This is a genomic window from Chitinophaga oryzae, assembly GCF_012516375.2.
GTDB classification, from domain to species: domain Bacteria; phylum Bacteroidota; class Bacteroidia; order Chitinophagales; family Chitinophagaceae; genus Chitinophaga; species Chitinophaga oryzae.
In genome coordinates this window covers 1,383,891-1,441,561 of the sequence record NZ_CP051204.2, presented here as the reverse complement: position 1 = coordinate 1,441,561, position 57,671 = coordinate 1,383,891, and the positions used below count along the sequence as shown (strand labels likewise).

Annotated in this window: 45 protein-coding genes (2 of these 45 cut by a window edge); 19 read left to right on the top strand and 26 right to left on the bottom strand. The window is 51.1% G+C overall.

Annotated features, from left to right (window positions below; all coding sequences use genetic code 11):
- From HF324_RS06025 to HF324_RS06005, 5 genes are all read right to left on the bottom strand, one after another.
- On the bottom strand, window positions 1-1,740 hold the 5' portion of the coding sequence (locus HF324_RS06025) for an ATP-binding protein (protein ID WP_168862108.1). The gene continues 228 nt to the left of window position 1, outside the view; the window shows 1,740 of its 1,968 coding nt (coding positions 1-1,740); it begins with the start codon at window positions 1,738-1,740; the stop codon falls past the left edge of the window.
- 3 nt (window positions 1,741-1,743) lie between these two features.
- On the bottom strand, window positions 1,744-2,919 hold the full coding sequence (locus tag HF324_RS06020) for an ATP-binding protein (protein WP_168862107.1): 1,176 nt from the start codon (window positions 2,917-2,919) through the stop codon (window positions 1,744-1,746).
- 90 nt (window positions 2,920-3,009) lie between these two features.
- On the bottom strand, window positions 3,010-4,167 hold the full coding sequence (locus HF324_RS06015; protein WP_168862106.1) for an RsmB/NOP family class I SAM-dependent RNA methyltransferase: 1,158 nt from the start codon (window positions 4,165-4,167) through the stop codon (window positions 3,010-3,012).
- A 70-nt stretch (window positions 4,168-4,237) separates the two neighbouring features.
- On the bottom strand, window positions 4,238-5,806 hold the full coding sequence (odhB, locus tag HF324_RS06010; protein WP_168810446.1) for a 2-oxoglutarate dehydrogenase complex dihydrolipoyllysine-residue succinyltransferase: 1,569 nt from the start codon (window positions 5,804-5,806) through the stop codon (window positions 4,238-4,240).
- Between the two features lie 102 nt (window positions 5,807-5,908).
- Window positions 5,909-8,665, bottom strand: a complete 2,757-nt coding sequence (locus HF324_RS06005) for a 2-oxoglutarate dehydrogenase E1 component (RefSeq protein ID WP_168810444.1) — start codon at window positions 8,663-8,665, stop codon at window positions 5,909-5,911.
- 253 nt (window positions 8,666-8,918) lie between these two features.
- Between HF324_RS06005 and rpsT the strand changes: the two genes are divergently transcribed.
- The 3 genes from rpsT (at window position 8,919) to HF324_RS33350 (ending at window position 11,304) form a co-directional block, all read left to right on the top strand.
- The gene (rpsT, locus tag HF324_RS06000; RefSeq protein ID WP_168810442.1) at window positions 8,919-9,173 is read left to right on the top strand and encodes a 30S ribosomal protein S20; all 255 of its coding nucleotides are present in this window, start codon (window positions 8,919-8,921) and stop codon (window positions 9,171-9,173) included.
- An 88-nt stretch (window positions 9,174-9,261) separates the two neighbouring features.
- Entirely contained in the window at window positions 9,262-10,992 is a 1,731-nt protein-coding gene (locus tag HF324_RS05995) for a M14 family metallopeptidase (protein WP_168862105.1), read from the top strand.
- Window positions 10,993-11,052: 60 nt separating this feature from the next.
- Window positions 11,053-11,304 (top strand): hypothetical protein, encoded by a 252-nt coding sequence (locus tag HF324_RS33350; protein WP_168862104.1) that lies wholly within the window; start codon window positions 11,053-11,055, stop codon window positions 11,302-11,304.
- A 304-nt stretch (window positions 11,305-11,608) separates the two neighbouring features.
- Here HF324_RS33350 and HF324_RS05985 read toward each other — a convergent pair whose 3' ends face one another.
- The 10 genes from HF324_RS05985 to HF324_RS05940 form a co-directional block, all read right to left on the bottom strand.
- Complete coding sequence (locus tag HF324_RS05985; RefSeq protein ID WP_168862103.1) at window positions 11,609-12,652, bottom strand: beta-ketoacyl synthase chain length factor; 1,044 nt, start codon at window positions 12,650-12,652, stop codon at window positions 11,609-11,611.
- A complete protein-coding gene (locus HF324_RS05980) occupies window positions 12,642-13,856 on the bottom strand; it encodes a beta-ketoacyl-[acyl-carrier-protein] synthase family protein (protein ID WP_168810434.1) in 1,215 nt (404 codons plus the stop codon). The genes HF324_RS05985 and HF324_RS05980 overlap by 11 nt, the downstream gene beginning before the upstream one ends.
- A 13-nt stretch (window positions 13,857-13,869) precedes the next feature.
- The gene (locus tag HF324_RS05975) at window positions 13,870-14,127 is read right to left on the bottom strand and encodes a phosphopantetheine-binding protein (protein ID WP_168810432.1); all 258 of its coding nucleotides are present in this window, start codon (window positions 14,125-14,127) and stop codon (window positions 13,870-13,872) included.
- Between the two features lie 92 nt (window positions 14,128-14,219).
- Complete coding sequence (locus tag HF324_RS05970) at window positions 14,220-15,512, bottom strand: ABC transporter permease (protein WP_168810430.1); 1,293 nt, start codon at window positions 15,510-15,512, stop codon at window positions 14,220-14,222.
- A 17-nt stretch (window positions 15,513-15,529) separates the two neighbouring features.
- Window positions 15,530-16,276, bottom strand: a complete 747-nt coding sequence (locus HF324_RS05965) for an ABC transporter ATP-binding protein (protein ID WP_168810428.1) — start codon at window positions 16,274-16,276, stop codon at window positions 15,530-15,532.
- Window positions 16,277-16,369: 93 nt separating this feature from the next.
- Entirely contained in the window at window positions 16,370-17,368 is a 999-nt protein-coding gene (gene darH / locus HF324_RS05960) for a BtrH-related acyltransferase DarH (RefSeq protein ID WP_168810426.1), read from the bottom strand.
- 107 nt (window positions 17,369-17,475) lie between these two features.
- Window positions 17,476-17,874, bottom strand: coding sequence for a flexirubin biosynthesis protein DarG (DarG, locus tag HF324_RS05955; RefSeq protein WP_078668751.1), 399 nt, complete (start codon window positions 17,872-17,874; stop codon window positions 17,476-17,478).
- A gap of 24 nt (window positions 17,875-17,898) precedes the next feature.
- Complete coding sequence (darB, locus tag HF324_RS05950; RefSeq protein WP_168810423.1) at window positions 17,899-19,035, bottom strand: dialkylresorcinol biosynthesis protein DarB; 1,137 nt, start codon at window positions 19,033-19,035, stop codon at window positions 17,899-17,901.
- Window positions 19,036-19,216: 181 nt separating this feature from the next.
- Window positions 19,217-20,137 carry a dialkylrecorsinol condensing enzyme gene (locus HF324_RS05945; protein WP_168862102.1) on the bottom strand — a complete coding sequence of 307 codons (921 nt, stop codon included), beginning with the start codon at window positions 20,135-20,137 and terminating at the stop codon, window positions 19,217-19,219.
- A gap of 284 nt (window positions 20,138-20,421) precedes the next feature.
- Window positions 20,422-21,150: a head GIN domain-containing protein gene (locus tag HF324_RS05940; RefSeq protein ID WP_168810419.1), complete on the bottom strand. Its 729-nt coding sequence runs from the start codon at window positions 21,148-21,150 to the stop codon at window positions 20,422-20,424.
- A 94-nt stretch (window positions 21,151-21,244) separates the two neighbouring features.
- Between HF324_RS05940 and guaA the strand changes: the two genes are divergently transcribed.
- The 4 genes from guaA (at window position 21,245) to HF324_RS05920 (ending at window position 26,923) form a co-directional block, all read left to right on the top strand.
- Window positions 21,245-22,783, top strand: coding sequence for a glutamine-hydrolyzing GMP synthase (gene guaA / locus HF324_RS05935; RefSeq protein WP_168810417.1), 1,539 nt, complete (start codon window positions 21,245-21,247; stop codon window positions 22,781-22,783).
- A 129-nt stretch (window positions 22,784-22,912) separates the two neighbouring features.
- Window positions 22,913-24,223 carry an ABC transporter substrate-binding protein gene (locus HF324_RS05930; protein ID WP_168810415.1) on the top strand — a complete coding sequence of 437 codons (1,311 nt, stop codon included), beginning with the start codon at window positions 22,913-22,915 and terminating at the stop codon, window positions 24,221-24,223.
- Between the two features lie 86 nt (window positions 24,224-24,309).
- Entirely contained in the window at window positions 24,310-25,317 is a 1,008-nt protein-coding gene (locus tag HF324_RS05925) for a ligase-associated DNA damage response exonuclease (RefSeq protein ID WP_168862101.1), read from the top strand.
- A gap of 4 nt (window positions 25,318-25,321) precedes the next feature.
- Window positions 25,322-26,923 (top strand): ATP-dependent DNA ligase, encoded by a 1,602-nt coding sequence (locus HF324_RS05920; protein WP_168862100.1) that lies wholly within the window; start codon window positions 25,322-25,324, stop codon window positions 26,921-26,923.
- Window positions 26,924-26,925: 2 nt separating this feature from the next.
- On the opposite strand, the gene HF324_RS05915 is transcribed toward HF324_RS05920, so the two are convergent.
- A complete protein-coding gene (locus tag HF324_RS05915) occupies window positions 26,926-28,317 on the bottom strand; it encodes an MFS transporter (RefSeq protein WP_168862099.1) in 1,392 nt (463 codons plus the stop codon).
- 120 nt (window positions 28,318-28,437) lie between these two features.
- Between HF324_RS05915 and HF324_RS05910 the strand changes: the two genes are divergently transcribed.
- Both HF324_RS05910 and HF324_RS05905 read left to right on the top strand, forming a co-directional pair.
- Window positions 28,438-28,929 (top strand): Lrp/AsnC family transcriptional regulator, encoded by a 492-nt coding sequence (locus HF324_RS05910; RefSeq protein ID WP_168810407.1) that lies wholly within the window; start codon window positions 28,438-28,440, stop codon window positions 28,927-28,929.
- A gap of 43 nt (window positions 28,930-28,972) precedes the next feature.
- Entirely contained in the window at window positions 28,973-29,578 is a 606-nt protein-coding gene (locus HF324_RS05905; RefSeq protein WP_168810405.1) for a hypothetical protein, read from the top strand.
- Here the strand turns inward: HF324_RS05905 and HF324_RS05900 are convergent.
- Window positions 29,575-30,156: a hypothetical protein gene (locus HF324_RS05900; RefSeq protein ID WP_168810403.1), complete on the bottom strand. Its 582-nt coding sequence runs from the start codon at window positions 30,154-30,156 to the stop codon at window positions 29,575-29,577. The genes HF324_RS05905 and HF324_RS05900 overlap by 4 nt on opposite strands.
- 196 nt (window positions 30,157-30,352) lie before the next feature.
- On the opposite strand from HF324_RS05900, the gene HF324_RS05895 reads away from it, so the two are divergent.
- Complete coding sequence (locus HF324_RS05895; protein WP_168862098.1) at window positions 30,353-30,910, top strand: porin family protein; 558 nt, start codon at window positions 30,353-30,355, stop codon at window positions 30,908-30,910.
- A 207-nt stretch (window positions 30,911-31,117) separates the two neighbouring features.
- Entirely contained in the window at window positions 31,118-32,149 is a 1,032-nt protein-coding gene (locus HF324_RS05890; RefSeq protein WP_168862097.1) for a S66 peptidase family protein, read from the top strand.
- Here HF324_RS05890 and HF324_RS05885 read toward each other — a convergent pair whose 3' ends face one another.
- Entirely contained in the window at window positions 32,150-33,472 is a 1,323-nt protein-coding gene (locus HF324_RS05885) for an NCS2 family permease (RefSeq protein WP_168810396.1), read from the bottom strand.
- 51 nt (window positions 33,473-33,523) lie between these two features.
- Here HF324_RS05885 and HF324_RS05880 point away from each other — a divergent pair, with 51 nt between their 5' ends.
- From HF324_RS05880 to HF324_RS05870, 3 genes are all read left to right on the top strand, one after another.
- Complete coding sequence (locus tag HF324_RS05880) at window positions 33,524-35,974, top strand: ligase-associated DNA damage response DEXH box helicase (protein WP_168810394.1); 2,451 nt, start codon at window positions 33,524-33,526, stop codon at window positions 35,972-35,974.
- A gap of 19 nt (window positions 35,975-35,993) precedes the next feature.
- Window positions 35,994-36,659, top strand: coding sequence for a ligase-associated DNA damage response endonuclease PdeM (gene pdeM / locus HF324_RS05875; RefSeq protein ID WP_168810392.1), 666 nt, complete (start codon window positions 35,994-35,996; stop codon window positions 36,657-36,659).
- A 93-nt stretch (window positions 36,660-36,752) separates the two neighbouring features.
- Window positions 36,753-37,655, top strand: a complete 903-nt coding sequence (locus HF324_RS05870) for a histone deacetylase family protein (protein ID WP_168862096.1) — start codon at window positions 36,753-36,755, stop codon at window positions 37,653-37,655.
- A 263-nt stretch (window positions 37,656-37,918) separates the two neighbouring features.
- On the opposite strand, the gene HF324_RS05865 is transcribed toward HF324_RS05870, so the two are convergent.
- Window positions 37,919-38,569: an ABC transporter ATP-binding protein gene (locus HF324_RS05865; protein WP_168810388.1), complete on the bottom strand. Its 651-nt coding sequence runs from the start codon at window positions 38,567-38,569 to the stop codon at window positions 37,919-37,921.
- Between the two features lie 100 nt (window positions 38,570-38,669).
- On the opposite strand from HF324_RS05865, the gene HF324_RS05860 reads away from it, so the two are divergent.
- The gene (locus HF324_RS05860) at window positions 38,670-38,891 is read left to right on the top strand and encodes a DUF2795 domain-containing protein (protein WP_012794455.1); all 222 of its coding nucleotides are present in this window, start codon (window positions 38,670-38,672) and stop codon (window positions 38,889-38,891) included.
- A 161-nt stretch (window positions 38,892-39,052) separates the two neighbouring features.
- On the opposite strand, the gene HF324_RS05855 is transcribed toward HF324_RS05860, so the two are convergent.
- From HF324_RS05855 to HF324_RS05835, 5 genes are all read right to left on the bottom strand, one after another.
- The gene (locus tag HF324_RS05855) at window positions 39,053-39,868 is read right to left on the bottom strand and encodes an enoyl-ACP reductase FabI (protein WP_168810386.1); all 816 of its coding nucleotides are present in this window, start codon (window positions 39,866-39,868) and stop codon (window positions 39,053-39,055) included.
- A gap of 116 nt (window positions 39,869-39,984) precedes the next feature.
- Window positions 39,985-41,631: a DNA repair protein RecN gene (recN, locus tag HF324_RS05850; RefSeq protein WP_168810384.1), complete on the bottom strand. Its 1,647-nt coding sequence runs from the start codon at window positions 41,629-41,631 to the stop codon at window positions 39,985-39,987.
- 39 nt (window positions 41,632-41,670) lie between these two features.
- Complete coding sequence (locus HF324_RS05845; protein WP_168810382.1) at window positions 41,671-43,047, bottom strand: tetratricopeptide repeat protein; 1,377 nt, start codon at window positions 43,045-43,047, stop codon at window positions 41,671-41,673.
- Between the two features lie 393 nt (window positions 43,048-43,440).
- A complete protein-coding gene (locus HF324_RS05840) occupies window positions 43,441-44,193 on the bottom strand; it encodes a zinc ribbon domain-containing protein (protein ID WP_168810381.1) in 753 nt (250 codons plus the stop codon).
- Window positions 44,194-44,196: 3 nt separating this feature from the next.
- The gene (locus HF324_RS05835; RefSeq protein ID WP_168862095.1) at window positions 44,197-45,291 is read right to left on the bottom strand and encodes a Nif3-like dinuclear metal center hexameric protein; all 1,095 of its coding nucleotides are present in this window, start codon (window positions 45,289-45,291) and stop codon (window positions 44,197-44,199) included.
- A gap of 44 nt (window positions 45,292-45,335) precedes the next feature.
- Between HF324_RS05835 and HF324_RS05830 the strand changes: the two genes are divergently transcribed.
- Together HF324_RS05830 and HF324_RS05825 are read left to right on the top strand one after the other, a co-directional pair.
- Window positions 45,336-46,847 carry a carboxypeptidase M32 gene (locus HF324_RS05830; RefSeq protein WP_168862094.1) on the top strand — a complete coding sequence of 504 codons (1,512 nt, stop codon included), beginning with the start codon at window positions 45,336-45,338 and terminating at the stop codon, window positions 46,845-46,847.
- Between the two features lie 322 nt (window positions 46,848-47,169).
- Window positions 47,170-47,964 (top strand): DUF4382 domain-containing protein, encoded by a 795-nt coding sequence (locus HF324_RS05825; RefSeq protein ID WP_168810366.1) that lies wholly within the window; start codon window positions 47,170-47,172, stop codon window positions 47,962-47,964.
- A 62-nt stretch (window positions 47,965-48,026) separates the two neighbouring features.
- Here the strand turns inward: HF324_RS05825 and HF324_RS05820 are convergent, their stop codons facing one another.
- Both HF324_RS05820 and HF324_RS05815 read right to left on the bottom strand, forming a co-directional pair.
- Window positions 48,027-48,713 (bottom strand): rhodanese-like domain-containing protein, encoded by a 687-nt coding sequence (locus HF324_RS05820; protein ID WP_168810364.1) that lies wholly within the window; start codon window positions 48,711-48,713, stop codon window positions 48,027-48,029.
- A gap of 6 nt (window positions 48,714-48,719) precedes the next feature.
- Entirely contained in the window at window positions 48,720-49,337 is a 618-nt protein-coding gene (locus tag HF324_RS05815) for a methyltransferase domain-containing protein (RefSeq protein WP_258539444.1), read from the bottom strand.
- A 46-nt stretch (window positions 49,338-49,383) separates the two neighbouring features.
- Between HF324_RS05815 and HF324_RS05810 the strand changes: the two genes are divergently transcribed.
- Together HF324_RS05810 and HF324_RS05805 are read left to right on the top strand one after the other, a co-directional pair.
- A complete protein-coding gene (locus HF324_RS05810) occupies window positions 49,384-54,219 on the top strand; it encodes a PKD domain-containing protein (protein ID WP_168862093.1) in 4,836 nt (1,611 codons plus the stop codon).
- A gap of 120 nt (window positions 54,220-54,339) precedes the next feature.
- On the top strand, window positions 54,340-57,671 hold the 5' portion of the coding sequence (locus HF324_RS05805) for a PKD domain-containing protein (protein ID WP_168862092.1). Its footprint extends 1,495 nt past the window's final position; 3,332 of the gene's 4,827 nt are visible here — the first part of the coding sequence; the start codon lies at window positions 54,340-54,342; its stop codon lies beyond the right edge, outside the window.

Below are 57,671 nucleotides of genomic sequence, written 5' to 3'. Positions count from 1 at the left end.
CAACAACAACTGAATTAAAACAATTATCATTCTTTGCCCCGTCTGCGTAATCCTATGGAAGCTAGTTTCAAGAAAATCTGCAAAATGCTTCATTATAATACTCAGGTGCTGTTTCTCATCCGTAATTACCAATACAGAAATACCCCGAAGAGCTAATATAAGTGCAACGACGCTATTCAAATATAGTAAATTTTCATCATACTCTTTTTCTTCCACATTAATTAAAACCGAAGCCCAAGCTTGCAAAAGCGCTAAATCCAATTGAATAAAACAATGGAGAATCCTGTCGCGATTTTGTTCCTTTGCAAAATTAATATTCTTCAGTAAAGCAAAGGCCCTCTTCCCATTACCTTTTTTTATCGCTTTATCTAAAACATCAAATAAATCATCGTCTTTAATAACAATGTTTTTTGAAAGGTGTGAGGGGACACTATCTTTTAACTGTAACTTTGTTTCAGTTTTTATACTTTCAAAAAAAGAATAAGTCAATGCATAGATTTCTAGTGCATTTTCATTCATTTCTCCTTTTTTTGCTTTCTTGATGTAATCTTTTATCCTCTTCTCGATCTCTCCCTTCTCGCACCACGCCTCCAGGAACTTCACCAGCCATATCACCTTGTTACGATCCATTTTCCGACCATAACGCATCAAATACCAAATATTAAAGAACCGCTCCTTTAGCTGGTACTGATGATTTTTAGTTTTGGTTCGATATTTTTCTACTACCTGATTTTTTTCCAGTTGCCGCAATTGCGCGGATATCACCTTACTTTCCAGGCGAACAGCTTTCGTCAGGTCCTTCACCTCTATTGGCTCCCAGTGTAACGCTACCGCGTCTATGATTTTCTGCTGCTGCGGGGGAAGATCATCCATCCTGTGCTTATATAAAGGTGTCACGGCATCCAGAATCCTTTCGAGATCACTTAATGCATTACCATGCTCATTGTCCACAAACACTTTGAACAACAAAACAATGGTACGGGGTATTCCCCCTGATAAAGTATTCAGTGTAGACACCCTTTCCGGCATCTTAGCAAGAATCCGCTCTATCTTTTCCTCTTCGTGATAAACAACAGCCAGCTTGCGTATCAATGTTACGGCCTCCTCATCTGTTAGACTATTCAGCCTTATGATCTTAAAGAATTCATGCAACGGCTGATCATAGTCAACGATATAATGCAATATTACAGGAGATCCGGCCACTAACCGAATGTGCGGCCATGTTTGCAGGATCTCCCGTAAACGCCTTATCTCATTTATTTCAAATTTATCGAACAACTGGCCAATATTATCTATCAGCAACATGATTCTATTCTGTTTCCGTTGGTCCAGATATTTGATCAATATTCTGAAAGATGCCTCTTCATAGTCATCCCGGTAAATGTATTTTTCTATTTCGCCTGTTATCCCGTCAAAGCCGTAATAATCTTCAAGGTATTCGGCAATACGTTCCCAAAGATTTCCCAATTCCCCAATATTATACTGCTCTTCGCCAAACATCACCGGGATGACCCGTTTGGATAATACCGGATCATCTTCCACTGCATACCTCAATCGCAATAACAAACTGGTTTTACCGGCACCACGGGGGCCTACGATCATGTAATGCTGTTCCGGCACGATCATTTTGTCTGTCTGGATCTCCCAAAACATATGATCGAATATCCGGTTACGGATCACAAACTCGTCCAGGAATGCAGCTTTGTCCTTTTTGTCAGGATTATATAGAAGAATGCTCATATTCTAACAAATGTGATGCTCCCACCATCGCATAAGAATGGGAGAGTTGAAAAGATAATTTTGTGAATCATCATCAAATTCAATATAACCATCGTATATCAGGTTCTCGATAACCAACCGGTAATCAGTCACCCCGCAGGTAGTAGCTAGTGTTGCGGCAGCCGCTTTATCCAATCGTTTTCTTTTAGCCAGTTGCTTTAAAAACTCGTCTGCGTATAGAAAAGCGCCATTTTTGAAATGTACTTTCAACCGGGTATAATAGTGTGCGAAGTGATTTTTATGTTTCGGTTTCAACACCTCTTTGATCGCATGAGTAATCTTTTGTCGGTTGATCACTTCTCCGTGAGGGCTAATGGCCACCACCTCCTGTACCACCAATTGAATGTGAAACGGAATAAACCAACGGACCTGTTCCTTAAATGCTACATCTCCACTGATGTCCACTATTCTTTCTTCCTGTCGTAATAGTAAATGAAACAAGTCTAATGCTTCTTCCTCCATAAGCGGTTTCACCTCCAGCGAAGCCAGATCGTTAATGGTAGCTGTAGCATTCAATGCTGCTACTGTCTGGTTTAGCCCAATAGAACCGGTATAAACGAAACGAACTCTCTGTGAAACTACCGGATCCAGCCTGATTTCCCTGTTTTGTTGCAGAAAAACAACAGCCGCAGCAGGATCTTTGTTACCAATATTCTGAATGGTTTGAGGAAATTCATCAATCAACAACACCAATGGCGTCTCTTCTGTTTCCGCATAGGCCAGCAAAAAATGGTAAAATTCCGCGTGATAATCCCTTGGGGCCATATCGTTATTGAATTCCACGGAATTGTTAAGGATGGAAATGCTTTTGATTTTATTGAAGAAACGGCCACTTTTGTTCTTTAAACCGGCAGCGAGTTTTACGGTTTTAGGTATAACCGGCGATCTCACTATCGCCTCCAACATCTTTTTATAAAATTGGTCAGCTTCTGTTACACTTTCTGTATCGATGTACACATAATGCCTGCCGGCAACACTGTTGTCCAGCAGATAACAGAGAATCGAAGTCTTGCCCACCCTGCGGGGTGCGGCGATCTGAATATTATTCCCGTTCGATAATGTACGGTCAACGAGATCTACTTCACGCTGACGCTGGTAAAAATTATCGAGTCGGGCGGGGATACCAACTAGGTTTTTCATGACAATGGATTTTTTGTTAAGTTACTTAACAAAAAATCTATTGTCAAAATATTTAACAAAAAATCTATTGTCAAAAATACAACTGACTGATTACGAAAACCTTACTGCAAACATCGTGTCCGCCCCTTTGCCATACCCTTCAATAATCCCCCCCTCCTGCTGCCGCAGCCCGCTGTTTTCCTCAATATATTTCACCACCTCTTCATTCTCCTGCCGGAATACGGAACAGGTAATGTAAATCAGGGAACCGCCCTTTTTCAGGAACGGTATAACGTTATGGGCTATACGCTTTTGTAATTGCTGGTATTGGGTGATCTCTTCCCGTTTGAAGAAACTCACGCTTTCTGGCGTACGGCCCCAGGTACCTGAACCGCTGCACGGCGCATCGAGGATAATACCGTCAAACCGTTGCTGCCCCATCGTTTCCGGGAAACGGTCGGACGTAAGGTCTGCCACGCGGGCTTCGTAATTTCTGATACCGGCAGCGGCAAAACGCGTCTGCAGGTTTTCAAGAATAGAACGCCGTACGTCGCTGACCAACAGCTGCACGCCCGGCTGCTGGTCTTTAAGCAGGATGGATTTACCACCGCTGGCGGCGCAGCAGTCCCACCAGCGCTGGTTGGGCGCGGGGTGGAACAAGGTGCCGGTCTGCTGGCTGGAAGCATCCTGTATTTCGTACCAGCTTTTTTCGGTCAACAAGGTTTCTACTTTAGTACCATTGGGTAACGCAATGGTGGCACCGTTTTCAAAGACATCGTACGGCACGGCAGCTGTATCCAGCAACCGCCGCACCTTGTCCAGCCGGTTGTTCCGCACGCGGATAAACAGCCGCGGCTGCTGCAGGAACGACAAACCGAAAGCTTCCGCATCGACGGCCGGAGACAATTCATCCAGCAACGGAAAAATGCGTGTAGCCGTTACCGGTAGTTTCAACAATGCCGCTTTCTCTGCCAGCGGCAGGGTGATCTGTTCATCCCATTCGGGTTTCAGGGCCCTGAGCAGGTCGGTGGAAGTATGTTCACACAGGAAAGTACCGGCCACCAGGCGTTCCGCTACGGGCAGCTCCCGGCCCCAGTCGCCAAGGCGGTAATAGTGATACACCAGCTGCGAAATCCAGCGCCGGTCACGGCTTCCCATGTAGGGATGTTCCTTGAAAAAAGCTTTCAGGAAATGATGCAAAGGCAGGCTGCCGGTATAGGCGCCGATAATTTTGGTAGCGGTAGCTACATAATTCTCCCAACGGGTCATACGCAAAGGTATCCTAAAAAAACGGGGCGAAGATTGCTCTTCGCCCCGTTATATTTTTAAAGCTGTTAATTTAGAGTTTCAGCAGCGCTTTCAGCGGATCTTTACCGAACAGCAGTTGTTCAGGATTTTCCAGCATCTCTTTCACTCGTACGAGGAAGCTTACAGACTCGCGGCCATCGATGATACGGTGGTCGTAGCTCAGCGCGATGTACATCATCGGACGGATCACTACCTGACCGTTAACGGCCATCGGGCGGTCCTGTATCTTGTGCATACCAAGGATAGCAGACTGCGGAATGTTGATGATCGGTGTGCTCATCAGGGAGCCGAATACGCCACCGTTGGTGATGGTGAACGTACCGCCGGTCATTTCCGGGATGGTCAGCTTGTTCTCACGGGCTTTGGTAGCCAGTTCCAGCACGGCTTTTTCGATGCCGGCCATGTCCAGGCTTTCTGCATTGCGGATCACCGGCACTACCAGCCCTTTAGGAGCAGATACCGCGATGGAAACGTCGCAGTAATCGTGGTACACCAGTTCTTCACCGTCGATATAGGCGTTCACGGAAGGGAACTCCTGTAAGGCGAAGCAGCAGGCTTTGGTGAAGAAGCTCATAAAGCCGAGGTTCACCTCATGCTGCTTTTTAAAGATGTCTTTGTATTTGGCACGCAGCGCCATGATGTTGGTCATGTCTACCTCGTTGAAGGTAGTCAGCATAGCGGTGGTGTTTTTAGCTTCCACCAGGCGACGGGAAACGGTTTTACGCAGGTTGCTCATTTTCTCGCGACGTTCGTTGCGGGAGAACATTTCCTGGCCGATAGCTACGCCGGGGTTCTGCAGAGCGGCATACACATCATCCTTCATGATTTTGCCGTGGGCGCCGGAACCTTTGATGGTGGCCGGGTCTACCTGTTTGTCGGCAATCACTGCAGCCGCTACGGGCGTAGTGCGGATATCATTCGGGATGCTGGTCACCGGGGCCTGTTGAGCCTGTGGTGCTGCTGCTTTCGCCGGTTGCGCCGCAGGGGCTGCTGCCGGAGCCGCTTTACCTGCCGGGCGCGGAGCGCCGGTATCTATTTTGCAGGCTACGTCGCCTATTTTTAAAGTATCGCCTTCTTTGGCTACCAGCGTCAGTACACCGGCTTCTTCAGCATTCAGTTCGAAAGTGGCTTTCTCTGACTCCAGTTCGCACAGCACTTCATCCCGCTCTACATAATCGCCTTCTTTTTTGGTCCACTTCACCAGGGTTACTTCGCTGATAGACTCACCTACTGTAGGTACTTTCATTTCAATGACCCCTTTGTTGACAGCCGGTGCTGCGGGCGCTTCAGCTGCCGCTGCCGGAGCAGCTGCTTCTGCCGGCGCTGCCGGTGCCGCGGGCGCCGCCGCCTGTGCAGGTGCTGCTGCAGCTGTATCAATAGTACAGGCCACATCACCAATCTTCAGCGTGGCTCCTTCCTGTGCTGCAATTTTCAGAATACCTGCTTTTTCTGCATTCAGTTCAAAGGTGGCCTTCTCTGATTCCATTTCACACAACACCTCGTCCTGCTGCACATAATCTCCGTCTTTTTTCAACCACTTTGCAATTGTTACCTCGCTAATAGATTCTCCTACCGTAGGGACTTTGATTTCGATAACCATATTTTATCAGTTGATGGTGAACCAGTGTTTAGCTGTTGACAATCTTCGTCGCTAATGGCTAACAGCTGAACACTCGTTTCTGTTTATTGTTTGCTGTTTTAGTTAGATGTTAAAAGCTGTATCGATGATCTGCTGCTGCTCACGGGCATGCACTTTCGCATAGCCGGTAGCGGTAGACGCACTTGGATTACGGCTGATAACACCATAGTTGATCTGCTTCAGGTTCATCTGCAGATACCCTGCAGCGCCCATGTTCAGCGGCTCTTCCTGTACCCAGAAGAAAGTAGCGCCTTTGTATTTCTGCGCAATGGCTTCCAGCTGTTTTACAGGCAGCGGATACAGCTGTTCCAGCCTTACAATAGCCACATCTTTACGGTCTTCCTTGATTTGTTTGTCGCTCAGGTCAAAATACATCTTACCGGTACAGAGCAACACTTTTTTCACCAGGGAAGCGTCGGTAACGAACGGATCGTCCAGCACTTCCTTAAACCCGCCCTGGGTGAATTCTTCCATGGTGGAATAAGCTCCGGTATGCCGCAGGTTCGCCTTGGGAGAGAAGTTGATCAGCGGTTTGCGGAACTGCCAGGTCAACTGACGGCGCAGCGCATGGAAGAAGTTAGCTGCAGTAGTGATGTTGGTGATCACCATGTTTTCTTCCGCACAGGTCTGCAGGAAACGCTCCGGACGGGCATTGGAGTGGTCCGGTCCGCCGCCTTCATAACCATGAGGCAGCAGCATTACCAGGCCGTTCTGGGTAGTCCATTTCTGCTCGGCACTGCTGATATACTGGTCAATCACAGTCTGCGCTCCGTTCACGAAGTCGCCATACTGCGCTTCCCAGATGACCAGCGCGTTGGGGTTGGCCATGGCATAACCATATTCAAAGCCCAGTACGCCGTATTCGCTCAGCAGGGAGTTGTATATTCTGAACTTGCCTTGTTTTTCGGCAAGTTCGCTTAAACGGTTATAAGTCTCGTTGGTGTTCTCATCAAACAGCACAGCATGACGGTGGGAGAAAGTACCGCGTTTCACGTCTTCTCCGCTCATACGCACGTCCTTACCTTCGATGAGCAGGCTGGCGTAAGCCAGCAGTTCGCCGGTAGCCCAGTCTACTTTACCTTCTTCCTGGTACAGTTTGATTTTGTCCTGCAGCAGTTTGCTCACTTTACGCAGCGGCACAAACTTTTCCGGCCACTTCATCAGGGCGTCGAACAGGTGTTTGAAGTCTTCTTCCTTGATGGCGGTTACCGGGGAGCTTTCGAAATCCTGCGGCGTCGCTTTACGCAGCGCCTGCCACCATTCTTCCGGTTTCTGGTTGGAGTAAGGCAGCGGATGTTGTTTTACTTCATCCAGACGGGCCTGCAGGTCACCCCAGAAAGCAGTCTCCATTTCTTTGGCCAGCGCCTGTGCATCGGACTCACCGTTGTTGAGCAGGTACTGGGTATATACTTCACGCGGATTCGGATGTTTATCGATCAGCGCATACAGGCTGGGTTGGGTAAATTTAGGCTCATCACCTTCGTTGTGGCCATGTTTGCGGTAACAAACCATGTCGATGTAGATGTCCTCGTTAAATTCCTGACGGTAGCGGGCTGCCAGCTGGGATACTTTCACCACGGCTTCGGTATCGTCGCCATTGACGTGGAATACCGGCGCCTGCACGATGGAAGCAACGCTGGTACAGTAGTCAGAAGAGCGGGCGTCGTCAAAATCGGTGGTAAAGCCGATCTGGTTGTTGATCACAAAGTGAATGGTACCACCCGTGTAGTAACCTTTCAGTTTGCTCATCTGCTCCACTTCATAAACGATACCCTGGCCAGCCACGGCGGCGTCGCCATGGATCAGGATAGGCAATATTTTATCATAGTCGCTGTCATAGATCACATCTGCCTTGCTGCGGGAGAAACCGATCACGATCGGGTCTACCACTTCCAGGTGAGATGGGTTCGGCATCAGCTGCAGGTTGACCGTATTGCCGGAAGGCGTGGTCACCTGGGAACGGAAACCGAGATGGTACTTCACGTCGCCGCTGCCCATGGTCATATCCGGAACAGCCAGTCCCTCAAATTCATTGAAGATCTGTTCGTAGGTTTTACCGAGAATGTTGGCCAGTACGCTCAGACGGCCGCGGTGCGCCATCCCGATCACAGATTCTTTTACGCCATATTCAGCGGCCACATTGATCATCGCGTCCAGCGCCGGAATGGTGGATTCGCCCCCTTCCAGGCCAAAACGTTTCTGACCGATATATTTGGTATGCAGGAATTTTTCGAAAATAACGCCCTGGTTCAGTTTCTGCAACACCCGGCGGCGTTGTTCCAGCGACAGCGGCTGGGTCATAATCGCCTCAAACTCTTTCTCCAGCCATTTGGATTTATCGCGGTCATTGATATAGGTATACTGAATACCAACAGAACCGGCGTAAATCTTCTTCATATGGGCCACAATTTCTTCCAGTGTGGCATCTTTCAGTCCAACTACAATACCTGCATAGAACCGGGTTTTGAGATCAGCATCTCCCAGTCCGTAGCTGGCCAGGTCGAGATTGGCCCTTCTGTCCTTTCTTTCACGGATAGGATTGGTTTTAGCAATGAGATGGCCCTTTTTGCGGTATGCCTGGATCAGGCGGTACACGCCCAGTTCCTTGGCCTGTTGATCACCACTCACCGGCACTGCGTTGCCGCCTGCTGCCGGAGCCGCTCCTGCCGCTTTACCATTTACGTTGGAAACCGCAAAATCAAATCCTTCAAAAAATTTCACCCAATCAGGGTCTACAGAATTGGGATCTTTGAGGAAATCCTGGTATAACGATTCAATGTAAGCAGGATGTGAGTTAGTGACAAATGAGAAGTCCTTCATTTACAACGAGTTTTGCTGATCTTCAGTTCAAATACTTTTCTGTTGGTGCCCGATATATTAATATATGGGATTGCAAATATCGCACGTTTTTCAATACAGAGGATGGAAAAAATGAGAAAATATCATATGATTTAGGTTGATTGTAAATATGGTGGAATGCTTTACTTTTACCTCCGGACGGAAAACTTGTTTTTTGTTTGTTTGGTATTTGGAATATCCTTACCTTTGCCGTCCGAAACTTGAAATTTGAAAAATGGCAAATCATAAAGCAACGAAAAAAGACGTACGTCAAAGCAGAAAGCGTAATGAGCGTAACCGTTACTACGGTAAAACTACCCGTAATGCCATCCGTGACCTGAAGGCGATAACTGACAAAGCGCAAGCGGAGAAAGAATTATCTGATGTGGCATCTATGATTGACAAGCTGGCTAAACGTAACGTTATTCACAAGAACAAAGCTGCAAACCTGAAAAGCAAGCTGGCTAAGAAAATAGCTACCCTGGCTTAGTCCTTTCCGGTAACAAATATTTACAGCTCTTCCTTAACAGGGGAAGGGCTTTTTGTTTTTCCAGTCGCTTTTATACTTTATGCTACTTATGAGAAAACTATGCACTATCATAGCCCTCGTGCTGGTATGGGCCTCCTCGTCTGCCCAAAACTTCATGACCCGCTATGAAAAAACAGCAGGCCGCGAAACAGCCACCTATCCGGAGGTCATCCAATACTATCAGCAGCTGGCCGCCCGTTATCCACAACTGCTGAAAATGATCACCGTAGGCGCTACCGACGCCGGTTTCCCCCTCCACCTGGTCATCTGCTCGCCCACAAAAGATTTCGATTTCAGCAGCCTCCATCGTAAAAACAAGCGCATCTTACTGATTAACAATGGTATACATCCCGGTGAACCGGATGGTATAGACGCTTCCATGATGCTGCTCCGCGATATCGCCCAGGGCAAAACCAAACTGCCGGACAATATCGTCCTCGCGGTCATCCCTGTTTATAATATTGGTGGCGCACTCAACCGTTCGCCGTACTACCGGGTGGACCAGGACGGTCCGGACGCCTTCGGCTCCCGTGGAAATGGCCAAAATCTCGACTTAAACCGCGATTTCATTAAAACTGACTCCAAAAATGCCCGTGCCTTCCAGGAAATATACCACCTTACCGACCCCGACGTATTTATTGACAACCATGTCAGCAACGGCGCCGATTATCAGCATATCATCACCCTCCTCTCCACCCAGTACAATAAACTGGGTGGTCCCATGGGCGAATTCATGCACAACACGTTCGAACCCGGCCTGTACCGACTAATGAAAGCTAAAGGCTACGACCTTGTCCCTTATGTCAATCACTTCGACGAAACACCCGACAGCGGCTGGGTAGAATTCTCCGACCTCCCCCGCTACTCCTCCGGATACACTACCCTCTTCCATACTTTCGGGTTTGTACCGGAAACACATATGCTCAAACCTTATCCCCAGCGCGTAAAAGCAACCTACGCCCTGATGGAAGCCTTTATACAGTTCACCAGCGAACACAGCGCTACTATCAAACAACTCCGCGATCAAACCAAACAAAGCGTCATTACGCAAAAAAGTTTTCCGCTCGCGTGGAAGTTTGATATGAACAAATACAGCCTCATCACCTTCAAAGGCTTTGCCTCCGGCCATAAGCCCAGCGCCATCTCCGGACTGCCGCGCCTCTACTATGACCGCAGCAGGCCCTATGAAAAAAAGGTAAAGTTCTACAACTACGCCAACGCGGAAAACTATGTGGACAAACCACAAGCCTACATCATCCCGCAAGGCTGGTGGGCAGTCATCGACCAGCTGAAAAACAACCGCGTACAGCTGAAACGCCTGCCCAAAGACACTACCATCTATGCAGAGGTGTATCATATCGGCGATTTCAAAACCTATCCAAGGCCCTACGAGAAACACTATCTGCATACAGACATCAAAGTCAACAGCAGCAAAGACTCTATCCGCTTCCGCGCCGGCGACTACTACATTCCCATGAACCAGACGGCCAACCGCTTCCTCATGGAAACGCTGGAGCCCACCGGCGGTGACTCGTTCTTCGCCTGGAATTTCTTCGACGCCATCCTCGGCCAGAAGGAAGGATACTCTCCATATGTTTTTGAAGACACCGCCGCTGAATATCTGAAAAGTCATCCGGAGCTAAAGACATTACTGGACAAGAAAAAAGCTACGGACACCGCGTTCGCCAACAGCGCCAATGCACAACTAAACTTTATTTATAAAAACTCACCCTATGCAGAACCGGAATACCTGCGGTATCCCGTGTACAGGGTGTTGTAGTTCATCATAACTGCTTCAAAAGAAAAGGAGATACAGCCGAAAACTGTATCTCCTTTTCTTTTGAAGCAGAACTTCCTCCTCAATGCTCTCAATGAAGCAGCCGCTCGTTTGAAAGCATTACTCCGCTCTTTTAACGATCAGTTGCAGCATGAAAATACCCGTGCTGATAATCAAAATGCAGTAGGCAACAATGCCGATCCTCAGGTACAGATTAACATCCTCCCAATGATTGATGATGGCCACATAACTCAGCATAACCGCCAGAAAGGCAATCACATTAAGGCCCTGAAACATTCTGCTAATCATATTTAACAATTTAATATTTAAAATAAACAATCAAAATTTCACTGAAAATGTGCACTAAGCGCTAAAAAGAAGAGATTTTGTCAAATTATATTTTTCATTCATTCAATACCTTCTCTCTAAAGACAGCCCAATACTCCATTCGGGTGCAGTCATTTTAAATATATTTTTTATTTAAATACAAAAGTGTCAAAACATGAAATAGTAGCGTTGACGAACCAGGCCGGCCAACTAACCGGCGCCCATACAGGATCACCTTCCTGATGCAGGAAAGCGCGGAATATTTTATGCAGATGAATGGAGAAAGAGGAAGCTATACCCGCTCCAGCACCATCATGGTGTGCTGTTCCCCGTAAAAGTGATTGTACAGCAATATCCTGCCGGCAGTAGCCGGAATATCCTTTAACATCGGGAACCACCCGGCCGGGATTTGTTGGCGGTGCAATATCTGCGCCCCCAGCCACATACCAAAAGCGCCGGCAGTGTCATGTTCACCACAGAGATGTTTGAAGGGCAACTGTGGCACGCCGGGAAACAGGACATCTGCCTGCTGGTAAAAATGCTCGTAACGACTGTCGCCGTTGCGGCCGGTCAGCACCAGGTCGATCCCTTCTTTAAACGCCGACAAACCCGCGGCTACCTTTTCCGCCGTTGGTTTGTAAAGCATTTTGAAGCCGGTCAACGCCGCTTTGCTTTGGGAGGTAGGCGTTCCTGTCAGCACAAAAAAAGTAGCGCCTTCACCGGCAATACTACCGGGCGACAGCTGCTCATAAAGCTGCCGGCTGTCTGTGGCCGCTGCCTTCCAGAAACCGATGCGGCTCTTGATGTAGAAATGTTCTGCGGTCATCTCCTCGAAAGCGCCTGTCAGCGTATTGGAAGCGCCTTCTGCCAGCAGCATCATGCTGTCGAGCAAAGCGTTTTCAAAAGAGAAGCCCCGGTGCACGAAGGTATTATTGTAGGCGGTCCCTTTTACCTGTAAGGCAATGAGACCGTTGACAGAGTTGTACGTAGATTGAATAAAAGGCGTGGGGTTCAGGGCTGTTTCCTTGTATTGTTCTATTTCCCGGATGAACTTTTCGGTGTCCTGCAGGCTGCCTTTGCCGGTGCCGGTCACGATGGGACCGATAGCTTCCACGCCGCTGTCACGGATGCTTTGCAGCGCGGTGGTCAGCCCTATCTTCAGCACCCGCGTCATGCGGCGCAGGCTGTTGGCAGGAATGAACGGCTTGTAATCAGGTTCCATACAGGTAAGCAGGTTACTGTCCGTATGCACCAGCGGCGCAGAAAAAACATCCCCCTCAAAAGTAGATTGCGGGGAGATAGCCGCCATTCCTTGTATGTAACACTTAACCTTCATATTTGCTGATCACCAGGGAGGCGTTGTTACCTCCGAAGCCGAATGAGTTTGAAATAACATTGTTCACGGAAACGCCCTCCATCAGCGCCGTTACCGGCGTGATATTCAGCTCTTCCATCTTTTCTGTAAAATTGAGATTAGGGAATATCAGTCCCTGCTGTATGGCCAGCACAGCGTAGATGGCCTCAATAGCGCCCGCCGCCGCCAGCGTATGCCCGGTGAAAGGTTTGGTGGAACTGAACAACGGCACATCGTTGCCGAACAGCCGTTCCAGTGCCTTCCCTTCCGACACGTCGTTGTTGAGCGTGGCAGTACCATGCACATTAATATAGTCCACATCTTTCAGTGTTCTGCCACTCATGGCCAGCGCGGCTTTCATCGCCTCATAGGCGCCATCGCCTTCCGGTGACGGTGACGTAGGGTGAAACGCTTCGTTGGCATTGCAATAACCGGTGAATTCCGCCAGTATACGGCTGTTGTTGGCCTTTGCGAAGGATTCGCTTTCCAGTACAAGATAAGCGGCGCCTTCGCCGAGGTTAAGACCGGTACGCTGCTGGTCAAACGGCCGGCAGAACTGTTTGTCCACGTTTTTCAGGGAATTGAAACCGTTCAGGGTGAAACGGGTCAGCGCTTCTGTACCGCCACAAACCATACGGGGCAGAAAACCCTGTTTGATCATACGGGCGCCGAACATCAGCGCATTGGCGGAAGATGAACAGGCGGTACTGATCGTAGCGATATGCTCGCTGAAACCAACGGTATCAGCTATACGTTGTGTACAGTCCGCACAGTCAAGCGTGTCGATATATTGCAGGAAAGTGCCTTCTTTGGCGGGATCAACAATATCAAAATAAACCTTTTCGGTATCGCACATGCCGCCTACGGTGCTGGCGTTGATAAAACCGGTAGGGGCTGTTTGTACATCGGTAATGCCTGCCTGCTGCAACGCTTCCCGCATAGCGGTGAGCCCCAGCAATGTTGTGCGGGTATATCCTTCCCGGAGAGCGATGCCGGCAAGGGCCGCCAAAGCGTCGTTGGGATGCTTTACTTCCGCTACCGGCAATACCTGTTTGTAAATGGTATCGATATAACTGGTATAACCAAGGCCACTGCGTTGTTGCCGCAATTGTTCCAGGTTTTCAGCCACATTATCACCTATGGCGGTGATCATTCCCATCCCTGTTATAAACACTCTTTCCGCCATATCAGCTTCTTACTTATGCCGGCTGTTTGGATTGGATAAAATCGGCCATGGATTGCACGGACTGCAGGATCTTGCGTCCTTCGCGCGGATCTTCCACTTTAATATGATATTGCCTTTCCAGTAACACCATCAGCTCCAGGGAATCGATGCTGTCCAGACCAAGCCCCTCACCAAATAAAGGAGCATTGTCGTCAATATCTTCCGGTTTGGTATCCTGCAGATTTAATGCTTCAATGATCTGCGCTTTGAGTTTGCTTTTTAAATCTTCCATAATCAAGTTGTAGGTTTATCCCCGTCTGTACACAGGGATTCCCTTTGTGGGGAGTAAAAATACAGTTTTACTGTTGTTTAGAAAATAGTTTATCAGTTCATTCTTCGTTTTTCCACGTATCCGGCAACGGCCAGCATCACCCCGCCCGTCAGCACAAGACGCAACACGTTCTTCCACACATAGCCTATATCGCCGTTACGCAGGTAAATATCGTTGATAGCGTCCAATCCCCAGCTGAGCGGCGACAGGCGGCCGATTACCTGCATGTTGGCCGGCATCACTTCCAGCGGTATCCAGATACCGCCGATGGCCGACAGGATCACAATAGAGATAGCGCCGAAGTTCAGGGCCTGGTTAGGTGTCTTGAAAAGCGTCCCGATCAGTATTCCGTAGGCCGTGGCCGCCAGTCCTATGGCGCCGGCTACCAGCAACGTAGCGCCCTGGTCGTGCCCCATTGCCAGCCTGGGCAGGTCCAGCAGCGGCATCGCATAAATGCCGACGAGCATCATCAGGTAAAACTGTAACAGGCAGATACCCACGAAAAACAACATCTTTCCCGCCAGGATCAACAGATAAGAACCGGGTATCAGCTTCATTCTCAACAAACTACCGTCTTCCCGCTCGCGGATCATATTACCGGCAATTGGGATCACGATAAAAAACATCGCAAAAATGCTCCAGGCAGGCACGTTATGCTGCACCGAGTTAGACACCACGTCCAGCTGTTTGCTGTTGCCGGTGGCATGTTCCTTCAGTCCCACGGCCTGCAAACGGATGGGCAGGGTATCTTCCGGCGTAGCCTGTACGTCCTTGTTGCGCAGCTGCTGCTTTATCCGGTCCAGCAACATGTCCGTTTCCACCTGCGTCAGGAAATTATCCAGCGCCTGGTGAATGGCGCCTTTAAAAGCTTTTTTAGCCGCCGGGTCGAAGTAAATGACCACATTCATGGAGTCGGCTCCCTTTTTTACCGGCAGCGACACGCTCATGCCCATCCGTTGCGTGATATCGTTCACAATCCGGTTGGCATTGCTCACAATAGCCGCTGTAGCGCCGGCCGGCACGATAATGCTGATTTTATACCGGCCGTTGTTGACCAGCTCCCGGGCCTGCTGCTCGGTAACAGGCCGACCGTCCAGCGTATCGATAATATTGAACTGTCCGCCTGATGCCAGCCCCTCCCGGACATATTTGCCCAGGCGGCCGTGATCGTTGTCTACCGTCAGGATATCGAACTTCACGTCCTGGTAATCCTTAAAAGGCGCATCCTGTATCAGGGCCATCACGGTGATCAGGACCACCGGCATGACAAACAGCAGTGTCAGCCCCGTTTTATCGCGCAACAGCAGCTGCCATTCTTTTCTTATGGTAGCCAGTAATCTAAGCATAGCTTTCTTTCATTTTGTTAATCCCGCAATGCATGCCCGGTATAATGTAAAAAAACATCTTCCAGGTTGCGGCATTCTGGCAGCGCACTGATCAACAGTTCGGGCTTGCCCTGGAGTATCATTTTACCCTCGTCCATGATCACCACCTCGTCACAAAGCGACTGCGCTTCTTCCAGCAGATGGGAGGTGTACAGGATACTGGCCCCCTGCTCGTTGTAGCGGCGCAGGAATTGCAGGATCATGCTGCGCGACTGTACGTCCACCCCTGCGGTAGGCTCGTCCAGTATCAGCAAATCGGGTTCATGCAGGATAGCGGCGATAATGTTCGCACGGCGTTTCATGCCCCCCGAATATTTGTGAATTTCTTTGTGTGCACTCTTTTCCAGCCCAAACACTTCGAGATAATGCATGATCCGGTCGTACAGCACTTTACCCTTAAACCCGTACAGGTTGCCGAAATAAGTGAGGTTTTCGACTGCCGACAACTGGGGATACAGGGCTATCTGTTGCGGCACAATGCCGATAATTTTTTTTATCTGCTCCCGGTGAGCGGCGTCCTGCGGCAGCCCGTGTATCATCACGTTCCCGCTGTCAGCCCTTACCAGGCCGCACAAAATAGAAATGGTCGTCGTTTTGCCGGCCCCGTTAGGTCCCAGCAACCCGCCGATTTTCCCTTCCGGAAAGGCAAACGTCAATCCTTTGAGCGTGGCTTCCGCCGCGCCTTTATAGGTTTTACACAATTCCTTTACCGCTATACTTGCCATCCTTATTGGGTTATTTTTTTATTTGGTTATTGGATTTACGGATTCTCCGCAACTCCAATAACCAAATGTCAAAATATCAAAATATTTAAATTCCTAAATTTTCGCCAGCTTTTTGAAAAAGGCCTCTTCCGCTGCGGCACACTGTATTAACATTTCGCTCAGCTCTTTGTAAGACACGTTGTCGGCCGACCGGCTTTTGCATACCCTGCCAGCCGAAAAGGCGAAATTACGCCAAAGATCTCCGGCCTGTGTAAGTTCTGTAGCCAGGCGGCTCAGCTCGGGCTTGTTCAGTAACTCCGCTGATTCCTGCAGGAAAGCAGCATATACGAAACGGAAGCCGGCGCCGCCGGTACCTATCTCCTCCTGCATCCGGATCACGTTGCCCAGGTAAAGCGCGGATTTGCGCTCTCCCACTTTCTGCGGATAATCTTTTACCCGGTTGGCCAGGAAACGGATACCCTTTACCCCGAACATCGGGAAAGGGATTTTCAGCATATAGTGACAGGTCTGTGCAATCCCTTCTTTAATTGGTTTTTCGAAAGACGCTTTTCCGGGGACGTATACCGGGTAGTACATTTTCCCTTTGGGGGCCGGAAAGCCTTTGGCAAAGCGGGCCTGCGCCAGGCTGTCGGGATCTATCTCGGTCACGGTGTCCATCACCGGATCACTTACCAGGTACTGGTCGTCTCTTTTGCCGTATACCACCAGGTTGTGGGCATTGAAATGGAAACGATAGGAAGGCGGGAAATAAGGCAGGTAATAAACGCTGGAAAGCAGCCCTACCGGCGTGCCGTCGGCCACTACACGGTCCAGCGCGGCCATCCCTTTTTCCGGGGAAGAGAATTTTGCGGTCTCCATTTTCACCCCCAGCCGCTTACACACCCGTTGAAAAATAGCGCCTGGCCAGATACGATAGGTCGTGCCCGGCACACCGTTCACTTTTACAAAGGGAAGGTGCGCGAAAAAGATGCCGGCGCCAATGCCAAATGCCATCGGCTCGCTGATCTTCAGGCCATGATGTCCCAGCAGGTTGGAGATAACACCGCTTTCACAGTGGGCCGTCTGCGTATGACGAAATTGATGGTTGTTCATAATTATTGCGTGTGCACGCAAAGCAGCAAAGCAACAAAGCAGCAAAGATCATTCAACATAAATTCCTTTGCAGCTTTGTTGCTTTGCGACTTTGCGTAATAGTACATTTATTTGATATGCAGTAAATCGTCCTTACTGATTTTAAAGGCATCTGCATAGCGCTGCAGCATCTTATCGCTCAGGCGCCGGAACACGGCCGGTTTCATATGCCGTTTCACCTGCCACTGGAACTTCCCAACGTAGTTGGCCAGCAGGGCCAGGTCCATCAGGTTTTTTTCCATGTAATAAGCGATAGGGCTGATTTCTCCGGACTGTACCAGCACTTTGGCGGCTGCTACTTTTTCATTGACTTCTTCCCAGGCCTGCGTAAGCGCAATGTTTTCCGGCTCCCACCCTGAACTCTGCACCTGTACGTAGTTACCGGAGTTGTCCACCGCATACATAATCTGTTTGAATGAGCCTTCATGCAGGTTATCGCTATCCTGCGGCACTTCGTCTTTTTTCATGACTGCAGTTTTAGAAGTGAACGCCTATACAACAGTGATGTGTGCATAAGCATAGGAAAAACGCGCACTTTCAGGCACCATCATCACTATCTTCTGTCCTTTCCGGAAGCGGCCGGTGTTCATCAGCTCTTCCAGCATCAGATAAGGGGAAGCGGTACCAACGTTGCCTACCCATGCCAGGTTGGTGAACCATTTTTCCAGCGGAATAGGTACGCCCAGGCGGGTGATTTCTTCATCGATCTTTAAACGGAAAAATTCGGAAGATAAATGTGGCAGGAAGAAATCAATTTCATCGAGGTTGATGTTATGTCTTTCTACCAGTTCTTTCCACATCTGTGCGCCGGAAGGCACTATGTTTTTACCCAACAGGCGGGTATCTTGTTTGAAAGAGAATACGCTGTGCTGCGCCCATTCATCGGGCGTCATGTCGATCCAGCCTTTGGTGCTGCCGTCCGGATTTTTGATGGAACCGGCGTACATGCATGTTTCCAGCTCATTGGCGTAGGACAGGATCTCTACCCAGTCTACGCGCAGTGACAGGCCTTCTTCATTCGGCTTGTCCTGGAAAAGGGCGGCGCTGGCGCCGTCAGACAACATCCAGCGGAGGAAGTCTTTTTCAAAAGCGATGATCGGATTTTCATCCAGCGCTTTCAGGTTCTCTGCTTCCGGCTGGAACTTCTGCGCCAGCATCCAGGCGGAGAATTTTTCAGAACCGGTGCTCACGGCATTGGCCGTGTTACCGCAACGGATAGACATCCAGGCGTATTTAAAAGCCTGCATGCCTGCCGCGCATGCCCCGGTAGCAGCAATCAGCTCCACAGGCTGGCATTTCAGCAGGCCGTGTACCATGGCGGCGTGGTTGGGCAACAGCTGGTCAGGCGATGTAGTACCGCAGGCCAGTAATTGTAATTTGCTGATGGGGAATTTTTCATCAAACAATGCGCTGACTGCGTTGGCGGTCATCTCAGCGTTGGAATGAGTGGAGTTGCCGTCCTTGTCCAGCGAATAGTACCGGTTTTTGATTTTGTTGTTGCCCAAAATCTTCAACCGCGCACGGGAAGGTCTTCCGTCTACCATTCCGAGAATGCTCTCCATTTCATCATTTTCAACAGGCTTGTTAGGTAAAAATTTAGATAGCCTGGTAATATAAACTTCCTTCATTTGAAAATAATTCGTCTTTTAAGGCCGCATGCAATCCCCTAGTGACAACCGTTATTAGCCAGCCTTCCTGCGGTGATAAACATGTTTGTTTTTGTATACTTTTAAGCGGACGTAAATTAATAACTCTAAACGGAATTACAATTTTCACGCCACCCGCGCAGATTTCCGGTACGGATGCAGGTTAGCGTAAACCAATTCCTTTATAATATTCCACCTCCCGTTTCAACTCGTTCCGTTTCAGGTTGAGCTTGATGAACGAAGATATCAGTGTGATGGGTGTCAGAACAAAGATGCCTATTAGCAGGAGCGTCCGGTACATCGTCACCCTGCCCTGACGGGCCGGCGCCCCGGGACCGCCTTTGGCGCTGATGAATTTGGCCCAGAAACGGAAGGCGCTGATACCGTTGTTTTCCAGCAGTACGAGGTTAGGCAATAATTCCACTGCGTCCAGCGACATCAGTTGCGGATGCAGCGATTCCCATTTTCCCGTCTCCAGCGCCGTAGCAATGGGACCGGCAAAACGGCTGGAGGTGATGATTTCATTTTCCTGGACCCCTGCCTGCGGTAAAAAGCGGGTAGCTTCTTTCTTTCCTTTGAAAGCCCAACGCAAAATGGTGATCAGGGAAACCAGGTTAGGTGATTTATCTACCAGTACGATATTTCCTGCCAGGTGGGCTCCCATGCGGTGCAGGTAACCTTTTACCCGCTCCTGCGCGTTGAGCCACATGTTGCGGCTGCCCAGCAGCGTAATCACCGGCTTGCCTTTCAACAGGCGGGCGGCTGCCTCACTTTGCAGGAAGGCGGCTGTCGGCTGGGAAGGAGACAGAAACCAGGGCTGATAGGCCAGCAATACCAGGTCGAAGTGTGCATTCACATCCACCTTCAACGGCTGGATGCCGCGAGGCGTATCCTGCACCGTTTCCGGCATCGTATCGTAAAACTGCTGCTTTCCCCATGGAAACGGGAAAGGCTGTACAGGAACCAGTTCTTCGTATGTAATGTCCACACTGTTTGCCAGTGGCGCCAACACATGATCAATAATCCTTTTTAATTGGCCTGTCTGGGTATAATATACCACCAGGACCTTCGGTCTTTCGTTCATAAAAGGAATAGGAGTTCAACAATCCAAACTGTAAACATACAAAAAAGGACTATTATTTATGTCATTTAATAATAATTTGACAGTTGCAGGGCTGAGCTTTGGGGTGCGGAGAGGCATTTTCAGTTGGCTTGTGCCCCAGCCAGATACTGCCTCAGCCGGCTTGTTATTGCTGCGGCAGTATCTGGACAAAAGGACTTAGATTTTTTTGAAAATCAATGTAAATAACAGCAAAACTGCTTTCGATATGATTTTTGAAATGTTAAAAATTTGTAAATATTGTAAAACTAAATTTTCTTAACAGAGCCAGAACCCGCTACTGAACTGGATACGGACGGGTTTCCCTTATACTTCACGTCACCGGAACCGGCAATTTTCGCTTCCAGTTTTACGCTGGCGTGTACGCTCGCATCACCGCTGCCCGCTATTTTTACTTCCGCTTCTTCAGACAACAGGCCGTCGCCCACATAATCGCCGCTGCCGGCAATGGAAACATTGACATTCCTGGTTTCTCCCTGCAGGTACATATTACCGGAACCGGCGATGGAAGCTTTTACTTCCGGCGCATTGACGGTACCGTTCATATTACCGGAGCCGGACAGGCTGATCTTCATTTCTTCCTTGCTGTTAAATTTGTCTACCAGCTTGATATCCCCGGAACCCGCCAGCGACACCTCGTCCACGTCCGGCGTCGTCAGGTAGATGTTCACGCTCTTGTGCGTGGAGATATTGGTATTATGCCGGAAACGCACTTTCAGCCGGCCGCCTTCCTCCACCAGTTCCACCAGCGGCGCAATATTGTCTTCCGCCTCTATCACGGCTTTTTTGGCCGCGCCCTGGGACAGGAACACGTTCATGCTGCCTTCTACCTTTATTTTGTGAAATGACGGGGCGCTTCTCTCTTCTTTAATAACGTTGCCACTGCCCTTTACACGGTTTTGACCGATACAGGCGCTGAAAAGGCCCGCTATTGCCAGGGTTACTGCTACGCAGCACAGGGTGATTTTGGTTTGCATAAGTTTAGATTATAAAGAGAAAGATACAACTAGATTTCCTATTTTCTATTTTCAGAATCCGAAATTGAAGGAAGGACTTTATCTTTGCACCACCATGACAGAAAAGATACTTATCCTCGATTTCGGTTCCCAATACACACAGCTGATCGCGCGCAGCATCCGGGAACTGAATGTTTATTGCGAAATTAAACCTTGTCTCCAGCCAATTGCCTGGGACGATTCCATCAAAGGCGTTATTTTGTCCGGCAGCCCTTTCTCCGTCAACGACGAGAAAGCGCCCACCCTCGACATCGCTGCCATCGCCGAAAAAGTACCGGTACTCGGTATCTGCTACGGCGCCCAGCTGATGGCCAAAAACTTCGGCGGTGAGGTGGCTAAAAGCAACATCCGCGAATACGGCCGCGCTTTTATGGAACACAATGACAAAGAGGAAAAATTATTATACGACATCTCCGGTAAAAGCCAGGTTTGGATGAGCCACTCCGATACCATCAAACGTATCCCCGAAAGCTTCCAGATCATCGCTACTACCGAAAATATCCCGGTAGCCGCCTTCAAAAGCACTACCCTCGCGGCCAACCCGATCTTCGGCCTGCAGTTCCACCCGGAAGTGACCCACTCCCTCGAAGGCAAACAGATCATCCGCAACTTCCTGGTACATATCTGTAACTGCCAGCAGGACTGGACCCCGGCGGCTTTTGTACAGGAAACCATCGAAAAAATCAAAGCCCAGGTAGGCGATAAAAGAGTGGTAATGGCCCTCAGCGGCGGTGTAGACTCTACCGTAGCGGCTGAACTGATCCATAAAGCCATCGGCAAAAACCTCTTCTGCATCTTCGTAGACAACGGCCTGTTACGTAAAAATGAATACGAAACCGTACTCGAGTCTTATAAACACATGGGCCTCAACGTAAAAGGCGTTAATGCAAGAGACCTCTTCTATGGCCAGCTCGACGGTGTTTCCGATCCGGAGAAAAAACGCAAAATCATCGGACGCCTCTTCATCGAAGTGTTCCAGCATGAATCTGCACAACTGACAGACATCTCCTTCCTCGGACAAGGCACCATCTACCCGGATGTGATCGAATCTGTATCCGTAAACGGTCCTTCCGTTACCATCAAATCCCACCACAACGTGGGCGGCCTGCCTGAAAAAATGAATATGCAGCTGGTAGAACCCCTGCGCTTCCTCTTTAAAGATGAAGTACGCCGCGTAGGCCGCGAAATCGGTATCAGCGACGTATTCCTCGGACGCCACCCGTTCCCCGGCCCCGGTCTCGCTATCCGTATCCTCGGCGCTATCACGCCGGATAAAGTAGCCATGCTCCAGGAAGCAGACGCTATCTATATCGAAGGACTGCGCGAAGCCGGTCTCTATGACAAAGTATGGCAGGCAGGCACCATCCTCCTCCCCGTACAAAGCGTAGGCGTAATGGGCGACGAACGTACCTACGAATTCACCGTAGCCCTCAGGGCGGTAACTTCCACCGACGGTATGACCGCCGACTGGGCACACCTCCCCTACGAATTCCTGGCTAAAATGTCCAACGACATCATCAACCGGGTAAAAGGCATCAACCGCGTGGTATACGACATCAGCTCCAAACCACCTGCTACGATCGAGTGGGAATAATATTGAATTACGAATTACGAATTGAGGGCTTCCTGGTAGAGCGGTTACTAAATAACCTTTCCATAAGGAAGCCCTCAATTCGTAATTCGTAATTTAACCCGGAATGATTTTTGTAAATTAGCGCCCATTATGAACCAATTGATATCTGTTAAAAACCTGCTGGCCGGATTGGCGCTGTTGGTACTGTTCACAGCCTGTTCTTCCTCCAGGAAGAGCGCCAGCCGTGTAGACGGTCCCCCGCCTTCCCTGAGCAAGCCCACACCGGAAAAGAAACCGGAAAACAAAAAAGAAACTGCCAAGGCAGCCCCCTTCAACGTACCGGCTTTCGCCCGGGAAGTGAAGAAGCCAACTTACAACATCGCGCTCTTTGCACCGCTGTTCCTCGACTCCGCATTTGCCAACTCCAACGATATTCCCGGCCGTACCATGCCCCGCTACGTACTGCCCGGCCTCGAATTTTACGAAGGCGCCCAGCTGGCGCTGGACAGCCTCCAACAACTGGGTTACAACCTCAAAGTCAATGTGTATGACACCAAAGGCCGTCAAAATGTTTCGTCGCTGATCAGCAACAAAGCACTCGACGCCACCGACCTCATCATCGGCTCCTTCAGCAACCCGGAACTGAAAGAGGTGAGCGATTTCGTTAAAAAGAAAGAAATCAACCTCGTGTCCGCCACGCTGCCCAATGATGCAGGCATCAACGACAATCCGTTCCTGTTCATCCCGAACAGCACCCTGAAAACACACTGTGAAGCCATCCACAACTATGTACAGGAGGCTTTCTCCAATAAAAATATTGTACTGCTCCGCCGTAATACGCCCTTCGAAAGCCGCCTCGCAGCCGATTTCAAAGCGTCATACGACAAAATGAACAATCCGAAAAAATCCCGGATCCGCGAAGCCATCTGGAGCGAAAGCACCACCCCGGAAGAACTGTCCAAATACCTGCTCACCGACAGGCCAAACGTCATCATCGTGACCGCCTTCGAAGAGGGCGGCATTAAAAGCATCCTGCGTAAACTCAGCGTAGCCAACGCTACCTACCCGATGCAGATATTCGGTATGCCTACCTGGGATGTGCTGAAGCTGAAAGACCCGGAATTCAAAAACCTGCAGGTATTCTACTCTTCCCCTTATTTCAACGATAAATCTGATACCTACAGCCGCTATCTGAGCGACTATTTCCGCAGGACCTACAAAGCGCGCCCTTCCGATATGGCGTATAAAGGCTTTGACCTTACTTATTACTTCGTACGGCTGCTGCACACCAACGGCGTATATTTCAACGGCGCTGTGGAAGCATCGTCCCCGGTCATCACCCGCTTTAATTTCCAGCCGGTGTACGCCCGCGAGAACGAACAAACACCTTCTTACTTCGAAAACAAAAACATCTTCATCATCCAGAAAGGCGACAGCGTGGATGTGAAAATGAATCAATAAAGATTTTACAGCTGTCCACGGATAGCTTGTTGAGTCGAACACGGCCATGGCAGCAGCCATGGCCTTTTTTTTGTATATTCATGGTAATGGAGCTGCTTCAATTTACCGACAAAGGCATCTGGTGCGCTGCAGGCGATTTTTACATCGATCCCTGGAAACCCGTACAGCGCGCCGTGATTACACATGCGCATTCCGACCACGCCCGCTGGGGCAACCAGTATTATCTCTGCGAACAAACCAGCATTCCGCTGCTAAAACTGCGGCTGGGCGCCGATATCAATGTACAGGGCATTCCCTACGGCGAAACCATCTACTTCAATGGCGTCAGGCTCTCCCTGCATCCTGCCGGCCATATGATCGGCTCCGCGCAGGTAAGGGTGGAGCTGAACGGAGAAGTATGGGTAGCCAGCGGGGACTACAAGCTCGAAGCCGATGGCGTTTCCCTGCCCTTTGAACCGGTACGCTGCCATACGTTCATCACGGAGTCTACCTTCGGACTGCCTGTCTACCGTTGGGAGCCGCAACAGCAGCTATTTTCCCGCATCACCAACTGGATATACGAAAATCAGCAGGCCGGCAAAGCATCGGTCATCACCGCTTACAGCCTCGGCAAAGCGCAACGCCTGCTCTTTCATCTGCAGGATAAGATCACCCGTCTCATGGGCCATGGCGCCATCACCAACGTCAACGACCTGCTGACAGCGCAGGGCTATCCGTTGCCCACCGTGGAAAGAATAACACCCGATACACCTAAAACCGCTTTTAAAAATGCAGTCATCATAGCGCCGCCTTCGGCGGATGACTCAGCCTGGATGCGCCGCTTCAACCCTTACTCGCTGGGCGTATGCAGCGGCTGGATGCAGGTAAGGGGACATATGCGCAGACGCAATGCCGATGCAGGCTTTGCACTCTCCGACCATGCAGACTGGAACGGACTGCTGGAAGCGGTGGCCGCCACAGGCGCCACACGCATATACGCCACCCACGGCTTCAGCAGCGTATTTGCCCGCTACCTCAGCGAAAAAGGCCTCGACGCCAGGGAGGTGAGCACCGCCTATGGCGACGAAGAAACCATTACTAACCCGGAAACATAATACCGTGCAACAGTTCGCCCAACTCGTCAGACTGCTGAGCAACAGCACCAAAACCAACGAAAAGCTGGAGGCGCTGAGCCAGTATTTCGCCACCGCCCCGGATAAAGATAAAACCTGGGTGCTGGCGCTGTTTTCCGGCCGCAGGCCCAAACGCACGGTCAACAGCACACAGCTGAAAACATGGTGCATGCAGGCTACCGGCCTGCCCGAATGGCTGTTCAACGAATGTTACCTCACCGTAGGCGATCTCGGCGAAACCATCGCCCTCCTGCTGCCGCCACGCAGCCACCCGGCCAGTCATCCCCTGCATTACTGGCTGGAGCAACTGCAACAGCTCGAGAAAGCCTCCGAACCGGAAAAACAGGCCTTCATCCTGCAAACCTGGGACGCCCTGGATGACAACGAACGTTTTGTGTTCAACAAACTCATCACCGGCGGCTTCCGCATCGGCGTGTCACAGAAAATGATGGTCAACGCACTCGCTAAAACCTACGACATCCCCGCCGCCACGCTGTCACACATGATCAGCGGCACCTGGGACCCCGCCGCCGTCACCATCGAAGCACTCCTGCACCAGAGCACCAGCGGAGCAGACGCCTCCCGCCCCTATCCCTTCTACCTTGCTTACGCCCTCGAAGATACGCCCGCCGGCCTCGGCCCCATCGAAGACTGGCAGGCGGAATGGAAGTGGGACGGCATCCGCGGCCAGATCATCAAAAGAGAAGGACAACTGTTCGTATGGTCCCGCGGCGAAGAACTGATCACCGATAAGTTCCCCGAATTCAGCCCCCTCACCGATACGCTCCCCGACGGCACCGTGATAGACGGCGAAATCCTCACCTATGCCGACGGCAGGCCACTCCCCTTTCAAACACTGCAAACACGCATCGGCCGGAAAAACGTCACCCGCAAACAGCTGCAGGAAGCGCCGGTAGCCTTCCTCAGCTACGACCTGCTGGAGTGGGAAGGCGCCGATATCCGGGAAAAACCACTGATAGAAAGAAGAACATTGCTGGCGCAGGTGGTCCAGGCGCAACAACAACCGGCATTACTGTTATCGCCCGAAGTGACCGCCGCCACATGGGATGAACTGGCGCAGATACGGGAAATGTCGCGCGAGCAGGTCAGCGAGGGTCTGATGCTGAAAAAAAGAAGCGCGCCGTACCAGGTAGGCCGCAAGCGGGGCGACTGGTGGAAGTGGAAAATAGATCCGTACACCATCGACGCAGTGATGATATACGCACAGAAGGGACACGGACGCCGCTCCAACCTTTACACGGATTACACGTTCGCAGTGAAAGACGGCGATCAGCTGGTGCCCTTTACCAAAGCCTATTCCGGCCTGACGGACAAGGAAATTGCGGAGGTGGACAACTGGGTCAAACGGCATTCGCTGGAGAAATTCGGCCCCGTAAGAACGGTAGAACCATTGCTGGTATTTGAAATTGCATTTGAAGGCATTGCCGCTTCCAACCGGCACAAATCGGGCGTAGCCCTGCGCTTTCCCCGCATCAACCGCTGGCGGCAGGATAAACCGGTAGCGGACATCAACACCCTCGAAGATCTGAAAGCCCTGTTACGGCAGGCGGGCGGACAGACGCCATAATCTTACGATGGTATTTTTACCAGCTGTCCCGCTGTAGCAGCGGACTGGCGCCACCAGAAACGGTACAGCTGCAAAATGGCGCCTGTGGCAATCAATGCCAGCACCGCCAGTCCCGCGGCATAACTGTTCCACTGATTCACCACTGCCAACTGCATCATCAATCCCACCAGCGACAATCCCAGTCCGCCGCCCATGGCGTTACAAGTACCGTTAATGCCCGAAGCCAGTCCATGCTGCGCTTCCGGCACTTCCTGTATGGCCAGGATCGTAATAGCAGGAAAAGTGATCGACATTCCGAGTGAGTTGATGCATAATACCGCCAGCAGCATAAATGGCAGGTGCCAAGCCGTGAAATAACTCAATGCAAAAAACAGGATACCAGCCAGCATAAAGCAGCTGCCGGCAATGCCCGTACGCGTTACGCCCAGCCGGTGAAACAGGTGCGGGAGCATATACTTCGAGATCAACCCGGACAAGATACTGAAAGGAAACAACAACAAACCCGCTGTGGAAGAACTGAAACCCAGCACTTCCTGCAGGTACAGGGTCAACAAAAAGATGTAAGGCAGAAAAGTACTGCCCAGTAAGGTAGCGCCGATATTACCGGTAATCACGCCTTTCAGACGGAAAAGATCGAAGTCCACTAACGGCGACGCATGCACCCGTTCTCTTTTGACAAAATAAATACCGGCCGTTAGTAACGCTACCAGCAATAACCCGAAACCTGCGGGATGCGCTGCAATATGGCCCAGGTCGTGGATCAGCCACGCTGTCAGCATCAGCAGCAGGGTAATCAATACACCACTCAGCAAATTACTGTCCTGTTTCACAGCCGGCTGCTGATCATGCGGAATAAAGCGGTAGGCCAGCAGAATGGCAACGCCGATAACCGGCACGTTGATAAAGAAAACCCACTGCCATCCCATCCATGCACTGATAAGGCCACCAATGGCAAGACCGGTGGCAAAACCGATGCCCGCCATGGCGCCGAAGATGCCGAACGCCCTGTTCTTTTCTGCGGGCACCGTGAAAGTATGACTGATGATCGCCATCGCCGCCGGTATGGCCAGCGCTACTCCCAGCCCCTGCAGACCGCGGCAGGTCAACAGCCACGCAAATGACATGGAAAAACCCGCTCCCAGCGAAGCCAGTACAAACAGGATAGCGCCGGTGATAAAAATCTTCCGTCTTCCCATCGTGTCAGACAGCCGGCCTCCCAGCAGTACAAATCCCGCATACATCAGCACGTACACTGTCTGCACCCACTGGATAGCGTCAGGACCGAAATGAAAATAGGTCTGCATGCCCGGCAATGCCATGTTCAACACCGATACGTCCAATGCTTCAAAAAAAATCGCCATGCAGGCCACGGTCAGGATTATTCGCTTTTCCATAGTATCATTTTCTCCACAAACCTAAAATTTTAGAACACAGATCGATCAATTTTGATATTTTTGGAACAAATACACTTAAAACTCACTATATCAAGATATTTTTTCCAAAAAATCGGTAAAATGGACCATAAAAAAGAACAGGAACTGCCCGCGCTCACGCTGGATGATAAGGACATGGGCATCCTCCGGCTGCTGCAGCAGGACGCTAAAATGACGATCCGTGATATTGCGCGACAGCTCAACCTCAGCACCACGCCGGTATATGAGCGTATCCGAAAAATGGAACAGGCGGGGGTTATCAGGCAATACGCCGCCATCGTGGATCCCCGGAAAATAAACAAAGGGATGACGGTGCTCGTTTATATCACCTTAAAAGAGCACAATAAAAAGAACGGCAAAAAATTCATCCAGGAAATCGTCGCTTTCCAGGAGGTGACAGAGTGCCTCAATATATCAGGGGAATTTGACTTTATGATCAAGGTACAGGTAAAAGATATGGATGAGTACCGGGAGTTTTATGTGAACAAACTGGGGGAACTGGATAACCTGAGTCATACCCAAAGTATTTTTGTGATCTCTGTGATAAAAGAAACGCACCAGGTTGTATATTAGCAGTGAACAGTGATTGTTGTTTCTAAATCTACACCGCTAACCTATGCTGAAGCTATACACAGGGTTGTATGCACTATGCCTTTTTCTGACCGCTTTGCCGGCCAGTAGTCAGTCTGCCTGCTTCGCTCACTCCATCGGGGCGGGACTATACTCGGGCGACAATCATTTTGCCGGGGGCGTCATCTATTCACCGCGATTTAATTTTGGTATCCTCTCCCCGCGTTCGGCCTTCGCCATAGGCACGCAGCTGGCACTGGGCGGTAACTTACGCGCCAGTTACTCCCGCTATTCAGAAGGTAACTCCACCAGCTTTTTTATGGCCGACGTTCCGTTATTCCTCACTTACAACTATGGAAACTTTGCCACCACACAGTCCCATACAAAGCTGGGGCTCTTTACCGGCGCGGGTTACGGCTTCCACAACGGTAGCCGCAACGTGGAAAACACGGAGGATGACGAGAATACCAATGACCAGGTGCATGTATCCGGATTTGCATTTACCACCGGTTGCCGTTTCATGATCGGTCATACTTCACTGGGCCTTCACTTCTCCTATCTTTTCAACAACAACAACTACAATCCTGATATTCCCGGTATCGGAAGCGCCGGGCTTTCGTATAACATTCATTCCGGCCGTAAAGTGTTCTAACGCGTGACCGGCAGGAGGTTGTCGAACCCGATGTGATAATCGAGGTAACTGCCCGGCGCCTCTCCCGGCGTATGTACCACCACCATGCTGCATATGGCGCGGCGGCGGGCACTCGCCGTTTCAAAAGCGATGCCCAGCTTTTCATCATCATACACTTCAATGCGGCGGGATCTGTTTTTAGACGCATACACCTTTACCAGCTTCAGGTTGGGATAAGCTTTCCTGACGGCGGTCATCGCGCTGCCCGCGCCCACGTTTTCCGCTGTCCGAAACCGGCGGGAAGTAACCCTGACCTCCTTCACATATTGTGTATCCTGTGTGCGCATGGCAGTAAACACAGCCAATACAGCAGCCGAATCCACCGAGCCGTCTTTCCTGCGGCCGTACCATATCCGCCATGCTTTCATCATAGCGGCATCACCGGTATCAGGCTTTCCCAGCGACGCCAGCTCGTTAGCAGGCATCTCCAGTTTTACATGACCAATGGATTCGCCCGGCACGATCCGCCAGGCTTCCTGTTGTGCACTCACAGCAGTGGTGATGAACAACAATCCGGTTAAAGCGAGCAAACAACGCATATACGTGACATTTGCCTGTACGCCGCAAAAACGTTGCCATGCTCTTTTTAGCTCAACTTATCAGCCGCGTTAAAGAAAATTAAAAACCATTTTGTAATGATTTCCTTAACATTTTCACGGCTACATTTACACCTGTAATGCATTACTGTCATCACCTGCATTAGCCGTATTCATATCAACATACAAAGACAATAACATGAGAAAAACTCTATTTGTACTGCTGGCCGTAATGTCAGTGACAGTGGGGACCTACGCCCAGAAAAAAGTCCATTATGGCCTGAAAGGCGGCTTAAACATCTCAAATAGTACCGCACTTTTCGATTACTTCCGTACTGGCGTATACGCCGGCGCTTTTGCTGAAATCAAATTAAAAGAACGCTGGGCCATACAACCGGAGGTAGTATATTATCGCAACAGCGGCCAGGGAGGGTATCACATTATTACCGACAGAAAAGAGCATTACCTCAGCGTCCCCGTTATGATCAAATATTATATCACACCCAAATTTTATTTGGAAGCAGGGCCTGAGCTGAACTACGTCCTGTCAGCCAATGAAACCGTAGAGGGCCTTACCTACAATAACATAGACCTCTACAATCGCTGGGGACTCAGTGGCTCCGCAGGTTTAGGATATCAACTTCCGTACGGGTTTGGCGTCAATGCCCGGTATTCATACAGCGTCCCCGTAAAAGCTTACTTCCCCGCTGTGTATAACAATACCGGTAAAATCGGGATGACATATACCTTTAAGTGACCGGCCCTTCGTCCATTGTTTCCTCGCAAAGCACGCAAAGATTTTTGTTTTATATTAAGCTCGCAAAGTATAACTGTTGCCGATTATCATATAGTGCGTTTTTAATCATGGTTAGGGTTAATTGATATGATCTCCGATTCTTTGCGTGCTTAATATAAAACAAAAATCTTTGCGTGCTTTGCGTGAAAATATCCGTATTTTAATTGAATGAACCGTAAACATTTTTTATCTGCCCTGGCGACCATCGGTATCAGCCTGCCCGCCACACAAACACTGGCGGCTATAGGCACTACCGATACCGACGCTGCCAAAGAACCTCAAATCCCTCCTTACCTTAAACCCGGGGACATCATCGGTATCACCTGTCCTGCCGGTTATATCAATAGAGAAGAAATTCTGCCCTCCCTGCGCATCATGGAAAAATGGGGCTTTAATATACGTATAGGCAATACCGTTGGTATGCGCGATTATTCTTTCGGTGGCACGGATACCGAGAGAGCAAAGGACTTGCAAGCCATGCTGAACGACCCCAACGTAAAGGCGATCATGTGCGGCCGCGGCGGATACGGATCGGCGCGCATTCTCGACCACCTGGATTTCTCCCGCTTTCATCGCCATCCCAAATGGATCATCGGCTTCAGTGATATTACGGCACTGCATTGCCATGTCAACCGCCATTATGGTATTGCTACCATCCATTCCAAAATGTGCAACAGTTTTCCGGATGATTTCAACAATGCGGAGCCGGAGATACAGGATACCATCATGTCTATCTACCAGGCCCTCACCGGTAAAAAGATGCAGTATACCGCGCCTCCGGATGCCAACAACCGCAAAGGCACGGCCCGTGGCATACTGATAGGCGGCAACCTGTCGGTAATACAGAGCATTTCCGGCACCAATTCAGAAATTGACACCAACGGGAAAATCCTGTTCCTGGAAGAAGTAGGGGAATATCTTTACAATATCGACCGTATGCTGAACACGCTGCAGCGTTCCCATAAACTCGACAACCTCGCCGGGCTCATCATCGGCGGCTTCAACAGGTTAAAGCCGGATGATCCCGGCGAAGAATTCGGACGCACGGTATATGATATGGTGCAGGAAAAAGTAAAAGCCTTTAAATACCCTGTATGCTACAACTTCCCGACAGGGCACCAGAAAAATAACTACGCCCTCAAATGCGGCATGATGCATACCCTCACCGTTACCGACGAAAAAGTGCTGTTAAAGGATTAGTTATTTCACCAGGAAAGTAACGACAAACAAAATGGCCAGTACATACATTACAGGGCTGATCTGTTTGTATCGCCCTGTCAGTACTTTTAGTAATACGTAAGACAGCATGCCGAATACAATCCCTTCCGCGATGCTATAGGTATAAGGCATCATCACGATGGCCAGGAACGCCGGGAGGGCTTCGGTCACATCATTAAAATCTATTTTTACCACGGCGCCCATCATCAGCATTCCCACAATGATCAACGCCGGCGCTGTAGCCGCCTGTGGTATCATGGCAAATACGGGCGCAAAAAACAGCGACAGCAAAAACATAAAAGATACCGTCAGCGCCGTGAGGCCGGTCCTGCCGCCTGCCGCCACGCCGCTGGCACTTTCCACATAAGCTGTCACCACGCTGGTGCCTAACAGCCCTGCCGCGGTAGTGCCCACCGCATCGGCCATCAGCGCCTGCTTGGCCCGCGGTAGCCGCCCGTTTTCATCCAATAGTCCGGCTTTATTACACAGTCCTATCAATGTGCCCACCGTATCAAACAGGTTCACCATCAGCAGGGTGAATAAAATCATCAGCATATCAAGGCTGAAGATCCTGTCAAACTCCAGTTTAAATGCGATAGGCGCCACTGAGGGCGGCAGGCTCACCAGGTGCCCTTCGGGCAGATGGGTAATGCCTAAGGGGATACCTGCCATCGTAGCGGCCAGGATACCGATCAGCAACGCCGCGTTTACCTTCCGGTACATCAGCACAGCGCTGACGATCAGGCCTATCAGCGCTATCAGCGGCCCGATGCTGGTAACGTTGCCCATTTTCAGGATCACGCCTTCCAGTCTGCCTTCGCCTGCGTGATGCATACCGGTTTCTATAATACCGGCGTTGGCCATCCCGATCAGGGCAATCAACAGCCCGATACCCACGGAAATAGCGTGTTTGAGATTTTCGGGGATACTGTTGATGATCGCTTCCCGGATCCGGAACATCGATAAAATGATAAAAATGATCCCTTCAAGAAAAACGGCGGTCAGCGCAAACTGCCAGCTGTAGCCCATGCCTGATACAATAGTGTAGGCAAAGAAAGCATTCAGCCCCATCCCCGGCGCCACGCCAATAGGCAGGCGCGCATACAGTGCCATCACCAGCGTACCGATAGCGGCAGCCAGCGCCGTGGCGGTGATCAGCGCGTTAAAGTCCATCCCCGTCGTTGACAGGATACTGGGGTTCACAGCCAGGATATACGCCATGGTGGAAAAGGTGGTCAAACCAGCGAGTACTTCTTTCTTTACCGTAGTATTGTTTTCGGAGAGCCTGAAAAATTTTGCGAGCATGCTGCAAAAATAAGCGATTCGCGATTTATCATTTTATGCTAATTTCATTTCATGCAACAACGTTCACGCGGATGGAAAGTGATTACCGGATGGCTGGCTGACAAGGACCTTCAACCCTTCAAATTCCAGGAAGACGCCTGGGAGGCGTACCTGGAGGGCCGGTCGGGGATCGTGAATGCACCTACCGGCTTTGGTAAAACCTTCTCGCTCTTCCTCGGCGCCGTCATCGCCTGGATCGACGCCCATCCTAAAGACTATCAGAAAAAAACGAAGAACGGCCTGCAGCTGCTGTGGGTAACACCGCTCCGCGCGCTGGCCAAAGACCTGGGACGGGCCATGGAAGAGGTATTGCGCGAGCTGGACATCCCGTGGGAAGTAGGTATCCGCAGCGGCGACACTCCCGTGGCCACCCGCGCCCGCCAGAAGCTGCAGATGCCGGAAATACTGATCATCACCCCTGAAAGCCTGCACCTGCTGCTGGCCCAGAAAGAATACCCGTCCGTTTTCAGGCACCTGCACACGGTAGTGGTAGACGAATGGCATGAGCTGCTCGGCAGCAAACGCGGCGTCATGGCAGAACTGGCGTTAAGCCGCCTGCGCGGGTTACGGCCAACCCTGAAAGTGTGGGGCATCTCCGCCACTATCGGCAACCTCGACGAAGCGCTGGAAGTATTGCTGGGCCCTTATCACAACGGGGGACTGATCGTTCGCGCCAACCTGAAAAAAAATATCGCCCTGCAAAGCGTGATCCCCCATGAGATAGAGAACTATCCGTGGGCAGGCCACCTCGGCATCCGCATGCTGCCGCAGGCGCTGCCTATCATCAATAACAGCCAGACCACCCTGGTCTTTACCAATACACGCTCCCAATCGGAGATATGGTACCAGTCGCTGCTCAAACATGAGCCCATGCTCGCCGGCGCCCTGGCGCTGCATCACGGGTCCATCGATATGGAACTGCGGATATGGGTGGAAGAAGCGCTGCATAACGGTATCCTCAAAGCAGTGGTATGCACCGCCAGCCTCGACCTGGGCGTGGACTTCCGGCCGGTAGACACCGTCATACAGGTAGGCAGCCCAAAAGGGGTGGCCCGCTTCCTGCAACGGGCAGGCCGTAGCGGACACCAGCCGGGCGCCATCAGCCGTATTTTCTTCCTGCCCACCCACGCACTGGAACTGGTAGAAGCCGCGGCGCTCAAAGCCGCGATGGAAGAAGAGCTGATCGAAAGCCGCATGCCTGTGCTGCTGGCATATGACGTGTTGTTGCAATACCTGATGACGCTCGCCGTTTCCGACGGCTTCCATGCACCGCAGATTTATGAAGAAGTCCGTAAAACCTTTTGCTACCAGGACCTTACGGAAGATGAATGGCAGTGGATACTGGCTTTCCTTACCACCGGCGGCGACGCCCTCGGCAGCTACGACGAGTTCCGCAAACTGGAGCGGCAGGGCGACCACTACTACTGCAAAAGCCGTATGCTGGCCATGCGGCACCGCCTGCATATCGGCACTATCGTCAGCGACGCCATGCTTAAAGTGAAGTTCATGACCGGCGGATATGTAGGCGTTATCGAGGAAAGCTTTATCTCGCGGCTCTCGCCCGGAGACAGCTTCACGCTGGCCGGCCGCAATCTCGAGTTTGTCATGATCAAAGATATGACGGTGCTGGTACGCAAGTCCGGCGCCAAACGGACTATCGTGCCCAGCTACCAGGGCGGACGTATCCCCCTGTCCTCCAACCTCGGCCGTATGTTGCGCAGGAAGTTCAACGAGGCGCTCTCCCGCCGTACCAAAGACCCGGAACTGATAGCGCTGCAGCCGCTGTTCAACCGGCAGGAAGAGCTGTCCCACATCCCGAAAGACAATGAGCTGCTGATCGAAAAAATCACCACCAAAGACGGCTACCACCTTTTCGTATATCCTTTCGAAGGCCGGCTTGTACATGAGGTCATGGCTGCCCTGCTGGCGTACCGCATCAGCCGCATACAACCGATCACCTTTTCCATTGCAATGAACGACTACGGCTTTGAGCTGCTGTCGGACCAACCCATACCGCTGACCACAGAAAACGCCAAAGCGCTGTTTACCACCGATAACCTGCTGACGGAACTGCAGACCAGTGTGAACGCCACCGAAATGGCACGCCGCAAATTCCGCGACATCGCCGTTATCGCCGGCCTGATCTTCCAGGGCTACCCGGGCAAACACAAGGCCAACAGGCACCTTCAGTCGTCCGCTTCCTTACTGTTCAATGTATTCAAAGACTACGACCCACAGAACCTACTGCTGAAGCAGGCTTTCAACGAAGCTTTTTTCTACCAGATGGAAGAGGCCCGTCTGCGCGAAACGCTGGAACGTATCGCGCAGAGCCGTATCGTGATCACCGAGCCCGATAAACTGACGCCTTTCTGCTTCCCTATCAAGGTAGACAGCCTGCGGGACACCATGACCAGCGAGAAGCTGGAAGACCGGATTAAAAAATTGATTGCTGTCAACGAATAGAATTAATAATTTGCAGCCCATGCAAAACAAGGACCACGCGGCGGGGGAGATATTCCGGTTTAAACAACAGCACTGGCATTTATTGCCGGAGAAAGCGATTTACTGGGAAGAGGAGAAAGCACTGATCCTTTCAGATCTGCATCTGGGCAAATCCGCCCATTTCCGGAAAGCCGGCATTGCCGTTCCTGCAGGCATTATGCAGGAAGACCTGTTCCGGCTGCAACAGCTGATCACCCGTTACCTGCCCGTGCGGCTCATTATCGTGGGCGATATGTTCCACAGCCGGCACAACAACGAGGTGCAGTATTTCAAAATATGGCGGGGCCAGTTTTCCCATATCCGGGTAGACCTGGTGCTGGGCAATCATGATATCATGGCGGACGAGATATACAGCCAGCTGGAAGTCAATACCCACGATACGCTCACCGTCAGGAATATCCATTTTATCCACGAGCCCTGCGGGGAAAACAACGGTTACCTGTATACGTTCTCCGGCCACCTGCATCCTGCCGTGGTAATGGCAGGTCCCGCCAGGCAGCGGCTCCGGTTACCCTGCTTCTATTTTGGCCGTTATTGCGGCATTTTACCCGCTTTTGGCGACTTTACCGGGCTGGCCAATCTGGACCCCTACCCGGACGAATCCGTGTTTGTAATCGCCGGAAAATCGATTATCCGGACACAATAATTCAATTACGAATTACGGATTACGAATTAGATTAGAAAGGAGCCATTCGTATTTTGTAATTCGGAATTCGTAATCCGTAATTCGTAATTTCTGATGAAGATAGCTTACCACGAGATATATGCCCATCCGTTACCGGCCGACCACCGGTTTCCAATGGTGAAATACGAGCTGATACCGGCGCAGCTGCTGAGGGAAGGCGTCATCAGCCATGAGCAGCTGTTCGCGCCGGAGGCGGCGGCGGAAGAAGCGATCCTGGCCACCCATACGCTTCCCTGGTGGGAGAAGCTGCGCGACCAGACCCTGTCTGACAGGGAGCAGCGGCATATCGGCTTCCGGCAGTCGCCCCTGCTGACGCAGCGGGAGATCGTTATCGCCCAGGGCACGATCGATATCGCCCTGCATGCACTGGACCATGGCATCGGGTTCAACGTAGCGGGTGGCACCCATCACGCTTTCGCCGACCGGGGAGAAGGCTTCTGCCTGCTCAACGATTTCGCCATCGCGGCCAACTACCTGCTGCAACAAAAGAAAGTGAAAAAGGTGCTGGTGGCAGACCTGGACGTACACCAGGGCAACGGCACCGCCGCCCTTTTTGCCGGCAATGACCGGGTGTTTACCTTCAGTATGCACGGTGCCCACAACTACCCCTTCCATAAGGAAACCTCCGATCTGGACATACCGCTCCCTGACGGCATGACGGACAGCCCCTATCTGCAGCTGCTGGAGGAAACCCTGCCACGGCTGATAGAGAAAGAAAAGCCCGATATCGTTTGTTATCTGTCCGGCGTGGATGTGCTTGAAACGGACCGGTTTGGTAAGCTCAAAGTAACTGCTGCCGGCTGTCGGCAGCGGGATGAAATCGTTTTCAGCCTGTTGCATAAGCACGGCATTCCGTGCGCAGTGGCCATGGGCGGCGGCTATTCCGCGCGTATCAGCGATATTGTGAACGCTCACTGCAATACCTTCAGAACAGGGTTAAATATTTACGGATTTTGATATTTTGATATTTGGGTATTTTGATATTTGGGTATTTGGGTATTTGGGTATTTTGATATTTTAAACTGGCAAAAACGCCTGCATAATTCAATATTTTATCATTTGATATTCACGGATCATTTTTGGGCAAACCCATGAATAACAGGACCTGCCGTTTAAGAACCCGCCAAATATCAAAATAACAAAATATCAAAATTTCTAGGACCTGCCGTTTAAGAACCCGCCAAATATTAAAATAACAAAATATCAAAATATCAAAATTTCTAAATGATCCTCCCGTCTTTCATGAGTAACTGCCGGTCACTCAGCGGCGCCAGCTCTTCGTTGTGGGTAACGATAATAAAGGTTTGCTGAAACTGGTCCCTCAGTTGAAGGAACATGTTATGCAGCTCCCGTGCGTTTTGGGAGTCGAGGTTACCGGTAGGTTCATCGGCCATGACCACGTCGGGGTTGTTGATGAGTGCGCGGGCTACGGCCACCCTTTGTTGTTCGCCGCCGGAAAGCGCCGAGGGTTTGTGTTCCAAACGATGCCCCAGGCCGAGGGTTTTCAGCAGAAAAGCTGCTTTTTCCTTTACCTCGCTTTTGCGGGTGCCGGCTATAAACCCCGGGACACATACATTTTCCAGCGCACTGAACTCAGGCAGCAGGTGGTGGAACTGGAAGATAAAGCCAATATGTCGGTTCCGGAAGTCGGCCAGCGCGTTGCCGCTTAAACCCGTCAGATTGACATTATTCAGCCAGACTTCGCCCTGGGTGGGCTGGTCCAGCGTTCCGAGTATATGCAGCAGGGTACTTTTGCCTGCTCCGGACGATCCAACGATGGTCACGATCTCACCTTTACTGACAGTAATATCTACTCCCTTGAGTATCGGTAAGTTGGAATAATTTTTGGTAACATTGCGAGCGGTTAGCATAACCCAAAGAAAAGTAAATAACCGATAAAATAGTAAAAGTTGTTTATTTCAAATTAAATAATACTTTTGCGGAAAATTAAAAAGTAAAAATTTTAATAAGATGTACTGGACATTAGAATTAGCTTCATACCTGGAGGACGCTCCATGGCCAGCTACTAAAGACGAACTTATTGATTACGCCATTCGTTCCGGTGCACCGATCGAAGTAATCGAGAATTTACAGGAGCTGGAGGATGAGGGAGAAATTTATGAGGGGATTGAAGATATCTGGTCTGATTATCCGTCGCAAGACGACTTCTTCTTCAACGAAGACGAGTACTAGACCCTGAGCGTTTATAGATTGTACTACTCCCGGGCATCCTGTGCCTGATAAAGAACTAAGCCGTTACTGCCGTAGCGGCTTTTCCATTTGATATAAGTCCTTTAAACAGCAAAGGCTTTCCCGCTGTGGGAAAGCCTTTGTTTATTGAAATCGTTGAAATATTATTCTTTGTCGAGGGCGTCCATGATGGCGTTGGACACGCCGGTGAAGGAGAATCCGCCGTCATGGTAGAGATTCTGCATGGTCACCATCCTGGTCATGTCGGAGAACAGGGTCACCAGGTAGTCAGCGCAGTTGTCGGCCGTGGCATTACCCAGCGGGCTCATTTTTTCTGCGTAACCAATGAAACCACCGAAGCCTTTCACGCCGCTGCCGGCAGTAGTCGGCGTAGGGGACTGGGAAACGGTGTTCACACGTACTTTATTTTTGATGCCGTAGTGGTAACCGAAGCTGCGGGCTACTGATTCCAGCATAGCTTTAGCGTCAGCCATTTCGCTGTAGTCAGGGAATGCACGTTGTGCAGCGATGTAGGTAAGTGCCACTACAGAGCCCCATTCGTTGATGGCGTCCATCTGGTAGGCGGTCTGCAGCACACGGTGTAAGGACAGCGCGGAAATATTGAGGGTTTTCAGCGAAAAGTCGTAATCCAGGTCTGTATACTGTCTTCCTTTACGTACGTTCAGGCTCATGCCTACAGAATGGAGTACAAAATCTATTTTACCGCCAAAATGCTCCATGGATTTGGTAAAAAGATTTTTCAGGTCATCGGTGATGGTTACGTCTGCCGGAATAACAGGGGCCTTGCAGATTTCAGCCAGTTTGTTGATCTCACCCATACGCAGTGCCACAGGTGCATTGGTGAGCACTATTTCAGCGCCTTCTTCCACACAACGGAGCGCTGTTCTCCAGGCCAGTGACTTTTCGTCCAGTGCACCAAAGATGATACCTTTCTTTCCTTTTAATAAGTTATGAGCCATTTGGTCAAAATTAATTTTGGCAAAAATAGTCGTTATAGTTGAAAAAAAAAGTTATTGCTTCCCGGCCATGGCTTTTTAGCATGCAGGCCGGGAAGTAATAACGGTTACGCGGGTACTTATCTCACCATTTCGCGGGCATTTTCCAGGGCGGCGGCAGTAGGCCGTTCACCGCTAAGCATTTGCGCGATCTTATCTATCCGCTCGTCCATCGACAGCAGCCTTACGCTGGTGGTCACTTTCTCCGCACGGGCATCTTTGTATACAAAATAATGGGCGTCGGCTTTGCCGGCAATCTGTGGCTGGTGGGTAATACAGATGATCTGATGCGCTTTGGCCAGATCTTTCAGGATCACGCCCACCTGCCTGGCGGCTTCGCCGGAAATACCGGTGTCGATTTCGTCGAAAATCAGGGTGGGCAGCGCTACCGACTGTGCCACCAGGGATTTGATGCAGAGCATCAGGCGGCTCAACTCACCACCGGAGGCCACTTTGCCTACCGGTGCAAACTGGTTGCTGCGGTTGGCGTCAAACAGGAACTCGATCGTATCCTGCCCGTAAGGGTTCAGTTCCCCCTGTATAATGTCCACTTTGAGCCGGGCGTTAGGCATGCCTACCTGCGCCAGCAGCGTGTTGACTTTTTTCTCAAAAGGCGCCACCTGCTCCTGCCTTTCCGCGGTAATAGCCGCAGCGTCCTTCATCAGGGCCTCGTGTAGCTGCGCCTGTTCTTTTTCCAGCGCCGCCAGCTGTTCATCGAGGTTCAATACCCCATCTACTTTGGCTGTCAGCGTGTCTTTGATGGCCAGCAGTTCATCAGTGGTCTGTACGCCATGCTTTTTAAAGAGCCGGTACCCCAGCGCCATCCGTTCATTTACCTGCTCAATGCGTTGTGCATCGTAGTGTACCTGGTCGTTAATGTTGTCCACTTCACCGGCAATATCCTGCAGTTCCAGGTAGGCAGACAGCATCCTTTCAGATACGGCCGGCATGTCTTTATGAAAGGAGGAGATATGCTGGATAGAGGACTGGAGTTGTTTCAGCTGTTGCAGAATGGGCTGTTCATCTTCCTTCAGCTGGAAAAATACCCGGTTGAGGGTGTTTTTGATCTCTTCCGCGTGTGTCAGCAGCTGCAGCTCATTGTCCAGCTCTTCCACTTCGTTGGGGCTGAAGTCCGCTTCCAGCAGTTCATCCAGCAGGAACCGGTTATAGTCCAGTTCCTTGTTGGCCTGGTCGCGGTCATCCTGTAATTGTTTGTATTTCTTCTGCACCTGCAGGTATTGCAGGAACAGGTGATGATATACTTGTAGGGCAGCGGGTTTGGCCAGCGCGTCGATGACTTCCCGCTGGAAATCGGCGTTGCCCAGTTCGAGGGTATCAAACTGCTGGTGCAGGTCTACCAGGTAGCCTGACAGTTCAGACAGCTGGGATATGTTGACAGGAGTATCATTTACAAACGCCCTGGATTTGCCGGCAGCGCTGATTTCCCGGCGGATGATCAGCGGGTCTTCCAGGTCCAGTTCATGTTGCTGAAAAAAAGCGGCCACCTGTGATTTTTTCACCTTGAAGATGCCTTCAATCACGCATTTGCCGGTTTTATCGAACAGCACGCCGGGATCAGCACGTTCTCCCAGGATCATGGACAGGGCGCCCAGCAGGATAGATTTACCGGCGCCGGTTTCCCCGGTAATGACATTAAGATTACCTGAAAAATCCACTTCCAGGTGATCAATAATGGCGTAGTTTTTAATGATTAGTCGCTGTAACATAAGTCAGGAAATAACTTGAATCACAATTTTTCTCCCTTCTCAACTGCCGTTTACACGTTGTATACCTGCTTTTGCCCGTTGGTCGAGGGAGTTTTTATAATCGTGGCCTTTCATGTTCAGGCATTGCTGATAACACTGAACGGCTTTGGTTTTATCTTTTCTTTTTTCGTAAATATAACCCAATTGCAGGGAAGCTCTGGCCGCGTAATATTCCGGCCGGTTAGCCCCTACCTTGATGGTTACTTCGTACATGGTGACGGCCTTGTCGTCCTGCCCGGTTTCATCATAGATACGGCCGAGGCGGTAGGCGTATTCCAGTTTGTCTTCCATCGCCGGGAAATCGGACGCTTTTTTGGTCAGCAGCAGTTTCAGCGCTTCGTTAAAGAAACCGCCGTCGCTCTGCAGCCGTACTTTCAGCAGGAAAGGGTTGGGCCATTTGCCGCCTTCCGCTTCTTTCAGCGCCTGTTTGTCAGCGTCTGTTTCCGTACCTCCCCGGTTCAGGATCATGTTCCGGTATTTGTTGGCCATGGCCTGATTGCCTTCGAGATAGTAGAACCAGCTTAACCGCTGCAGGCATTCCTTTACATAGAACTTCCCTTTAAACTCGTTGACGAACCTCTCGAGGTACACATGTGCGTCACTATCCAGCCGCGTCAGTTTCAACAGTCCGAAGACATAGTTATAATATTCTATGTCTGCATACTCGTTACCGTCATGCTTCTCCTCCAGCACCCGTATGCCGGTAGCCGCCTTCTGGTTGTTGAGCGACAGGTTGGCCACCATCAGGGCGTACAGGTAGTTGTTTTTGGTATCCAGCTGCTTTTTTTGCAAAAAAGCCCAGGTGTCTTCGGGTTTGTTCACAATAAAGAGCATCAGGTAACAGTAGTAATAATAGGATTCTTCCCTGAACAGTTTAGCTTCCGGCGCATTGCTTTCGATAAAAGCGTTCACATTTTCCATGCCCTGGTGAATACTGCCCTTCATGCCCAGGATATTGGTGATCCATTTATACCCTTCCGGGATAGTACCGAAGACGGTTTGCATGGCCCCCAGCAGCAAGCGGTTGGGTACGAAATCCGGAAACCGGCGCTGGTTTTCTTTCAGGGTCATGTAAGCTTTACGGATCTCCCAGGTAGCGTCCCATTTTTCGTTGAACTTGATCTTGACCATCGCCCACTGAAACTTGATGGCTGCCTGCGTGTACAGATAGTAGGGAGAATCCGGAGACCCTTCCAGCATCTTGTCCAGCCGGACAGCGCGCATACCTCTTTTCCGGGCGTATTCTGCCGGGTCCTCATTGAAAAACAACGGGAAAAAGTCCGCGTAGTTATCCAGGAAGTAAGGTACCAGGTTATCAGGGTTTTCTTTCTTCTCCGCTTCCAACAGCGCCTTACCGGCGTTTAAGCGTAGTTCCATAATGGCTTCATACGCCTGTTCACAACGGCTGTTGAAATCATACGTTTTCTGTCTTGCATCAACTGTAAATCCTAATCCCAGCAAAAGAATCAACGAAAAAATAATACGCATAAGGGCAAAATTCCTGGAATAAATTCAAATCTCACACAACAATTTCACAAATCCCAAATTAACAATCCACATTTTTTAAATGTTGCTTGCCCATCCAATTTCCTGCCACAAATTAAAAGAACTGCTACGCAAACTACCTGCGTAAGGGACACAGGGGCAAAGCTAACATATTTAGTAAAACAAAGCTAAATAAATTAGTATATTTTTATAACGATAACGCTTAAACGAAAAAAGGGCATCCATGGATGCCCTTTTTCAATGTTTTCGGTGTGCCTGATCGCATCAGATGGTGACAGTCGCCTCGAGGTCGTTGTCTACCAGGATACGGCCGCAGTGCTCACAAACGATGATCTTTTTGTGCTGACGGATCTCTGCCTGACGCTGAGGAGGGATCGCGTTATAGCAACCGCCGCAGGAATCACGCTCCACTGTTACCACGGCCAGGCCGTTACGGTAGTTTTTGCGGATTTTTTCGTAGGCAGCCAGTAAACGGGGGTCTACTTTCGCTTTCGCGTCTTCGCTTTCCTTGCGGAAGGCTTTTTCTTCCTTCTCGGTTTCTGCTACGATTTTTTCCAGTTCCCCTTTCTTGTGCTTCAGGTTAGCCTCTTTGTCGGCGATCGCCTTTTTAGCTACTTCCAGGGTGCGGGATTTTTCTTTTATCTCTTCGTTTGCGTCTTTGATATGCTTCTCAGCCAGTTTGATCTCCAGTGACTGCATCTCCATTTCCTTGGTGATGGCCTCAAACTCACGGTTGTTCTTCACATTGTCCTGCTGCTTCTCATACTTCTTGATCAGCGCTTCTGCATCTTTAATAGCAGTTTTCTTGCTGGCAACGAAGTCCTGGATACCTTTGATCTCATTCTCAATATGAGACTGACGTGTATTTAACCCTTCGATCTCATCTTCCAGGTCCTTTACTTCAATCGGCAACTCCCCTTTCAACACCTGGATTTCATCCAGCTTGGAATCAATCTTCTGCAGCTTGAGCACAGATGCTAATTTTTCTTCAACGGAGTATTCTTTTACGGTAGCCATGTATTATAAATAATTTACCGGGTTTGTTTTAATCGTAGATTTAAGAGGCGCAAAATTACGGAATTTTTCAGTCAATATATGATAAAATAATTCCACTGTGAACTGCTCACTCTCGAAATGTCCGACATCTGCTATAACTATTTGATTATCAGCATCAAAAAATTCATGGTATTTAAAATCGGCGGAAATATAGGCATCCGCCCCCGCCGCGATAGCCCGCTTCAACAGGAAGCTGCCCGCTCCCCCGCACAACGCCACCTTCTTCACCGGGCGGCCCTTCAACGGGGTATACCGCACACAGCCGGTCTGAAACTGCTGCTTCACCCACGCCAGGAACGCCTGCTCCTCCATCGCCTCCGGCAGCTCGCCCACCAGCCCGGAACCCACCTGCTGGTAAACATTATCCAGCGTCACCACATCGTAAGCCACCTCTTCATAGGGATGGCTTGCCAACAGGGCCTGTATAATCCCGGATTCCAAATATACCGGAAAAATCACTTCCAACTTTATTTCCCGCTCAAAATGTCTTTCCCCCGGTGTCCCTACATAAGGATCAGTACCGGCGCCTCCTTTGAAAGTGCCCTGCCCTTCTGCATTGAAGCTGCATTCACTGTAATTCCCGATATGCCCCGCCCCGGCGGTAAATAAAGCCGCCCGCACCTTCTCGGCGTCGTCTGCCGGCACAAAGGTGTATAACTTCTTCAGCAAACCGGTCTTCGGCTGCAATACCCGGCATCGCTCCAGCCCCAGCCTGCCCGCCATCTGCGCACATACGCCGTTACGCACATTGTCCAGGTTCGTATGGGCCGCATATACCGCCACATCATGCTTGATAGCCTTGATCGCCACCCGCTCCACATAAGAGCGCCCGTTGATTTTCTTCAGCCCCCCGAAAACAATGGGATGATGCGCCACCACCAGGTTGCAGCCCCGCGCAATCGCCTCGTCGATCACCGCCTCGGTGGCATCCAGCGTCAGCAACACATTGGTCACCTCCCACGACGGGTCCCCGAAAATAAGGCCGGCGTTATCGTAACTCTCCTGGTACGGCAAAGGCGCATAAGCCTCCAGTACCTGTATGATCTCTTTTATCTTCATAGTAAAGCAATTGGTATCCTGTACATTTGCAAAAAAATCCAGTTATGACAGGAAGCAAATCTACTGCAGAACAATATACCGGGTACCAGTCAAAGATGCAAAAAATTGCGGACGTAAGAAACGCCATGGCTGTATTGGGCTGGGACCAGGAAACCTACCTGCCTGAAAAAGGCGCCGCCTTCAGGGGCCAGCAGCTGACCACCCTCAGCGGCATCGCCCATGAACTGTTTACCGAAGAGGCCCTCGGCGACCTCCTCCGGCAACTCCATCATCACAAGGAACTTGACGCCCTCCAGCAGAAAAACATCGCCCTCTCGCTGGAAGACTACGATAAAAACAAAAAATACCCGGCATCGTTCGTGGCAGAGATGTCCAACACCACCAACGAATGCTACCACGCCTGGATCAAAGCCCGCAAAGCCAACGACTACAGCATCTTTGCACCAGCCCTCTCCAGAATGATCACCCTCAAAAAACAGGAAACCACCATCCTGGGCTACGAAGGCCATCCCTACAACGCGCTGCTCAACGAATACGAGAAAGGCGCCACCACCACCATGCTGGACAAGATCTTCGAAGATGTGAAAAAAGCCCTTTCTCCCCTGCTGGCGAAAATTGAAAGCCGCCCGCAGGTGGACAAAGACTTCCTGCTGCTGCACTATAACCGCGACAAACAATGGCAGCTGGGCATCGACCTGCTGAAAGATATGGGCTACGATCTCCAGGCCGGCAGACAGGATATCTCCGAACATCCCTTCACCACCAGCTTCAACCCCCACGACGTAAGGGTCACCACCCGCATCGATGAAAATGACTTCGGCAACATGACCTGGAGCTGCATCCATGAAGGCGGTCACGCCCTCTACGAACAGGGACTCCCGGCCGAACAATACGGCCTCCCCTGCGGCGAGGCCACCAGCCTCGGCATCCACGAATCACAGTCCCGCCTGTGGGAAAACAACGTGGGCCGCAGCCTCAACTTCTGGAAACACCACTACGCCCACGTTCAGCAGCTGTTCCCGGAAAACCTGGGCAATGTGCCGCTCCGGAACTTCTACCAGGCCATCAACCAGGTAAAACCCTCCCTTATCCGCACGGAAGCAGACGAACTCACCTACCACTTCCATATCATGATCCGCTACGAGATCGAAAAAGGACTCATGGACGGCAGTATACCGGTTAACGACCTCCGGCAGGTATGGAATGAATACTACCAGAAATACCTGCACGTCAACGTACCTGACGATGCACAGGGCGTATTACAGGACATCCACTGGTCGCACGGCAGCTTCGGCTACTTCCCCACTTACTCCCTCGGCAGCTTCTACGCCGCCCAGTTCTTTACCACGGCACAAAAACAGGTGCCCGGACTGGACGACGCCATCAGCAGGGGTAATTACCATTCTCTGCTGGAATGGCTGCGCACCCATATCCATCCCTTCGGCCGGTTCTACACCTCCAATGAACTGTGCAAGAAAGTAACCGGCCAGGAACTGCAATTCAGCTACTTCCTCGACTATGCGGAAAAGAAATACGCAGACATCTATAACTGGTGATCGCGCTGATAGTATAATAACCAATCATCATTTCGTCCCCCGGGAATGGCGTTCCAAAGCCATTCCCGGGGGTTTTTATTTTTCCTGAGTACACTAACTTCGTTAAAATCAATATCCTATCTCATTTTTCCACATTATTAAACTTCCTCCTTCTTTAGCAGTCACAGTAATTGGCCTGTGGTTTGGTATAACCCTCATGAATGTTGGAATGCAAAATCATCAGACAGCCGAAAGGATAACATCAGCTTGAGATTGTCCAAGTGCCATACTTTACATAAACAATACTATTTGCGAATTCAAAATCTGTCTAAACATTTAAATCATGAAAAACCGAATCTGGGCCTTTATCGTGGCCATGCCTGCACTCGCGCTGTTATTTACCGCCTGCAACAAAAATGATTCTGACAACAACAGCGGCAAAGCTAAAATGACGGTATATCTTACCGATGCTCCCGCTGACTACGACGCAGTGAATGTAGACATCCAGGATGTTCAGGTGAACGCCTCCAACTCAGACAACGGCTGGCAATCCATCCACCTGCTGCGTCCCGGGGTGTACAACCTGCTTAACTTCAGAAACGGTCTCGACACCGTACTCGCCTCACAGGAACTGCCTGCCGGCGAAATTTCCCAAATCAGACTGGTACTCGGTTCCAACAACAGTGTGGTAATAGATGGCAACACTTATCCGCTGACCACCCCGTCTGCCCAGCAGTCAGGACTGAAGCTCAATGTACACGCGACATTGACCGCAGGTATTGAATACCGCCTGTGGCTCGACTTCGACGCCGCGCGCTCCGTGGTTACTACCGGCAGCAACAAGTACATCCTGAAACCAGTGATCCGTACTTATACACAGGCTACCGGCGGCACCATCAAAGGCATCGCTTTACCGCTGCTCCATGTGTCCGGCGTGTATGCTATCCAGAATGCTGACACCATCGCTGCTGCCAAACCAGATCCGCTGACCGGGGCCTACCTGATCGCAGGCCTCAATGCCGGCGCATATAACCTGGCCATCGCTGGCGACAGCACTGTAAGAGACACCCTCATTACCAATGTGAACGTGACCACCGGCCAGGTAACTATCGTGAATCCGGTGACACTTCTTCCTTAATCAATAACATTAAAAAGCCCCGGGCAACACCCGGGGCTTCTCATTGAATATTGTCTGCGGCACTATTTCACGGCTGCGGCCAACTCCTCTGCTGTAGCCACTCCCTGCTTCCGCCACACTTCCTTCCCGTTTTTATATACAATCAATGTAGGCAACCCTTTGGCGCCAATCGCTTTCATCACATCGGTATCATTACCACCATCCACTTTCTGCAGCCTCACCTTCGGGTGGCTTTGCAAAAATGCTTTCAGCACCGGTTCCAGCTGTTTGCAGGGCGGGCACCATTCGGCGCCTACGTCTGTCAGCACCACGCCATCAGCAATACTTTTGGTATAGGCATCTACCGTCAACTGAGGCTTTTTGGCGTTCACGCCGTCCAACGGTAAGCCGGCCTGTTTCCATGCACTGACGCCATTTTCCAGTTCCACCACTTTGCTGAATCCGTTCTCCCGCATCCATTGCGCCGCCTTGGTGCTGCGGCCACCGCTGAGACAGTAGATATACACAGGCTTCTGTTTGTCGAGATACTTCACGCGTTCATTAAACTCCGCCTTGTTGGTATAATCTGCCTGCAACGCATTGGGCAGATGACCGGTACTGTACTCCGCTGCCGTGCGCACATCAAATACCTGTACACCGGGTTGCTGAATATCTTTTGCAAAGGTCTTTGCATCTTCCTGTTGCGGCTGTTGGGCCTGTAAAACGCCGCCGGTGCACATCAGCAGGGCAGCCATCAAAAAACGGTACATACTGGATTATTTCGGTAAAAAATTAATAAACAATTCGGTCCCCTGACGGGCAGGATGGGAATTATAACACAGCTCCATGGTTTTCAATTCAAACAACGGTGCGAACAACTCCCGGTATTCATTTGCAGCCCCCCCAAAAGGCGGGCCATCATGTGAAAAACTTCTGTTAAACAACACGCCCGCCAGATGCCCGCCGGGTTTGACCAGTGTATGCATATGCGTTACATAAGCCCGGCGCAGCGACGGCTCCAGCGCACAAAAGAAAGTCTGCTCCAGCACCAGGTCATATAGCCCCTGATGCCGGAAAAAATCATCCTCTACGATCTGTAAGGCAGTACCGGCGAAAGCCTCCCGGAGCCGGGCAGTCAGCACCGGCGCTATGTCCAGCACCGTTACCCGCCGAAATCCTTTTTCCAGCAGGTAGGCGGCCTCGTAACTGTTGCCCGCGCCCGGTATCAGGATGTCCAGGTCCTTGTTTTCCAGCTGATCAATGTACGCCTGCAACGGAGGCGATACCCGGCCCATGTCCCAGCCGGTGTCGCCTGTCAGATAACGGTTATTCCAATATTGAGGGTCGGTTGTCTCCATATTATCATTCTCCTTAAAATCGCTATTTACAAACATAATTGTTATTTTTATACTTTATTTCCCGATTGACCACCTATGCCTGATGAAAAACACTAGGATTGCCATCGTTTTGCTACTCCTGCTTGTATTTTCCTGTGACCTGTTCGCGCAAAACGTAGAGATATTACCGGATAAAACAGCCGACTGCCCGCCTTTCACAGTAGCTTTCAACTCCCGGCTCGATCCCGGTTACACCGGCATTGAATGGGACTTCAGCATCGGCGCCAAGGTGACCGGGAACCCCACCCCGTCAAGGATATTCCCTGACCCCGGCGTGTACAAGGTTACCCTTACGGTCGATTATTCCGGCAAAAAAATAGTCAAAACAGTAGATATTACCGTGTACAAACGGCCGGTCGTATCTTTCACGGTGGACAAGACCAGCGGCTGTAAACCGCTGACCGTCAACTTCACCGACCACTCCACACCAGGCGACGGCACCATCGAAAGCATCGTCTGGAACTTCGGCGACGGCAGCGCCGACGGCGGCCCTGCAGTAACCCACCAGTTTACTGAAACAGGCGCCTATAACGTCATCAGCCTCGTTACCAACAGCAAAGGATGCCGCAGTAGCAGCGATCCTGTGACCATCACCGCCAAAGAAGCGCCGGTACTGTCTTTTACGGCCGACAAAACACAGAGCTGCATGGCCCCGCTGACGGTTACCTTCACCAACACCAGCACCAACGCCACCGGCGATCCTATAGCCTACGCATGGGACTACGGAGACGGCACCACCGGCACCGACGCCACACATACCTACACCAAAGAAGGCAGCTATACCGTTACCCTTATACCCACCAGCACCAACAGTTGCGCAGCCCCCCTGCAGAAAAAGAATTTTGTCGTCATCAAAAAACTGACACCCGGTTTTGAATTAAAACAGGGATGCGCCGGCCAGCTGGCGACCCTGTCCAGTACCACTACTCCGGTACCGGACAATATCACCTGGACCCTTCCCGATGGCAGCACCTCGTCGGGTTCCAACGCTTCTTTTTTTGCCGCCACCGCCGGGGATTATAAAGTAAAGCTGCGCGCCACCATCGGCGCCTGCTCCCAGGAAATTGAACAAACAGTACATATCAGCGCCCCTCCGGTAATCAATCCCACAGGAACGCCTACACGCTCCTGCGCAGCGCCCCTGACGACCAGCTTCAAAGCACAGTCGCAGAACGCCACTTCCTGGCTATGGGATTTCGGAGACGGCGCTACTTCCACAGAAGAAAATCCAGCGCATACCTATACACGCTTCGGCACTTATACCGTTACACTCAGGGCCTCCAACGGCAGCAACTGTACAGAGGTGGTAAGGAAAGCGGATTATATCACGCTCAATCCCCCTTTCGTGAACATCGCGCCTTCCGGCACCGAAGCCTGCGTTCCGCTGACCGTACCGTTCATCGCCCAGGTCAACAGTGTGGAGAACGTGGCGAAATACGAATGGGACTTTGGAGACGGCACCACTTCCAACCTGCCGACCCCCACTCATATTTTTGATAAACAGGGAACCTTTACTGTAACACTGAAAATAACGACTACCAGCGGCTGTACCGCAGACGCGAGGACGGTCTTCCGCACCGGCACCCCTCCCGTGGTAGACTTCACCGCCACGCCGTTGAAATCCTGCGCCATCGACCCGGTACAGTTTACCAACCTCTCCACGCCTACCGGGCCAGGCGTTTCCTACATCTGGATTTTCCCGCAGGACAATGGTACCATCACCGGCAAAGACCCTTCCTACAGCTTTAATCATATCGGTCTGCACGACGTACGCCTCATTGTCAATAACAACGGGTGTATCCGGGAACTGCTCAAACCGAAATATATACAGATCCTGCCGCCACAGGCCAGGTTCTCTGTTGAACCTGACTGCGCAGATCCCTATCATCGCCAGTTCACAGACGCATCCAACTTCGGGCCGGAGCCGGTAGCACAAAAAAAATGGTTCTGGGATTTCGGGGAAGGCGGCGCCACTTCCACCCTGCAAAACCCGGAATTCCGCTACACCACTACCGGCAGCAAAACGGTCAGGCTACGGGTGGATAACGGTGTGTGTAAATCCGATACCATTATCAACATCAATATCATCGATGAAAAACCCGTCCTGAAGCCGGACGAGCCATGGGTGTGCATCGGCAAGTCCTTACATGTAAGCCTCGGACCGATGGTTGCCGGCAATATCAATTCCTACACCTGGGACTGGGGCGATGGTACACAACAATACTTCCAGGGTTATGAGATAGATCCGTCCAAAGGGCTGTCACACATTTACCGGAAGTCAGGCACCTATACCATACAACTGGCCATTACAGACAAAAACGGATGCCGTCGTACAGCCGTTCCTGTTACTGCAGCCGTACACGGCGCCCTGGCCGATTTCACGGTCACCGGCAGAAGATGTATCAACGATGAGCTCACCTTTACCGATAAATCCACCATTGATGCAGGCAACAAAATCGTCAACTGGGCATGGGACTTCGGTGACGGCAGTCCGCTGGAGAACAATAACACCCAACCGCTCAACAGCAAACATACTTTTACCAGCTTCAAATCGTATACGGTAACGCTCACCACCACCGACCAATACGGTTGTATCATCCCGGCGCAAAAACCGGTTTACTTCGAAGCAGTAAAAGCTGATTTCTCGCAACCCGCCAACGTGGTGTGCAAAGGCAGCCAGTTTTATTTTACCAGCAGGTCTGCCGGCAGCGTAGCGGACTACGCCTGGGACTTCGGCGATAACACCACCGGTACCGGTTCCAACCCTGCTAAGGCTTACGCCGCTTCGGGCAACTACGATGTAACGCTGAAAATCACTACCCGGGAAGGATGTACCGATCAGATCACCAAAAAGCAGGTACTGCGTGTACCCGATCCCGTAGCCGATTTCTCTTTCCCGCCCAACCTGGAACTCTGTCCGCCGGTAACCGTCCCCTTCACCAACAAATCCAGCGACTTTGTGAAGTCGCTCTGGGATTTCGGCGATAACAGCACTTCTTCCAAAAATGACCCTGGTAACCACATTTACGTGAGGGCTAAAACCTATAACGTTAAACTCACCGTGTATTCAGAAGGTGATTGTCCGGCGACAAAAATCATCCCCGTCACCATTGAAGGCCCTGACGGTACCTTTACCGCTACACCGGCCAATGGCTGCGTTCCGCTGGCAGTCAGCATTACAGCCGTCGCTAACAAGACCACCAATTTCCAGTGGGACTTCGATGACGGCACCGTGTTAAAAACACAGACACCCACAGCGCCCGGGCATACTTATACCAAGCCGGGCATCTATACCCCGAGGGTATCGCTGATCGATGACAAAGGTTGCGCCGTAAAAGCAGAAGGCAACGATAAGATCGTGGTAGACAATGCCGCGGCCGATTTCACGATAGACAACAGCGCAGCCTGCGGAGGCGGTACCGTGTTGTTCAAAAACAACAGCACTTCGGTAACCAACGATCTGCTGGGACTGCCGTTTACCAGCCAATGGACATATGCCCCCGGCAGCACCGGTGCAGATAAAGACGGTTCGTTTAACTACCCGCTGCCCGGCACTTACAACGTCACGCTGGAAGTCACCAGCAACTACGGCTGTAAGGACCGGAAGACGCTGCCTTTGGTGATACCGCCGCAGCCACAGCCGGTCATCAGCCCCGTTCCGGATATATGCGTGACCCGCAGGGTGCAGCTACGTGGCAGCGACAATAAAAATCTGCCGGGCACCAAATGGAAGTGGCAACTGGGCAACGGACAGGAATTTGACCTGCCATCACCGCCGGAAATGGATTTCAGCACCCTTGGCATAACGCCGGTCAGGCTGACGATCACCAACGCCGATGGCTCCTGCCCTGCATCGGCCACGACCAACATAGTGGTGCATCCGGCGCCCCGCCTGCAGCCAACACCAGCAGAGTCCAGCATCTGCAAAGGCGCCTCCCTGCAGCTGTCTGCCAATACAGACGCCAACGCCACGGTGAGCTGGACGCCTTACAACATCTCCGACGCCGCCAGCACAAGCCCCGTTGTAAAACCGGACAACGACGTGGTATACGATGTTCAGGCAACCAGCGAGTTTGGCTGTAAAAGCAATGGCAGCGTAAAAGTCACTGTAATACAGCCTTTCCGGATGTATGCACTCGATGGTAACATCTGCTCCGGCAAAAGCATGCAAATGCAGTCCGGCGGCGCTTACCGCTATAAATGGATACCCGCTGCCGGGTTGAGTAACGCCGATATCCCCGACCCCATCGCGAGCCCGGCGACCACCACCACCTACCAGGTAGTGGGATATGACGACATCGGCTGCTTTACCGATACGGTGCTGGCAAAAGTGACCGTACGGCCCTCCCCGGAAATTAAACTCGGCCCGGACATGGAAGTGGCTGCCGGCAGCGTTATTCCCATGCCCGTCGCAGGCAGCAATGATATTACACAAATAGAATGGACACCCATCACCAACCTGAGCTGTTTCAACTGCCTCACGCCGACGATCACACCCAAAGGCAATACGACCTATCATGTAACCGTCAGCAACCAGTGGGGCTGTATTGCAGGCGACGACATCCATATCAAAACCATCTGCAACGGCGGTAATATCTTCATTCCCAATACGTTTTCACCCAACGGCGACGGCGTGAATGATATTTTCTATATCCGTGGGCGTGGTATGCAAACGGTACGCGTATTCCGCATCTACAACCGCTGGGGCCAGGTGATGTTCGAACGGTTCGGTATCAGCGGCGACGATCCCTCGTTTGGCTGGGACGGCCGTTACAAGGGGGCGCTGCTCAATCCGGATGTGTTTGTGTATTACGCGGAAATCATCTGCGACAGCGGGGAGTCTATGATCATGAAAGGCAACGTGACATTAATCAGATAACAGATGAAGCAGCAATTATCCAATCTTTAAACCATAACGGAGGCATAGGCGTTATGTTTGGTATATATCAGCCGATCGACACCTACAGCCCCGATGAAAAACACGAGCATTTCCCTATTTGTGCGCATTAGCATTTTCCTCATCCCGCTGGTCCCTGCCAGTGAGCTGGCAGCACAAAACGTGGAGATACTAACGGATAAAACAAATGGCTGCGCCCCGCTAACGGCGAACTTTAACGGCAAGGCTGATCCGGGCTATACGAAGGTGGAATGGGACTTCGGCATTGGCGCCAGGGTAACCGGCAACCTCTCCCCCTCCAGGATATTTACGGTCCCCGGCACCTATCATGTTACACTAACGGTGGACTATCCGACAACTAAAGTGACCAAATCGGTAGACATTCTCGTTTTTAGCAATCCCCTGGTGGCATTTACCATGGACAACAGCAGCGGTTGTACTCCACTGACTGTTCAATTTAAGGACCAATCCAATCCCGGTCAGGGGACCGCCATAACAAACATACTCTGGAACTTCGGCGACGGAGGCGCTGACCAGGGAACTGTTGTCAGTCACCAGTTCACCGCGCCCGGCATCTATCGCGTCATCAGTCTCGTTACCAACAGCCAGGGATGCAAAGCCACCAGCAATCCGGCAACTGTCACTGTCAAAGAATCACCTGTATTGTCTTTTACAGCAGACCAAACCAAAAGCTGTTCCCCACCGTTCACCGTCACCTTCCGGAATACGTCCACCAACAATACCGGCACTCCTGTTGCTTACAAATGGGATTATGGAGACGGCACCAGCGGCACGGACGATGCTCACACCTATACCCGGGAAGGCAGTTACACCGTAACGCTTATTCCCACAACACCCAACAGCTGCGCAGTTCCCCTGGTAAAAAAGGATTACATCCTGGTCCAAAAAATCGTTCCCGGCTTTTCAGTACAAACAAAATGCCCTGGCGACCTGGTTACGCTGATCAGTACCACAACGCCGGCACCAGACAACGTTACCTGGGTGCTGCCGGATGGCAGCAGCGCCACCGGAGCCACCACCGGATTTATTGCCGGCCCTCCGGGAGACTACACCGTAAAAATGAGTGTAACATTTGGCAGCTGCTCACGGGAACTGACGAAGACTGTCGAAATTGAACCACGCCCGGTAATAGACCCTGTTGGCACACCTGTTCGCGGCTGTATCACTCCTTTTACAACCACCTTCCAGGCGCGGTCGCAGTACGCCAACGCATGGCTATGGGATTTTGGCGATGGCACAACCTCCACCACCCCAAACCCGTCTCATACCTATACCAGCAACGGTCCTTTTCCCGTTACACTGACTGCGGCCAACAGCGTCGGCTGTGCTACCACCGCCACACTGCCCGATTACATTCATATCGGCCTGCCTGTGCTTACCATCTCGCCGTCAGGCGATTCCGGATGTATTCCTTACAAAGTAAGCTTTACGGCCGGCCTCAGTCCCGCGGAAGCAATCACCGGCTACCAGTGGAATTTTGGGGACGGCATCACTTCTACTTTGGCCAATCCTTCCCATACCTATACGCAACAGGGAACTTATACGGTAGCGCTTCGCGCGAAATCCGCCCTGGGCTGCCTGATAGATGCTAACGTCACCTTCCGGGTGGGTACCCCGCCGACAGTTGCCTTTACTGCGTCACCGCCGCAGTCCTGCCCGATGGAACCGGTGCAGTTTACTAACCAGTCCACCCCTAAAGGGCCCGGCGTCACCTATCTTTGGGAGTTCCCGCAGGATAACGCCACCAGCACTGAAGAAAACCCGGTCCACCGGTTTTACCAGCCCGGTTTGCATGATATCCGGCTGACCGTTAACAACAACGGTTGTATCAGTCGGCTGACCCAATCACAGTATGTTAAAATCAAACCGCCAAAAGCCGTATTTACTACTGCGCCCGACTGTAACGACTTTTACCAGCGGAAATTTACTGATCGTTCCGATTTCGGGCCGGAGCCTGTGCTCAAAAGGCAATGGCTGTGGAAATTCGGTGAAGGCGGCGCTACCTCCACACAACAAAACCCCGATTTCCGTTATGCCACTCCCGGCAGAAAAACGGTGACGTTGCTGGTAGACGATGGCGTCTGCAAATCAGAAACGTCTGCAGACATTTATATCATCGATGAGAAACCGCTGCTGCTGCCGGACACAACGCAGATATGCCTTGGCAAGCCATTGCATGCAGGCATAGGTCCGGTAAATCCTGCCAACATCAGGAATTACCTGTGGGACTGGGGAGATGGTACAATACTGGAGCTGTCAGGCACCGACATCGATCCAGCAAAGGGGCTGTCTCATACCTATCAACGGTCTGGCACGTATGTTATTCGCCTCACCCTTGAAGACGCCAACAGATGCAAAAGGATGGCCACCCCTGCAACGATCACGGTACACGGCGCAATGACCAGTTTTAAAGTGGCCGGGATGCCCTGTAAAAACACACCACTGACTTTTACCGACAAATCCACCATAGATGCGGGCAATAAGATTGTCAACTGGACATGGAACTTCGGCGACGGCAGTCCTGACGAAAGCAGCACTACCCAACCGCTGCAAACCACCCATCGGTATACCGACTTTAACGCCTATACTGTTACACTGACAACCACAGATCGCTATGGCTGTCAAACGAAGACGCAGCAGACAATTAACCTGGAAGCCGTTAAAGCAGACTTCTCTGTTCTGTCCGGCATAGCATGCAAAAACAGCCCTGTTACTTTCACCAGTATTTCAACAGGAGATATCGTTCAATACGCATGGGACTTCGGAGACCATTCCACCGGCACCGGCGCCAACCCGGTCAAAACCTATAGCACTCCCGGCGCATATACCGTATCGCTGAAGGTAACATCGCAGACCGGTTGTACAGACCAGACCAGCAAGCCCAATGTCTTACAGGTGCCGGATCCTGTTGCCGATTTTTCATTTCCGCCCATCAGGGAGTTATGTCCGCCGGTGAAAGTATTGTTCACCAACAGCTCCAGCCATTTTACCAGTTCAGTATGGGACTTCGGCGATAACAGCACTTCCACTCAAAACGATCCGGGGGCGCACATCTATGTCCGCGCAAAAACATACAATGTGACACTCACGGTTTATGCTGAGGGTAATTGTTCTTCCAGCAAAACACTTCCATTGACGGTGGAGGGCCCTGACGGAACATTCACCGCCACGCCTGTCAGCGGCTGCGTCCCGCTGCCCGTGAAGATGGCGGCAACAGCCAGCAAAACCGTTGCCTACCAGTGGGATTTTGATGACGGTATTGTACAGACCACCACCCTGCCGGAAGCGCCGCCCCATACGTATTCCCGGCCAGGCATTTATACACCGCGTGTGTCGCTGATGGACAACAGGGGATGTGCCGTTAAAGCCGACGGCGATTTCCGCATCGTGGCAGATAAAATGACCGCCAATTT

What these genes read in the sequence shown, in the direction of transcription:
- HF324_RS05865 (WP_168810388.1), bottom strand. Translation starts at nt 38,569, where the DNA reads ATGCTAACCGCTCGCAATGTTACCAAAAATTATTCCAACTTACCGATA.
- HF324_RS05880 (WP_168810394.1), top strand. Translation starts at nt 33,524, where the DNA reads ATGCAACAACGTTCACGCGGATGGAAAGTGATTACCGGATGGCTGGCT.
- odhB (WP_168810446.1), bottom strand. Translation starts at nt 5,806, where the DNA reads ATGGTTATCGAAATCAAAGTCCCTACGGTAGGAGAATCTATTAGCGAG.
- HF324_RS05820 (WP_168810364.1), bottom strand. Translation starts at nt 48,713, where the DNA reads ATGTACCGTTTTTTGATGGCTGCCCTGCTGATGTGCACCGGCGGCGTT.
- HF324_RS05860 (WP_012794455.1), top strand. Translation starts at nt 38,670, where the DNA reads ATGTACTGGACATTAGAATTAGCTTCATACCTGGAGGACGCTCCATGG.
- HF324_RS05905 (WP_168810405.1), top strand. Translation starts at nt 28,973, where the DNA reads ATGCTGAAGCTATACACAGGGTTGTATGCACTATGCCTTTTTCTGACC.
- HF324_RS05915 (WP_168862099.1), bottom strand. Translation starts at nt 28,317, where the DNA reads ATGGAAAAGCGAATAATCCTGACCGTGGCCTGCATGGCGATTTTTTTT.
- HF324_RS05830 (WP_168862094.1), top strand. Translation starts at nt 45,336, where the DNA reads ATGACAGGAAGCAAATCTACTGCAGAACAATATACCGGGTACCAGTCA.
- HF324_RS05900 (WP_168810403.1), bottom strand. Translation starts at nt 30,156, where the DNA reads ATGCGTTGTTTGCTCGCTTTAACCGGATTGTTGTTCATCACCACTGCT.
- HF324_RS05870 (WP_168862096.1), top strand. Translation starts at nt 36,753, where the DNA reads ATGAAGATAGCTTACCACGAGATATATGCCCATCCGTTACCGGCCGAC.
- HF324_RS05995 (WP_168862105.1), top strand. Translation starts at nt 9,262, where the DNA reads ATGAGAAAACTATGCACTATCATAGCCCTCGTGCTGGTATGGGCCTCC.
- HF324_RS05940 (WP_168810419.1), bottom strand. Translation starts at nt 21,150, where the DNA reads ATGCAAACCAAAATCACCCTGTGCTGCGTAGCAGTAACCCTGGCAATA.
- HF324_RS05840 (WP_168810381.1), bottom strand. Translation starts at nt 44,193, where the DNA reads ATGGCTACCGTAAAAGAATACTCCGTTGAAGAAAAATTAGCATCTGTG.
- darH (WP_168810426.1), bottom strand. Translation starts at nt 17,368, where the DNA reads ATGAACAACCATCAATTTCGTCATACGCAGACGGCCCACTGTGAAAGC.
- HF324_RS05890 (WP_168862097.1), top strand. Translation starts at nt 31,118, where the DNA reads ATGAACCGTAAACATTTTTTATCTGCCCTGGCGACCATCGGTATCAGC.
- HF324_RS05895 (WP_168862098.1), top strand. Translation starts at nt 30,353, where the DNA reads ATGAGAAAAACTCTATTTGTACTGCTGGCCGTAATGTCAGTGACAGTG.
- DarG (WP_078668751.1), bottom strand. Translation starts at nt 17,874, where the DNA reads ATGAAAAAAGACGAAGTGCCGCAGGATAGCGATAACCTGCATGAAGGC.
- HF324_RS05845 (WP_168810382.1), bottom strand. Translation starts at nt 43,047, where the DNA reads ATGGAACTACGCTTAAACGCCGGTAAGGCGCTGTTGGAAGCGGAGAAG.
- rpsT (WP_168810442.1), top strand. Translation starts at nt 8,919, where the DNA reads ATGGCAAATCATAAAGCAACGAAAAAAGACGTACGTCAAAGCAGAAAG.
- HF324_RS05835 (WP_168862095.1), bottom strand. Translation starts at nt 45,291, where the DNA reads ATGAAGATAAAAGAGATCATACAGGTACTGGAGGCTTATGCGCCTTTG.
- guaA (WP_168810417.1), top strand. Translation starts at nt 21,245, where the DNA reads ATGACAGAAAAGATACTTATCCTCGATTTCGGTTCCCAATACACACAG.
- HF324_RS06005 (WP_168810444.1), bottom strand. Translation starts at nt 8,665, where the DNA reads ATGAAGGACTTCTCATTTGTCACTAACTCACATCCTGCTTACATTGAA.
- HF324_RS05945 (WP_168862102.1), bottom strand. Translation starts at nt 20,137, where the DNA reads ATGAACGAAAGACCGAAGGTCCTGGTGGTATATTATACCCAGACAGGC.
- recN (WP_168810384.1), bottom strand. Translation starts at nt 41,631, where the DNA reads ATGTTACAGCGACTAATCATTAAAAACTACGCCATTATTGATCACCTG.
- HF324_RS05885 (WP_168810396.1), bottom strand. Translation starts at nt 33,472, where the DNA reads ATGCTCGCAAAATTTTTCAGGCTCTCCGAAAACAATACTACGGTAAAG.
- HF324_RS05970 (WP_168810430.1), bottom strand. Translation starts at nt 15,512, where the DNA reads ATGCTTAGATTACTGGCTACCATAAGAAAAGAATGGCAGCTGCTGTTG.
- HF324_RS05975 (WP_168810432.1), bottom strand. Translation starts at nt 14,127, where the DNA reads ATGGAAGATTTAAAAAGCAAACTCAAAGCGCAGATCATTGAAGCATTA.
- HF324_RS06015 (WP_168862106.1), bottom strand. Translation starts at nt 4,167, where the DNA reads ATGACCCGTTGGGAGAATTATGTAGCTACCGCTACCAAAATTATCGGC.
- HF324_RS05810 (WP_168862093.1), top strand. Translation starts at nt 49,384, where the DNA reads ATGAAAAACACTAGGATTGCCATCGTTTTGCTACTCCTGCTTGTATTT.
- HF324_RS06020 (WP_168862107.1), bottom strand. Translation starts at nt 2,919, where the DNA reads ATGAAAAACCTAGTTGGTATCCCCGCCCGACTCGATAATTTTTACCAG.
- darB (WP_168810423.1), bottom strand. Translation starts at nt 19,035, where the DNA reads ATGAAGGAAGTTTATATTACCAGGCTATCTAAATTTTTACCTAACAAG.
- HF324_RS05855 (WP_168810386.1), bottom strand. Translation starts at nt 39,868, where the DNA reads ATGGCTCATAACTTATTAAAAGGAAAGAAAGGTATCATCTTTGGTGCA.
- HF324_RS05925 (WP_168862101.1), top strand. Translation starts at nt 24,310, where the DNA reads ATGGAGCTGCTTCAATTTACCGACAAAGGCATCTGGTGCGCTGCAGGC.
- HF324_RS05825 (WP_168810366.1), top strand. Translation starts at nt 47,170, where the DNA reads ATGAAAAACCGAATCTGGGCCTTTATCGTGGCCATGCCTGCACTCGCG.
- HF324_RS05965 (WP_168810428.1), bottom strand. Translation starts at nt 16,276, where the DNA reads ATGGCAAGTATAGCGGTAAAGGAATTGTGTAAAACCTATAAAGGCGCG.
- HF324_RS05980 (WP_168810434.1), bottom strand. Translation starts at nt 13,856, where the DNA reads ATGGCGGAAAGAGTGTTTATAACAGGGATGGGAATGATCACCGCCATA.
- HF324_RS05910 (WP_168810407.1), top strand. Translation starts at nt 28,438, where the DNA reads ATGGACCATAAAAAAGAACAGGAACTGCCCGCGCTCACGCTGGATGAT.
- pdeM (WP_168810392.1), top strand. Translation starts at nt 35,994, where the DNA reads ATGCAAAACAAGGACCACGCGGCGGGGGAGATATTCCGGTTTAAACAA.
- HF324_RS05930 (WP_168810415.1), top strand. Translation starts at nt 22,913, where the DNA reads ATGAACCAATTGATATCTGTTAAAAACCTGCTGGCCGGATTGGCGCTG.
- HF324_RS05815 (WP_258539444.1), bottom strand. Translation starts at nt 49,337, where the DNA reads ATGTTTGTAAATAGCGATTTTAAGGAGAATGATAATATGGAGACAACC.
- HF324_RS05985 (WP_168862103.1), bottom strand. Translation starts at nt 12,652, where the DNA reads ATGAAGGTTAAGTGTTACATACAAGGAATGGCGGCTATCTCCCCGCAA.